The following is a 53835-nucleotide window of genomic DNA, read 5'->3' on the forward strand; positions in this document are numbered from 1 at the left end:
CTACGTATCGGTGAGTACTGGAGTGAGAGATCCTCTGGGAAACTCGATTCGCCGCCTCCACTCATACTTCCACTCAATAGCCCCACACAGCAGCGGCTGTGTGGGGCATTTTATATTTCTCCAATGCGAAGAATCTTCGATCCCTGCCTATCTCGTACCGCTATACTTAAACGAACGCAGTAATAACACTCATTCGCGCCAAGGTGGCAGAGTCCGGCCGAACGCAGCGGCCTGCAGAGCCGCCCACCGCCGGTTCAAATCCGGCCCTTGGCTTCACTTCTTTCTCAAACTGAGCGAAACAACAGAGTGTAACCGATTCTGCAGTCGTGACTCTCGTTCCGGTATCTCCACGGTAGTTTCACGCAAATGGTCTAGCAGACATGGTCCAGTTCAGCACCGTTTCAGCAGGTGTTCGGTCATCTAGTACCTGATAGCCGATAGTGAGTGTAGTACTGTCTGATCTGTCTGAGCCAGCGCACGCCGCTGGCTGGACTATCCCGCCAGAACAAGTGAGGGTGATCAATCCGCCCGTCTCAAACACTTTTTAACGCAATTCCGGTTGCTATAGTCGAGCTGACCGCTCAATTCGTGGTGGGTGCGATCAGATATCTGCCGGCATCAACGAGGAACGCTGTTTCGTCGGTATCGTGTTTTTCGGTGAGTTGGTGCAAGAACGCCGCCCTCAGAATGCGAATGCACTCTGATGAGCTGCACGAGAGCTGGGTCAATGATGGGACGATTATTCTGATAATGCGAACATACCATAGAGTTGCATGCCAGCGAGGAGGACGACAGCGAGGCCACCACCGACGTTGATGACGGTGACAAGCGTTCGTGTATTCTCAAGCACGAAGGGAGAGGCGATGACCCAGAGGCCGAGGAGAGCGAGGAGGAGTGTGAGAGCGGTATTTGGTGATTGATAGGTGTCTGATAACAGCGCGTTGACGGAACCGAGGGTTGCAATAACTGCGCCGAGAAGGACGTTGTGGAGGTTGAGGAGTCCGGTAATGGTGACAACGATGGATGAGGCTAGAAGGAGAACGCCGACAACTGCGGTTGCACCGGCCGTTCGGACGACGATCGGGGCAACTGATTTCGCGGTTGGTGATGTAGGTGTCGCGGATTCCGAGCTGCCCATAGACACCATTTCGTGACCGATTCATATAGAGCCACTGCAGGGATTGTAAACTGGTTAGTTAGCAACATCTCCTGGCGATTACGATTTGTTGGTGATAGAACGAGACTGGTACGACTATAACCGGGGTGAGGATTTCTGCTTTCTGTATTTGCGTGCGATCGCACTATATTCAAAATATCGCTGGTTTCACTGCTCACGCCTGCAGCCGTGATCAGGGGAAGAAGCGGGCCGGGCGCGATTTGAACACGCGACCGTCTGGTTAAAAGCCAGACGCTCTGCCAGACTGAGCTACCGGCCCCGTAGTTCTCACTATCGGCGAGTAGTGGTTAAACGTTTCTTTCTTCGCTGCCGACTGGCCGGGAGTAATAATATATAATTTGACATATTGTCTCTATAGAACTGTGTTCTGCGTTGTCAGTGTTCGATTCGGTACCTGCTAGTTCATTCGAAGTACTGTTCGAGTGCATCGGTCACGAGTTCACCTGGGGTGATATCGTCGAGGGAGGCGCGGCGGCGGAGGTCGCGATAGGTGTCAGGTGAGAGTGAGAGTTCGAGCTGACCGAGGTTGACGCCGTGGTTGGTCAGGGCTCGATTGACGGGGGTGCCGTCGTTGATCGTGCTGGCGACGGTGCGGATGTCGCGGACGGTGAGGTCGCCGTCGATGGCGGCCCAGGCGAGGAGGAGACGGGCTTCGCCGCCGACGCGGGCGATGTGTTTGGCGGCGGTGGGAGCGATTTGGCCGAGGGCGACTTGTTTGCGGACGGACCGGGGGAGGTCGTGGACGCGGGCCCACTTTCGGATGAACGAGACGGTGACGTCGGGGCCGGCGCGTTCGGCGGCGGCTTTGTAGGAGCCTTCGCCGCGGACGAGTGCGGCACACGCGGCGGCGCCGCGGAGCATGTAGAGGTGGTCGTCGTCGGTGGTGCCGGTTGCGAACTGCGAGACGGTGTCGGCGGCGGCGTCGAGGCTATCGGGATCGGTCGGATCGAACTGGACGGCTTTGCGGGCGCGTGTTCCAGTGACGGATTCGTCGCCACGGATGACGGGTGCGCCGACGGGTGATTCGCGGTCGGTCGGAATTGGCCGCCCATCAGGATCGCGATTGCGACCGCGTGGATTTTCTTCGGGCCGGTTGTCGGTCATGGGTCTGCACTGGTCTATGGAATAGAGGGGGAAAAGTGTCGCTCCCTGTGAAGCGGTGGGAGAGTGCTAGAGTGGTGAGTACGTGTCTGTTGTTTGTCGTCTGTTGGCTATCGTCTGCCGTCCGTTATTTGTCGTGTGAGTGTCAACTGTGGGTAGGGAAGCAGGGAGGATATTATCATAAGCATTGTTATCTAATAACAATGCGGGGCGTTTCACAGCAGGTAGAGAAGACGGATCGAGGTTTACAGGGTCGTGGTAACGCAGGGACGAGTTCAGGTCTGGAGTTTCGTTACTCCTCGTCGTCGCGCTGCTCGGCGAGGTGTTCCCAGATTTCGGTACAGCCAGCACCTTCTTCGACGTCGTCGAGGTGAGCGTCATCGCGTTCTCGGTCCTGGTCTGGTGTATCCGAGTCCGGATTGTGGCTGGGTCGTTGGCTTTGTTCAGCCGTGTCAGTCATGACTGGTCATTTGGTTGGAAAGCGCATAAGTGACGCCTCGTGTGCAATGGATACCTGTACTCGGTTATAGCGGAGATGGTTGCCGTCATCTCGGTTCGGGAGAGTGGCGTGGAGGTCGCCGTCGTCGGTCGGTTCGGTCGATCTAGCGTGTCATCGGCGAGGCAAAACGTTGCAGCCATCGACGGACAGAGGTGGGTCCAGCACGGAGTATCCATAGATACCGATGGCGATTGCACTGCGAACGCTCGACGATGGGGCTTGGATCAGCGTCAACGACTCCCGTGAGGTCGGTGTGAGCGATATCTGGGCCCTTCCGACGCGCGAGTTCTGTTCGTGTGAGACGCCACACGTTCTTCTCGAAGCGTATTCCGCCGTTCACGTTTCGGATCATCGAGTACTCGCGGACGCGGTGGGGATGTGTATCGAGTGTGGGACGCGGGACAGTATCGATTCGTTGCCGGTTGGTCGAATCGTTGACGGCGAGTTCAAGCCGTACGAGCCGGCGGGTGTCCAGTCGACGATTCCGGATGCTGTGGATGGGGCGGCCCGTTCGAGTTTCGAGCCGGTGGAGTAATTCGACTGCTGTCCTCGGGCGGGAGGCGAACACCGGGTTGTTGCGGTCGGTGTGGATGGACCGAATCGAGCCAGTATGTGGTGGCAAAAACCTCCGCAACTGGCTAGAGGCGGCCGGGTCTGACGCGACACACGGGCGTATAAGACTCGTGGTCTATATACTGAGCAAATGCCTACTGATGTCGAAGAGTGGAAGGACGAGGTCTACGGCACGGACATCCGAGACCACATCGAGCGATTCGCCGAGGACGGCTGGGAGTCGATCCCGGAAGACGAGCGTGACGCCTGGTTCGAGCGCTTCAAGTGGTACGGACTGTACCACCAGCGCGCCGGCCAGGAGTCGTACTTCATGATGCGGATCGGGCCGCCAAGCGGCGTGCTCGAGCCGGGTCAGTTCCGCCGGATCGTCGAGATCGCGGACGAGTACGCTCGCGGTCCGGTCGCGAATCCCGAGTTCGGTAACGGTTGGCTCGACGTGACGACGCGACAGGCCGTCCAGCTGCACTGGATCCGGATCGAGGACGTGCCCGACATCTTCGACGAACTCGAGGACGCTGGACTGTCGACGGTTCAGGCGTGCGGTGACTCCTGGCGGAACATCGTCGGCTGTCCGGTCGCCGGAAAGGACAAACACGAGCACGTCGATGCCAACGAGCTGGCCTACGAACTGCACGATACGTTCAAGCAGAACGAAGCGCACTCGAACCTGCCCCGCAAGTGGAAGGTTTCCGTGACCGGCTGTGACGAGGGCTGCGGGCAGGGCGACATCAACGACCTAGCGTTCGAGCCCGCCGAGAAGGAGATGGACGGCGAGACGGTGACGGGCTACAACGTCCGCGTCGGCGGCGGATTGGCGCGTAACGAACCCCGCTTTGCGAAGAATATCGACGTTTTCGCAACGCCAGAGCAGGCGGTCGAGGTCGCGGGTGGCCTCTCCAAACTCTTCCGGGATCACGGCGACCGCGATAACCGCTACAACGCTCGCATCAAGTTCCTCGTCGACGAGTGGGGTCCCGAGAAGGTTCGGGAGACGCTTCAGGACGAGTACATCGACTTCGAACTCGAGACGGCGGGCGAGGACCTTCGGCACTCTTACAGCTACAACGCCGGCGATGCGGACGGCAAGCACGACCACGTCGGCGTCCACGAACAGGTCGACGGCAACAACTACATCGGCCTGAACGTCCTCGTCGGGCGACTCGGCATCGACGACGCCTACGAAATCGCCGACGCCGCCGAGGAGCATGCCTCCGGCGAGGTCCGGCTGACGCAGCGCCAGAACATCATCCTGACGGACGTGCCGGACGGGGAGGTCGACGCCTTGCTCGATAACGAGGTTTTCGACGAGTACAGCCCCGATCCGCACCCGTTCCGGCGGGGATCGATCGCCTGTACCGGCACCGAGTTCTGTTCGCTTTCGATCGTCGAGACGAAGAACCGGCAGGTTCGGTTCTCGCGCTGGCTGGTCGAGAACGTCGACCTGCCGGCGGGCGTCGAGGACTTCCACATCCACCTCTCGGGCTGTACCGCTTCCTGTGCACAGCCACAGATAGCCGATGTCTCCCTACGCGGGATGAAGACCCGCAAGGACGGCGAACCCGTCGAGGCGCTCGACATCGGCCTCGGCGGCGGACTCGGCGAGAACCCGCGGTTTGCCTCCTGGGTTGCAGACCGCGTCCCGGCCGACGAAGTGCCGGGTGCAATCGAAAACCTGCTCGAAAACTTCGCCGACCGCCGAACGGACGGCGAGAGCTTCCGCGAGTTCGTCGCCGACCGCGACGACGAGGAGTTAGCCGACCTCGTCGAGCCCGAGGAGACGAGCTACGAGGATCCGTACATGCACAACACCAAGCAGACCTGGTATCCGTACGCGGAGGATGACGGGCTGGACGAAGGGCCTGCGCCCGCGCGGGCGGACGGGACGCCGATTCCGTCGGACGACTAACCCGCTAACTCCCCCGTCTTCGATATCAGTAGCCGCGGCGGGTATCTACGGCCCGTCGATCGCCACGATCCGTTCTTGACGCCGGCATCGAACAACTGTGCGTACCCGGTCGGCAACTGCGTTCGAACGGTTCCGAGTTCGCGCTGTGCCGTCGTGCTCTCGATCGCGGTGAACACCGCGCGGCTCGCACCCGTCACGTCACTGTTCTCGATAGCCGCTCGCGTCACGAGCCACTCGTGGAACTCCCTGATCGAACGCGAGACCGGCCATCCGTTGGAAGTCCCTAAGTAGCCATACCCCGAGTCCCTAGCCATGTCCGACCGACTGATGCGAGTCAACGCGTACACGACGCTCGACTACGTCGACGCCACGGCGACAGGCCACGAGTTCGAGTTCGATTCCGTCGCCGTCGCCAACGCCACGACGGACCGCGAGGAGCCGGACTGCGTGCGCTTCCAGGTCGAACTCGACAACGCGACCGACCAACATTTCCCCAAGCACATGACCGAACTCGAATTGACGCCGGATCAGGCCCGCGAGCTCGCGAGTGAACTCGAGAAGTACGCAGATCGGGTCGAGGACGCCGCGGAGTAGCCGCTTACCGGGCTCGCCGTGCGCCTGCGACGGCAGGCGTCTCGCTTTTTCACTCGCCCGGCAAAGCCTCGTGTGATCGTCCCATGAGCGTCGACACTATCCAAGATCTGTTCGAGCACGGCCTCGAAGACATCTACCACGCGGAACACGAACTCCTCGACGCGCTCGATGAACTCGAGTCGAACACCGAACGCGAGGAGATCGCGGAGGCGTTTGCGGAACACCGCGAGGAGACCCAGGGGCATATCGACCGGCTCGAAGCGGTCTTCGACATGTTCGGCGAACCGCCGGAGAAAGAAGAGTGTGAAGGCATTGAGGGGCTGATCGAGGAGTACGAAGAGTTCGCGTCGATGAATCCGTCCCAGGAGGTACTGGATTATCACAACATGGCGGCAGCGGAGAAGACGGAGCACTACGAGATTGCGGCCTACGGCAATTTGATCCCGCTTGCGGATCAGATCGGGATGGGCGAGGCAGCGGATCTTCTCGAGGAGAACCTTCGGGAGGAACAGAGTGCACTCGACGAATTGAAGGAGTTGACCGAGACGTACGAGATGGATGCGATTCCAGCCGAGTAATCGTCGTGACTGACGAGACGAACGCGTCCGACGAACCTAACGAAGGGGACAAGTCCGAACACGCTGCCGATGGTTCGGACGCTCAATACGGCGGGACGGAAGACGCGGAACCGACGACGATGGTTGACGAAGAAGGCGAGGATGAAGACGGCGGTAGTCGTGAAGACGATGCCGACGACGTAGACTGACGAAGGACCACCTCGTCGGTCTCCGCTCGGACAATCCACGCGTACAAATTCGGTTTCTCAGTTTGTTACCTTGGTCGCTCGCGCGGAGAGACGCGTCAATATCACTGTCAGTATCTTCGCTCATAACATACTTATACGACGCTCGGAATCCTTGACACAGATGGTGGTAGATAATGTCAGACACGTCTCCGAAAACGGCTCGTGACGAGTGGGGTACCCGATTCGGGTTCCTGATGGCGATGATCGGCGGCATGGTTGGTGCAGGGAACATTTGGCGGTTCCCCTACGTGATGGGGGATAACGGAGGTGGTGCGTTCGTATTGGCGTTCCTCACTCTCCTGTTTCTACTCGCAGTCCCCGGGTTGATGGCCGAGGTTGCGCTCGGGCGATATACGAACAAGGGCGTCATCGGCGCATTTCGTGACGTCGTCGGGCGAGGCGGAATGGTCGGATTCGGCGTCGTCGTCTTGCTCGTCAACATCGCCCTGATGTCGTACTACTCGCCGTTGATCGGCTGGACGCTGTACTACGCCGTTCATTCCCTGCTGTTTACCTTTACGGCACCCGGGTTTGAGGCGCAGGCGTTTATGGACAGCTTCTTCGCGAACCCGGCGCTGATGATCGCCCTTCACACGGTCGTGATGGGATCGATCGCGGCCATTCTCGCGCTCGGTATCCGACGCGGCGTCGAGCGGATCGTCGTCTACGCGGTGCCGGCACTCGTGATCTCGCTCGTCATTATGGCGATTCGCGGGCTCACGTTGCCGGGGGCCAGCGAGGGGATCGCGTTCACGTTCGGCGTGCAGTGGGAGTACCTGGTCGCGAGTGAGACCTGGATCGCCGCGCTCGGACAGGCGTTGTTCTCGACCGGACTCGGGTGGGGTATCGCCCTGACCGTCGGCAGTTATCTCCGGGAGTACGACGACGTTCCACTCGGTGGCGGGGTCTTTACGGCGATCGGCGAGTCGAGCATCGCCATCCTCGCGACGCTCGCCATCTTCCCCGTCGTCTTCGCCGTCGGCGTCGAGCCCGATGCCGGAACGGGTCTCGCGTTCGTCTCTCTGGTGCAGGTCTTCCCGGAGATTCCACTCGGTGGGTTAGTCGCGATCCTCTTCTTTGCCGGGTTCTTCCTCGCGACGTTCACCTCCGGTCTGCTCATCACCGAAGTTAGCGTGACGACCGTCAGCGAGGAAACCCGACTCAGCCGAACGCAGACCGTCCTCGCCGTCTGTGGCGGCATCTGGCTTCTCGGACTCCCGAGCGCCTACTCCACCGAAGTCCTCGACTTCCTCGATTTCGTCTTCGGAAACTGGGGGCTTCCCCTCGCAACGCTCGCCATTATCGGCGTCATCGGCTGGGTTCTCGGTCCCGAGCGACTCCGCGTGCTTACGGTCAACCGCAACGCTGGTATCCACATCGGCACGTGGTGGAATCCCCTCATCAAGTACGTCATCCCCACCGTCATGCTGTTCATCATGGCGTACTTCGCCTGGGAGAACTTCCGCGAACCGGAGATGATCGCCGGGATGCTCGTTCTCGTGCTCTTCCCGCTCATCGGCTACGCGATCATGTCCCTCGTCGAGGGTCGCCGCGACACAACTGATACCGCCGGTGTCACCGGAGGTGACGACTAATGGCGCTCTCCGCAGAGGTACTCGGAATGCTCGCGTTCACGCTGCTTGCGTTCTGGGGCGTCTCCCTCTGGGCGCTTACCCGTACGCTCCGCCAGGAAAGCCGCAAAGTTGACATTCTCACCCATCAGGATCGGATGGACACCTACTCGCCGGAAGCACTTGCCGAACTCCGAGAGTGGATCGAGGACCATCCCAACGACCCGCTCGCCGACCGGGCCCGTTCCCAGTACAACGAGTGCGTCGACGTCGTTACCCAAACCGATCGACACTTCTACGACTGGTCGGACGCGGACATCAACCGGCTCGAACGTCTCTGATATAGTCTGCCGTACCGATTTTCCGGCGAACCCGTGACCCGTCCTGCGGGCGCGCCGGAACTGACTTCCAGCAGTCCGTTTGAACGGTTTGCCGAACCATCCGTTTTTACCCCCTGGCATCGTACGTCGTTCCGTGACAGTACGGGTCCCAGAGGGTGACGATCACGACCACGGATACCGAGACGACGGTGAACTCGCGATCCGGCCCGCCGAACGGGCGGACCTCCTGGCCGTCGTCCGCATCGAAAACGAGTCGTTCCCCCAACCCTGGCCGTACGAGGCCTTCGACCGCTTCCTCGGCGACCCCGGCTTTCTCGTCGCCGTCACGAACGGCGACGTCGCGGGCTACGTCGTCGCCGACGTGTCTCCCTCGTTCGGCCGCCAGCTCGGCCACATCAAGGACGTTGCCGTCCATCCGGACCGCCGTGAAATGGGCGTCGGCTCCGCACTTCTCTCGCGATCGGTTGCCGTCCTCACTGCCCACGGCGCAGATTCGATCAAACTCGAAGTACGACGCTCGAACGACCGTGCGAAACGACTCTACCGCCAGTTCGGGTTCGAACCGATCCGGCGGATCCCCGGCTACTACGGCAACGACGAAGACGCGATCGTGATGGTCCGACAGCTCGAGTGATAAGCGGCTCGCACGGACCGCGGTCTCATCCCGATGCCGGCACCGATGCCAGCGAGGGGAAGGACGAGGACGTTTTACCGCCCGCGTTCGTACTCCCGCCCATGGGATACGCCTGCCCGGTCTGTGACGCCGAACAGGCCGACGCGGAACACCTCGCGAACCACCTCGCGATCACCGCATCGCTCGACCGTCCGGATCACAAGGAATGGCTCGAGGAACACGCCCCGGACTGGGCCGATCACTCCCCGGCGGAGTTAGGGGAGATCGTCCGCGAACACGCACCCGAGATCGACACCCCCGAGTTCGAGAGCGCAGGGAGGGGTGGTCACGACGACCACGATCACGGCCGCGACCGTGCCCCCGGCCGCCCCACCGGAATCGACTCCGACCTCGCCGGACAGCGCCGTCAGCCAAGCCGTGGCTCGATGACGGCCGAGGCCGAACGCGCGCTGCAGGAAGCACAGGAAATGACCCAGCAAATGCTCGCAGATGCGGCCGACGACGCGGACGCAGCGGACCCGGACGACGACGAAGCGACGGACGACTAACGGCTCCCGCGAACACGCAATTGGTAACTGGCCGCCCCGCGCATACCGAGACATGCACACTGTTGGGACGGTTACGCCGGCGTCGATCGAGGAGGCACGCGAACGCTACGATGAACTCGGCCCAGCGGCGCAGACGGTCGTCCGCGAGGTCGCAAAGGCCATGTCGTTCGATCGCGAGGAGTACGACGAGCGCGTCACCAGCGCCGTCGTCGAAACCGCCCGCGACGCCCTGTTTGCAAGTCGACTCGAAATCTCGGTCGGCACCAGCGACGAGTTCAGCGAGTGGCGCGACGGCTACGACGGCGAGGTGACGGTGGTCGGGAACGAGAACGTCGAGAACGTCGTCTGGCACGCCGGGCCGGCCGACGAGGCGGTCGCGGCAACCTTCCAGAACGAGGAGGAGGCGGCCGTCGGAACGGTGCGCCGACAGGCGTTCGGGCGGTTGTATCGCGACTACTTCGAGGCCGCCGACTAGCTGTGCGTCGGCGTTGCTGTCACGGTCGAGTCACATACGGTCGAAGCACCTCGCCGTCGTGGAGGTTGTCGGGGAGCGCGTCGAACCATCGTGCGGCTCTGATCTCGTCGGGAGAGACGCCGAGAGATTCCGCGTCTGCGATCGGTCCGTCGGCGGTGGCCGCAAAGACGACGTATGCTGCTCGGAAGGAGTCGCCGGTGGCACTCGAACGGTACGTCTGCTCCAAGACGACCAGCGGATCGCGTATCGTCGCACGCAGTCCCGTCTCCTCGCGAATTTCGCGCCGAGCGGCGTCACGCAGTCGTTCGCCGGGTTCGACCGCGCCGCCGGGGAGCACCCAGCCGTCGGCCCAGCGATTTTTGACGAGCGCGATCCGCCCGTCGCTATCACGAACGCGTGCGGCGGCGGTGAGCGCCGTTCCGTCGACGCCCCACTCGCGGAACGATTCGAAGGCCGTTCCGGAGAGGTGGAGCGTTTGCTCCTCGCGGGCCACATCGGTGAACTCGTCGTCGAGCACGCCCGACTAAGCGCGCGCATTCGACAAATATATTCGGTGGTCGTCTCGTTCGAACAGTACCTATTACGTCTTCGAGCGTCCACACTCCGACGATGACTGCCGACGAGTGGAGCGTTCTCGAGGAAGTGATCGAGTACGAGACGCCGTGGTACGACGGCGGCTACGACCTGCTCGAACAACCGGACGGCACGGAAAAACGCTACTACTGGGCCGACCTGCCGCCGTCGGTCGTCGTCGTCGCGCGCGTCGACGGCCGCGTGCTCGCGGACGAATCGAACGCCGATGCAGCCGTGCGCGACGGTGACGCGGAAGACTCCGCCGCCACGACCGACGACCACCTGCTGTTCGTCGAACAGTACCGTCCGCCCGTCCACGAAACCCACCTCGAACTCCCCGCCGGTATCGTCGAGGACGGCGAATCCTACACGGAAGCCGCGACGCGTGAACTCGAGGAAGAAACCGGATTTTGCCCGTCGAGTACGGTCCTCCTGCAGGAGTACGCAGTCGCGACGGGCGTCCTCAGACACGACCGCGGCATCGTCTACGCCGACGGGCTGGTGCCCGGCGAACGCGAACTCGACAGCAACGAGTTCCTCGAGGTCACGACGGTTCCCGTTGCGGAGGCGCTCGACCGGGCGCGCGAGCGGCCGGCGAACGATGCGACGCTGACGGCGTTGTTACTCGCGGCGGAAGACGGGATGCTCGACCTGGGGTGATTGTGGCGGTGCCCCCGGTCTTCTCCCTTTTTGTATCCCCGTACCTCCGCGACGTCGCAGACGCCGCACCCGACCCGTGGCCTTATTCTTCCGGCGTTCCAACGCGGGAGTGATGGATGGCGAAATCTCTCCGGACGAGGTCAACGATCTCCTGAACACGGATACCGATGATACCGGTGCGAACGAGGCGAACGCGGATGCGGACTCCGATGCCGTCGTTCGAGTCGTCGATATCCGCGACGAACGCAGTTTCGCCCACAGCCGCATTCCCGGCAGCGAAAACATTCCCTTTCAGGAACTGACCGGGCGCGTCGACGAACTCGAGGACGCGGATCGGATCGTCACCGTCTGTCCGCACGGGAAGGCGAGCGTGCAGGCGGCCCAACTCCTCGGATCGTACGAGGGGACGGCGGATGCGCGAATCGAGAGTATGGCCGGCGGCCTCGAAAAATACGGACTCAAGTACGGCCTCGCCGCCGGCGACCGAGAGTCCGATGGGGCCGACGAGCCGGCCAGTACGAACGCCGAATCCCCGTTCTAGCGTTGCTATCCTGCCCCCGCTCGATACGCTCTTCAAGGCGGACGCGTGTCGCCATCCCTCTCGGCGATTCGCTCGTTCGGTACCATCGGTGACGCGTTTTGGCGGTGAGGACAATTTCAGCCGGTGGCGACGCTATTCAGACCGTTGGCACTCCGGAAACTCGAAACAAAACCGACAGTGAAGTTGACGGCTCGATACAGCGGGTCGCGAGTTCGGAAGTCGTCTCAGAGCATCGCGGGCATCAGTTAGGCGACGTTGAAGCCGCGGTCCCGAAGGAATTCCTCGATGCGTCCGGTGTGGTTGCCCTGGAGTTCGATGTGACCGTCCTCGACGGTCCCTCCGCAGGCAAACTTGGACTTGAGATCCGACGAGAGACTGTCTAGGTCGACATCCTTCGGATCGAATCCTTCGACGATCGTTACCTCCTTACCGTATCTGCGCTCGTCAATGCGGATGGTGAGTTGCTGTTGTCCCTTGGCCACGTCCTCGCAGACGCAGAGTTCCTCGGGCAGCCCGCACGTCGAGCAGACTTCCGACATTACGTTCCCTGCTACGAAATGGCCATATTAAACACTATCGGGACCTACATGCTGTCGCGTGGTTCTTTTTCAGTGATCCACCGATCCGATGGTCCGACGGGCCGGTTCGAACCGACTGCCGGCGCGATTCGGACTACGGGCGGTCCGCGTTGGAGGCCGCATCCGAGTTCGGGCCCACGAACGGCAATCGCTCGCGCGCGAGTTCATCGACGAACTCGATGGCGGTCGCGGCGTCGTCGGGGGTGACGCCGGTCCCGTAGATGGCCTGCTCGTAGCACGCGAGGACGTGTTCGACTCGTGGATCGGTCGGGTCGGGTGTGGGTGGTGACTGAGAGTGTGACCGTGCTTGTGGGTCTGACCGGAAATCCGAACGCGACTGCGGATCTCCCTGTGACCGGGGTTGTGACCCTGACTCTGCTGAGCGGTCCGTCGGTAACGTAGTCGCTGCCTGCGCTCCCAGGGCACTCACGTACGCCCGCGGTGACTCGCCGGGACGGCGCGGCCTGAACTCGCGTTCGAAGAGTCGTTCGAGGCGGCGATAGGCGCGTTCGGTGTCTCGGGCGGGGTCGTCGCGGCGGCGCTGCCAGTACAGTCCGATCGTGCGGTCGTAGAGTTCGCGTCCGCCGGTGCGGTGGACGGCGGCGGCCAACCCGACGATGGTGACGGCCGTGAATGCGAGGAACTCGCGCGGGATGGTAATCGCGAGTGGATTGTCGGCGTCGTCCCCGTCGCCGTCCTGCGCGGCCGTCGTACCGGGGTCTGGACGGGTCGGATCGGTGGTATTCGTTCCGTTGGGATCGGTGGAGTTGGGCGGATCGTCCGGGTTGGTTGGGTCGGTCTCGTTGTCAGGGGGACCGGGTTCGGTCGGGTCTGGTGACCGTCCGTCGTCGGAGCCGTCATCGCTGTCGTTGCGGATCGGAACGTCCTCGCTTTCGTCGGTGTCGACGTTCTCGCGACCGTTCTCGCGGGCTTCTTGGAGTCGGTCTAGGTGCACCTCGTCGCGCTCGCCACTCGGGGTGGGATCGAACGAGACCCAGCCGTGGTCGGGGAAGTAGACTTCGACCCAGGCGTGTGCGTCGAGACCGCGGACGACGTGGGTATTGTCATCGACTTGCTGACCGCTCGTATAGCCCGTGACGTATCGGGCGGGGATGTCCTCCGCGCGAAGCATTTGCGCCATCGTGGTCGCGAAGTAGATACAGTAGCCCTCGTCCATCTCCAGGAGGAACTCCTCGGCGACGTTTCCGTTTGGCTGCTCGATGTCGAGTGAGTAGCCCTTCGACGAGCGGAGGTACGATTCGATCGTCGCCGCCGTTTCGTACGGATTATCAGCGTCTTCGGTCACCGTGGCGGTTCGGTCGTCGAACTCCGACGAGGTGCCTTCCGGCAGTTGCAGGTAGTACTCTTCGATCTCGTCGGGGTAGTTCGTCCCCGCTTGCTTGAGTGAAGCGGGATCGCTGTCGATGATCGCGCTCTCGACGACGTAGCTGTCGTCCTCGATCAGCGTCGTCGAGGGGTGAATCTGGCCGTGTCGCGTCACTTCGGCGTACTGTGCGGCTCCCTTGCTGACGGACAGCGGCTGGGGGGCGACCGGCATGACGCCGAGTTCAGTTTCGGCGGTGACGACCTGCCGGGCGACGTCGTACTTGCCGGGCGGGGAGTTTATCGGTCCGTTGGGCGACTGCAGCTGTCCGCTTCGGACCCACTCGTCGCCGGTAAAGCGATCGTAGACGCCGGTACGCCAGTAGGAGGCCTGCTCGGACTCGACGGTGAATCGGACCTCGGGTGAGAGGTCGACCTGGCCGGTAAAGCCGGAGCGCTGGCCGGCGGAGTCGATGGCTCCCTCGAGCGAACTCGGGCCGCCGCGGTCGAGCGTGACCGGACCGGTTGCGTTTCCGGGAACGAACGTGACGGACAGCGAGAGGACGATGATCAGTGCGAAGAGGACGGCAAGCAGGTCCGCCTGGGCGATCGAGCCGCCGCGGCGGTCGAGTTCACCGAAGCCGACGGTACCCAGTGCGGCGAGGGTGCCGATAAGGGTGATCGTGAGTTCGGCGTCGCCGGTGAGGACGAGAAAGCAAAGCGCGAACCCGCCGGGAAGCACGCTCAGGGCGTATCGACCCCGGAGCGCGAGGTACCACGAGAGGAAGACGGGTGCGGGAACGAGGCCGAGCGTCAGGGCGCTGGCTTCGACCGTCCGAAGCAGTGAGAGGCCGGTAACGAGCGTGACAACGTCTGCGAGCAGCGACTCCGTTGCCGAGAGGACGACGCCGACGCCGACGCCGCTGGCCTCGAGATAGTACGCAAACCCGAGGCTGGCTGCCGTCACCGCGGCGATCGTGGCAGTCCGCGGACGGATCAGGCGGGCGAGGAGCGTCGCGGCGAGCAACATTGTGCCGGCGAGGACGAACAGCGAGTCCGTTCCGCCGACGACTTGCGTCACGTCCCGTAGAACGGAGACGATCGACGCGAGTAACACCAGGACGCAACCGAGTGCGAGCATGCGGAACGCGCCGGGGCCGACGGTTTGTCCGGTTTCGCTTCGACCCGTCCTCGTTCCGCCGAGGGAGATCGTCCGCTCCGTGCGACGAGACTCGGTATCTGTGCTCATGTGAGCACCCCTGACCGCTGCGTCTCCGTCTCCGTCTCTCCCCCGCCGTCACCAGTTCCTGTAGCCCGCTGTCCGGCGTCCCTGCGGCCGCCGCCGTTAGCGGCCGGTCCCGGCCGCGCGCGCTCGCTAGTGCCTCGCAACCGCTCGAAGGGGATCTCGTGTCCGGTCTCACCCTCGCCGATGACGACCGAAACTGCCCTCGTTCGCGCTGTAACGCGAATCTCCGCATCGGCCCGGTCGCGATCCGTGAGCGCCGCCGTCCCCGCACCCGATTCGAGTGCAGCGAGGACGGCGAGCAGCTCGTAGTAGTGTCCGGCGTCGGAGCTCGGGTGAACGACCGTTCCATCCACGACGAGGCCGACCCGAATACTCGTCTCGCGAAGCGCCGTCACGATGCTCGCAACCGCCGTCGCGAGTTCGTCTTCCAGTCCCGTCGCACTTTCGGCGGCGATCGTAACTGTTTCGAGGCCCGCATCGGCGGCGTACTCCGTGACGACGAGGTCGTCTTCGGGCTGTTTGGCTGCAGCCTTCCAGTGGACGTCGCGCAGCGAGTCCCCGCGGCGATACTCCCGGAGATGATCGAACTCCTCGCGGTTGCGCCGGGCCGTCGCGTCGGCGAACTCGTGCAATCGCTCGTCCAACGCGCCCTGCAGCTCGTACACCTGCGGGTAGACCGTTACCGAACTCGTCTCGCCGAACTCGAACCGACGCGTGACGAGTCCGAAGACATCGCGTATCGTTATCGTTGCTGGCCCGACCGTTCGGTCGCCACGTGACGCAAGCGCCACGTCGTAGGTCACTCGCGTCTCGCCGTCGAGAATCGTTTCCGTCGCCGGGGTGTGCGTGGTCGTCGATACCGATCCGGCTGCGTGCGTTCTCGCCTCATCCGTTTCGAAAGCGAGCCCCGTTCCGATTTCGTCACGGACGGTCGCCGCCACGTCGCCGGTCGTCTCGACGGCGAACGCGGCTTCGCGGGTTTCGCCGACGAACCCGTCCTCCATCGGCAGCCGTCTGACCGCGGGACGGTCGAGACGGAGGGTCACGACGAAACCGGCCAGCAGGATGACGAGCAGCGGCGCGACGATGGCGTTCAGCGACCGCGGGCCGTACTGCCACCCCATCGCAATCGAGAGACAGATGATGGCGAGGACGGCCCAGCCGCGGCGTGTGAGTGTCACGTGCATACGTTCGTTTCGGTTACCGCCGATTCGATCGCGCCCGCGGTCGGTTCGCTCGCAGCCGTGACAGCCGTCTCATCCGTCTCGTTCCTCGACCGGCACCCGTTCGAGCGCGTCCGCGACGATATCACTGCCGTCGCGGGCGCGGTCGTTCGTCTTTACGCGATGACTCAATACGACGGGCGCCTCCACCTGTACGTCGTCGGGCGTGACGAACTCGCGGCTGTCGACGACCGCCCGCGCCTGGGATGCCCGGAGGAGCGAAATCGCCCCTCGCGGACTGACGCCGATGTGTGCGTTCTCGCGCGTATAGCCGACAAGCCGCGTTACGTACTTCCGGACCGGTTTTGCAACCTGCACCTGCGAGACCGCCTCCCGCGCTCGAACGAGCGTTTTCCGGTCGGTGACGGACTCGAGTTCGTCGATCGGGTGCGTACCGACGGTTCGGCCCAACAGTTCGGCTTCGTCCTCGGGACTCGGATAGCCGAGGTGGAGTTTCTTCATGAACCGGTCGAGTTCGGCGAAAGGGAGGTCGTAGGTCCGGTTCGGCTCGATTGCGTTCTGCGTCGCGATGACGGTAAACGGCGAGGGAAGCCCGCGCGTCTCGCCGTCGGCGGTGACCTGTTCTTCTTCCATCGCCTCGAGCAGCGCCGACTGGGTTTTCGGCGGCGCGCGGTTGATCTCGTCGCCGAGGACGATATTGCCGAAGATAGGGCCGGGCTGGAACTCGAACTCGCGGGTCTGTTGGTTGAAGACGTTCACGCCGGTCACGTCCGTCGGAAGGAGGTCGGGCGTAAACTGAATTCGCCTGAAGGTACAGTCCACCGAGGTCGCAATCGATCGGGCGAGCATCGTCTTGCCGACCCCTGGAACGTCATCGAGCAGGACGTGTCCGCGGCCGAGCAAGGCCGTAATGACGTGATCGATCACGTCCTCGTGACCGACGATGACGCGCGAAACGTTCTCCGCGATGTCGGTCCCGATCGTTTCCACCGTCGAGAGCGCCAGCGGCTCAACGGCCGTCTCGTCGGCCGGAGGCGTCTCGAGTACCGTCTCGGATGTCGGGTCAGCGTCAGTCATCGGTCGAAATGAGGGCGAACTCGCGGGGAGATTCGGACACACGGCACCTGCAGACTCATCGTGCTTGTGCGACCTCCGCGCGTCGGAACTATATGCTTTGTGTCGAGACGAGTGAGTGTTTCACCTTGCGAGTGGTCTCACCGAGCGCATTGACCCCGAGACGGTAAGCAGACGCACCGCTGTTCGTCGCGTTGTCACTCAAAAACGAACGGTCGGAGAACGATACTGCCTTCGGATCGCCGATCTAGAGGCGCTCGACGCTCGTCGCGCGCGGGCCCTTCTCAGCCTCCTCGATTTCGAACTCGAGTTCCTGACCCTCTTCCAGATCAGGACCGCCAACGTCCTCCATGTGGAAGAACACGTCCTCGTCCGCGTCCTCGGTTTCGATGAATCCGTAACCGCCGGTGTCGTTGAAGAATGCAACCGTACCTTTCGCCATTGCACGTCAACAAACTCACGACGGAGATATAAATGTTCGGGAGACTGCCGCCGAATTCGCCCGAAAACGGTCCGTTACCCGCAGTCAGTCGGCACTTACCAGGTTTTGCACGCGGGGCAGACGAACGTCCCGCCGTCGCGCCAGCGGCGGGCGCTCGCTTCGCCGCACTCGCCGCACACCGCCGCATCCGCGGGCGGACTCCACGCGTACGTCGCCAGCGACGAGTGCCGTGTCTCCGAACCTGAACTCGAAGCCGAATCGGTATTCGAGCTGGATGCGGAGTCCGTATCCGTCGCCGTTGCGGACGCAGCGAGTTCGCGTTCAGGCGACTCGTCTGCACTTTCCTCGGTCTTTGCCGTCTGATAGTCTGAAAGCGTCTCGTCGTCTGTCACAGCTGGGTCTACGATCGGCAGTCGGTTAGCTACCGGTGGTTTCCCTCCGATTCACTCAAAGACCTCGTTCGGGCCGCTCTCACTCTCTCTACCGAGCCGTTTTACTTCGGATGCCGATTATTAGAAGGCCGGTATCGGAGAAAGTTTCTTTACCGATTTGGTAGAAATCCAACCGATGGGTCTCCGCGAGTCACTCGCTGCACTCGGTGCCGCTCTGGACGGCGATGAGATAACGGGCCGACAGGCGGCGATCATCGTCGCAGTCTGGATGGGCGGGATCGCCGTCTTCGGGATCGTCGCCTACCTCATCGTCTTCGTGATCATCGGCTTTTGACGGGGGACGGCACACTCGAATCACAACGCGTACAACGTCCGTGACGCGTGCGGAACGGTCCTCGGAGCGGGACCGGCACGGCCAAGTACCACCGGTGACAATCCCCACGCATGGAATCCGCCGTAGTGCTGAACGTCATCGTGGACAACATCATGGAGATGAACGAGTACTTCAGTAACGTCGCGACGGGCGACGGGTTCGCACCGCTGCTCATCCTCGTCGGAACCCTGCTCATCGTCTTCTCGCTCGGCGTCTTCGGCGTGCTGACCCTCGGTGCGCTCGGTAGTCTCGTCGCCGGACACTGAGTTCGTCTTTTTCGTTTCTCTTCGCAACGTGAGCGCGTTTACTGACGAGAGCCACGGGAGCCACGGGCGCGTCCAATCGCTTCGCTCGCGCGCTCGATCGCATCATCGAGTTCGGGACCGAGCGGCGAGCCGACGACGATCCCGTCGACGTGGTCGAGCATCGCGTCGAACCGATCCGCGACCTGCGCCGTCGTCCCGGCGACGCAGAACGCGTCGATCATCGCCGGCGTGACGCGGTCGAACGCGTCGGTGAGATCGCCCTTCGAGAGCGCGTCGCCGACCGAACTCGCGGCCTCGCGGTCGATGTCGTGTCGGTCGAGCACCGGGTCGGCCGCCCCGCCGACGATAAAGGCGACCGGGGGACGTGCGGCCTCCCGCGCCGCCGCTTCGTCCGCCGCGACGCTCACGCTCGCGAACGCGAGCGCCTCGAACGCACCGCGGTCGTCGGACCGCTCGTCCAGTCCGTGCTCGAGTTGGCCGGCCGCCCACTCAAGATCGCGCGGATGGGCGGCGTTGACCAGCACGCCGTCGGCGTGCTTGGCGCTCATCCGGAGCATGTGCGGGCCCTGCGCGCCGACGTAGACCGGAATCCGGCCCGACGCTGGCTCGAGATTGAGCGACGCGTCGCTGGCCGCGAAGGTCCCGTCGTGGCTGACGGTCTCGCCCGCCCAGAGATCGCGTGCGACACGGAACGTTTCGAGGACGCGCCGGAGCGGTCGCTCGCGCTCGATGCCGAGGTTCGCGAGCGACGACCGGTCGCCCGCACCGATCCCGAAGACGGCGCGGCCGTCGCTGAACTCGTCGATCGTCGCCGTCTGTGCGGCGAGTTTGACCGGGTGGGTCTCGTAGGGATTGACGACGCCCGGGCCGAGTCGAATGCTGTCCGTGGCGTCGGCCATGCGCGAGAGCGCCACGAACGGGTCGCGGTTGAAGTAGTGGCTGCTCGCGAACGCGATGTCGAATCCTTCGTCCTCGGCGAGGACCGCGAGTTCGGCGATGCGTTCGATTGGGTGTTCGGGCGTGAGTTCGATGCCGACGGTCGGCTCGGTATCGGCGTTCGTGCTCATTCGTCGGCCCTCCACTTCCACCCGCGAAGCGCTTGCCTGATGAGATCGTCTTCGACCGAGCGGAAGAGTTCGTCGCTGCCGTCGAGGTCGCCGAAGGCCCAGTCGCTGACGACGACGGCGGGGGTACCGCCGGCACCTTCGCCGGTGACGAGGTTCGCGGCGGCGGCGAGTTCGTCGACGACGGACTGGACGGTGACGCCGAGTTCGCGGCCGTCGCGGTCGCGTTCGCCGCGCCAGTCGCGGCTGGCGGGGAGGCCGTCCCAGCCGATGGCGACGCCGCGCTGGCCGTGGCGGAAGGGGCGGCCGCAGGTGTCGGTGACGACGACGGCGACGTTCTCGTAGCCCCGATCGGCGAGTCCGGACCGGATTCGCTCGGCGCTCTCGGTCGGTCGCTTCGGCAGGAGCAACAGGTCGTGATCGGGCACGTTCGAGCGGTCGATGCCCGCGTTCACGCAGATGTGGCCGAACCGCGTTTCGGTGAGCAGGAAGGGGGCGTCGATCAGCAGTTCCGTGCTCTCCTCGAGAACGGCCTGTGCGAATCGGGGGTCTTTCTCTTCGCCGGTGAGGTCGCCGATGCGGTCGGCGAGTTCATGCGCGCGGCCGCTGACCGGGTAGTCGTCGAGGTCGGCCGTTCGCCCCTCGGCCTTGGAGACGATGGTGCTGGCGACGGTGAGCACGTCGCCCTCGGCGAGGGTGTCCCCCGCCCGATCCGCGACGAGGTCGGCGATGTCGTCGCCGGGGCGGATCTCGGGCAGGTCCGCCACTGGTGTGAGTTCCATACCGGTGGGTGGGCGAGTACCGCCAAAAACGCACCGTCACCGGAGAATCGAACCAGCGATCGGCAGCGCGTCACCCGCTCGTCGCTTATCGATCGCGTTCGAAGAGCGCTCCCGGTCCGTCGATCGTGAGTCGGTTCTCGCTCCCGCGGTCAGCCTCGCTCGCGCTCACGCTCGTCCTCGCGCGCTCGTTCTCGTTTTCGCGTTCGCTCTCGCTCTCGAAATCGGCAACTCGCGCGAGATCCCACAGCGTCGCTCCGTTGCTCGTGACGACCGGGACCCCGAGTTTCGACTCGAGATCGTCGACGGCGGCGAGCGAACGGTAGTTGGTACACGAGACGAAGATCGCGTCGAGGCCGCTCGAATCGTACTGCTCGACGTGGTCGACCACCTGTTGAAACGCCTCGGTCTCGTCCAGCGCGCCGATGGCCGTGTTTCGCTCGAGTCCGCGCCCGTCGATCGTCGCGACGTCGAAGCCGCTTTGCTCGAGAAACTCCCGTTCTTTCTCGTCCAGGTCGGCAGTGTACGGCGTGACGACGGCGATTCGCGTCGCGTCGATGAACTCGAACGCGCGGACGACGGACCGTGCTGTCGCGACCGCCGGAACGCCCGCCGCCTCCCGAACGGTCGCCTCGAGTTCGGCGTCGAAACCGGGCCCGTGCAACAGGCTGCCGGTCGTGCAGGCGTAGGCGATCGCGTCGACGGCGGCGTGACCGAGCAGTTCGGCCGCGCGGGCCGCGTCGTCGCTCATCGCGTCGAGTTCGTCGGCGGTCACCGACTCGAGGGACATTCGCGCACCGTGGACGGTCACGGGGGCCGGAAGCGCCGCCCGGAACTCCGGTTCGGCCGTCGTGTTCGACGAGGGGACGATCAGGCCGATTCGACCGCGCCGGTTCCCGTCGGGGTCGGCCTCACTCATCGGTATCGGCGTCGTCGGCTGCTGCGTTCACGTCGCGTTCCTCCTCGACTCGCCGGTCGGTTTCGAGCGCCGTGGCGTCTCGCGCCGCTGGCTCGCCGTGGCCGCCGCCGCCCGGCGTCCGGACGGTGACGGTCGTTCCCGCCTCGACATCGACCGTCGTTTTCGCGGGCACCGCCTCCCCGTCGATCAGGTTTTCGCCCGTCGCGCCGCTCTCGCCGCCCGCGACGCCGGCGGGCGCGTGGCGTCGGCGCTCGGTCAAAAGCGATACCGTCGCGTCTCGTTCGACGGTGACGGTGCGCTCGAGTCCACAGCCGCCACGGAACTCGCCGCGGCCGCCGCTGTCCTCGCGCAGCCCGTAGCGATCGACGCGGAGCGGGTACTCCGTCTCGATCGATTCGACGGGCGTGTTGAGCGTGTTCGTCATGCCGACCTGGACGCCGTCCATGCCGTCGCGGTCGGCGCGCGCGCCGAAGCCGCCGGCGATGGTTTCGTAGTAGGTGAACGAGCCGTCCCGCGCGCCGATGGTCAGGTTGTTCATCGTGCCCTGGCCCTGTGCGGGGACGCGGTCCGGCGCGGCGCTCGCAAGCGCGGTAAAGACCACGTCCGTCACCCGCTGGCTGGTCTCGACGTTCCCCCCGACGACCGCCGCGGGGGGCTCCGGATTCAGGAGCGTCCCCTCGGGAGCGCGAACGCTCACCGGCTCGTAACAGCCGTGGTTCGGCGGAATCTCGGGATCGGTGAGACACCGGACGACGAAGTACACCGCGCTCCTCGCGACCGCGAGCGGCGCGTTGAGATTCCCCGCGAGCTGGTCGTCGGTTCCGTCGAAGTCGACGTCGATCGTCGCGCCGTCGACCGTCACCGTCACCGCGAGTTCGATGTCGTCGTCGGTCACCCCGTCGCCCTCGAGCACGTCGGTCGCCTCGTAGGTACCGTCGGGAAGGGTTTCGAGTTCGCCTTCGATGCGGTCGCGCGAGTAGTCGATGACGGCGTCGAATCCCGCCAGAGCGGTGTTGCGGCCGTGTCGGTCGAACAGCGCGGCGAGTCGCTCTTGGGCGCGCTCGTTCGCGGCGAGTTGGGCGCGCAGGTCGGCGCGGCGCTCGCGGGGGTTGCGGACGTTCGCGAGGATGAGCGACCGGATGTCCTCGCGCGGCTCGCCGGCGTCGACGAGTCGCGTCGGCGGGAGTCGCAGCCCTTCCTGGTAAATCTCCTCCGCGCCGGCGGGCATGCTTCCGGGCGTCATGCCGCCCACGTCGGCGTGGTGGGCGCGGGAGACGGCGTAGCCGACGATGTCGCCGTCCGCGGCGAGGGGCGAAACCATCGTCACGTCCGGCAGGTGCGTTCCGCCCCGGAAGGGGTCGTTGAGCACGAACACGTCGCCGGGTTGCGGATCGAATTCGAGGACGGCGTCGACGGCGGCGGGCATCGCGCCGAGGTGGACCGGAATGTGTTCGGCCTGAGCGATCATTCGCCCGTCGGCGTCGAACAGGGCCGTCGAGCAGTCCCGGCGCTCCTTGATGTTCGGCGAGTACGCGCCGCGGATCAGGGTCTGGCCCATCTCCTCGGCGATGCTCTCGAGTTGGTTGCGGAGCACTTCGAGCGTCACCGGGTCGATATCGCCGTCGGTTTCGGCGTTGTCGAGTTCAGTGTCGTCGGTCGTCATTCTTCGGTCACCTCCGCCCGCGTCACGACGAGCGTTCCGTCCGCCAGGCACCGTCCCGTCCACCCCGGCGGGACGACGGCGGTGCTCTCGTCCTGTTCGAGGATCGCCGGGCCGGCGACCGTCGCGTTCGGCGCAAGGCGGTCGCGGTCGTACACGGTCGCCTTTCGGGGTTCAGATTCCGATTCCGGTTCCGATTCCGATTCGAGATCGAAGCCGGGGAAGTGGGCCGTCCGCGTGCCGACGCGGGCGTCGCCGCTCCCCGCGTGATGGACGGTCGGGTCGGTTCCGGGGACGGTCGCCGTCGCGCGGAGGTTGACGACCTCGATCCGTTCGTCCAGCGCGTAGCCGTAGGCGCGCTCGTGAGCCTCGCGGAACCGCCGTGCGATCGCCGCCGCGTCGACCCCGTCCGTCATCGGAACGGCGAGTTCGAAGCTCTGGCCGGCGTACCGACAGTCCGCCGTGCGCTCGACGCGCGCCGCGTCGGGGTCCGACGTCTCCGCGAGCACGTCCGCGACGAGTTCGTCGGAGACGGCCTCGATCGTCGCCGGATCGGCCGTTCCGAGGTCGACGCCGACGGTGCGGACGGCGTCGTAGCTCTCGTCGGCGGCGAGGAGGCCGAACGCCGAGAGGACTCCGCCCGGTCGCGGGACGACGACGCGGTCGACGTCGAGCGAGTCGGCGAGCGCGACGGCGTGCAGCGGCCCCGCGCCGCCGAAGGCGACGAGCGCGAACTCGCGAGGGTCGTGGCCGCGTTCGACGGTGACGCTGCGGATCGTTCGGGTCATCGTCGCATTGGCCACGCGGTAGACGCCGCGGGCGGCCGCGAGCGCGTCGGGAAGCCCGGCTTCGTCGGCCAGTTGCGCGAGGGCGTCGCGGGCCGCGTCCACGTCGAGTGTGAGTTCGCCGCCGAGGGCGGTGTCGGGGCCGATGTAGCCGAGGACGACGTTGGCGTCGGTGACGGTCGGCCGCGTCCCACCGCGGCCGTAGCAGGCGGGGCCGGGCTGTGCGCCCGAGGACTGGGGGCCGACTCGAAGCGCCCCGCCGCCGTCGACCCACGCGATCGAGCCGCCGCCGGCACCGACGGTGTTCACGTCGACCATCGGCGTTCGGATCGGGAGGCCGTCGATTTCGGCGTCGGTCGTCCGCTCCGCTCGGCCGTCGCGGACGAGGCTCACGTCGCTCGAGGTGCCGCCCATGTCGAAGGTGACGAGTCCGTCGATCGCGTCGCCGCCGGGTTCGCCGGCGTCCGCGCTCGCAGCGTCGGTCTTTCCGTCACCGACCGTCGCCGCAGCACCCACGACGCCCGCGGCGGGTCCCGAGAGCGCCGTCGTGACGGCGTGTTCGCGGACGGTCTCGGGGTCCGCGATGCCGCCGTTGGCCTGCATGATCCGCGGGACCGGAATCCCCTCCTCCGCGGCCTCATCGACCAGCCGCCCGACGTAGCGGTCGATCGCCGGCCGGACGTAGGCGTCGACCGCGGTGGTCGACGTGCGCTCGAACTCGCGGAACTCGGCGAGCACCTCGTGGGAGGCCGAGACCGGCACGTCGAGTTCGTCTCGCAGCGTCTCGGTGACGGCCCGCTCGTTCGCCGGGTCGGCGTAGGCGTGCAACAGACAGACGGCGACGGATTCGACCTCCCGGTCGCGAAGCGTCGCCGCGAGTTCGCGCACCTCGTCGGTGTCGACCGCTCGCTCGATCCCGTCGACCGTCGTTCGCTCGTCGATCCCGAAGCGCAACTCGCGCGGAACGAGGGGTGCCGGCTTCTCGACGTCGAGGTCGTACAGCGCGGGCCGGTCTTGCCGGCCGATCTCGAGTACGTCCCGGAATCCCGCCGTGGTGACGAGCGCCGTCTTCGCGCCCCCGCGCTCTAAGAGGGCGTTGACCGAGACGGTCATCGCGTGACCGAATTCATCGATGTCGCTCGGGTCGATGCCCGCCTCGGCGCAGGCCTTTCGAATGCCCTCGAGGACGCCGACGTGTTGTTCGTCCGTCGTCGGCACCTTCGCGGTGACGAGGCTGTCGTCCACGGAGAGGGCCACGTCGGTGAAGGTGCCGCCGACGTCGACGCCGATTCGAACGGCGTCGGTACCGGCGTCGGTTCTCGCGTCTCGAGCGGCCGAGTCGCTGTGTGCCATCGATACGTCCGTGTTCGTGTCAGAGGTGTGTGAATCGCTCATGTCGTCGAATAGGTGGTCGTTCGTGTGCGTGTCCGTGCGTCGTGGTGAGACGAGTTCAGGTGGTGGTCGTGGTGTCGCTGTCGTAGCTGTGGGTGCATGGTCAGGCGAGAAGCACGTCGTACAGCGTCTGTAGCCCGATCCCGATCACGACGAGCGTGACGAACCCGCCGAGTGCGTTCTGGAGCCGGCTGTTGGTGTGCTCGCCGAGCAACCCCTCGTTGTTCATCGCGTAGGTGAGGAAGACGGCGAGGATCGGCAACAGCAGTCCGTTGGCGACTTGCGCGAAGACGATCACGGTGATCGGGTTGTAATCCAGCGCCGAGAAGACGATGCCCGTCCCGAGAATCGTCATCCAGACCGCTCGGAACCGGGTCGCCGTCAGATCGCGCTCCCAGCCGAGCGCGCCGGCCGTCGCGTACGCCCCGGCAAGCGGCGCGCTCATCGAACTCGTGAACCCGGCCGCGAAGAGCCCGATCGCGAAGAAGGTCAGCGCGTAGCCGCCGAAGACCGGCTCGAGCTGCGTTGCCATCGCCCCGACGTCGTCGATTTCGGTCCCGCTGGGAAACACCGCGGCGGCCGTGACGACGATCGACGTCGTGATGAGCCCGCCGATGGCGACCATCAGGATCGTGTCGGTCCGGCACTCGGCGAGATCGGCCGCGCCGTCCCAGCGTTCCTGAACGGTGCTCGCGTGCAAGAAGAGGTTGTAGCCGACGACGGTCGTCCCGATGAGTCCGGCGATCAGGTAGGCCGACCCGTCGGGGATCGTCGGCACGAGTCCGCGCGAGAGCGCCCCCAGATCGGGGCGGACGATAATCGCGTTAATGACGAACGCGAGGCCCATGACGATCACGAGGCCGATGAAGACCCGCTCGATCAATTTGTAGTTTCCCGACCACAGCAAGCCGGCGGCCACGAACCCGATGAGGGGGCCCCAAACGCTCTCGCTCACGCCGGTTATCGTCGCGAGGCCGGCAGCGCCCCCGACGATGTTGCCGGTCTGAAAGGCCGCCGTCCCGATCCCGATCGCGCTCACGACGAGCGCAACGGTCGCGCCCCTCGCGATCGGATTCGAGAACTCGTTTCGAAACGCTTCGCCCAGCCCCTCCGCGGTGATCAGGCCGAGCCGCGCGCTCATCTCCTGCAAGACCATCGTCGCCAGAATCGAAAACGCGATCGTCCAGACGAGCACGTACGCGTACTCGGCACCGATCACGCTCGCCGTCGTCACCGTTCCCGGCCCGACGAACGCGGCCGCGACGAGCGCACCCGGTCCGACCGCTTTCAATCGCTCCCAAAGTCCCATGGTATCTGTCCACACGTATCGCTCTCAGAACGAGCCAAAAACGTTGTTAAGAGTCGCTCATACATGCGCTCCGAGTTCGGTCGCCGATGAGCGTTCGTATGAACTCGTGTGAACGTCCCACGTTCGTCGCGGGCGGGCGGATCAGTCGACGTGCTCGGTGATAATCGCCTTCGAGACGCCCTGCTCGATATCGATCTCGGTCGGGAACGTGGCGGTGCTGCGCTCGATGAAGCGCGTCATGAACCAGCGGATCGCCTCCGACGGAAAGACGAGGTGATAGTCGGCGTCCTCGCGGCGTACTTCGAGAAAGCCGCAAAACGAGAGCCACTCGAGAACCTCGCCGACCGTCTCGAACCGATCTGCATACTCGCGAGAATGGTACTCCGAAACGCGGTCGGCCGCCTCGACGAACGCCGGATCCGGGTCGCCGCCGTCGTAACAGAACTCGAGAAAGGCGTGCAGAAAGTCGACGTCGAGCAACACGTGCTCTCCCGACGCCAGCATCCGGTAGTACTGTTCTAGGTTGTCGCTGGGCTGTTGATTCGCCGCCTCGAAGTTCGCCGCGTAAAAGGCGAGCGCGCGGCGGACGGCCTCGCTCTGCCCGGCACCCGTCTCGGTCACCAGCGTCTCGAGGGCGGCCGCCGACTCCTCGTCAAGCGATACCGTTACGCGCCGTGTCATACTGACTCGTCGAACTCGAGACGGGTATAGCTCACGTCATCCGCGCAGCGGTTGCATTCCCAACCCGCTCGAACCCCGATCCCGAAAGCGATTCCCCCGTTGCCGCCATGGAGTCGGATATGAACGACGCTTCGGATGCGACCGACGACACCGACCCGGCGACGGAGCCGACCCAGGCCGATGTCGTCACCGCCTTCCTCCGCAACCGCGGCGAGATCCTCCTCTTGTGTCGCAGCGACGCCGTCGGCACCTATCCGGGCCAGTGGGGCGGCGTCTCCGGCTTCGCCGAGGACGATCCCGACAGCCAGGTTCGCACCGAAATCCGCGAGGAAACCGGCCTCGGCGACGACGATTACGAACTCGTCCGCGCCGGTCGTCCGGTGACGGTCACCGATCCGGATCTCGATCGCGAGTGGACCGTCCACCCGTACCTCTTCGACGTGGACCACCGGGAGATCGACCTGAGCGAGGAACACGACGAGTTCAGGTGGCGCTCGCCGACGGCAATTGTCGATCCGGCCGACGACCGCGAGACGGTGCCGGCGCTGTGGCCGGCCTACGAGCGGGTGGCCCCGACGGTCCGATCGATCGCAGCGGACGACGAGCGCGGTGCCGCGGCCCTTTCGATCCGCGCGCTCGAAGTTCTGCGGGATCGGGCGGGGTTGCTGGTCGCCGAGCGGGACGACGGCGGGGGCGGGAGCGAAGCCGCGGACGGAAACGAGGAGGCGACTGCTCAGCCCGAAGACGAATGGGATGAACTCGCGGCGCTCGCGGGCCGGCTGCTCGAGGCTCGGCCGTCGATGGCCGTCCTCCGAAATCGGGTTAACAGGGTGATGGCGGACGCGAGCGGGACAACTGATACTGAGAGCGATACGACCGCCGCCAGCGTCGGCGCACCGGCCGTTCTCGCCGCCGCCGTCGCCGGTATCGACCGCGCGACGGCCGCCGACGAGGAAGCCGCGGCGGCCGCGAGCGAGTTCACCGAGGGCACCGTGATGACCCTCTCGCGGTCGGGAACCGTCCTCGATGCGCTGCGGAACGGGTCGCCGTCGCGGGTGTTCGTCGCCGAATCCCGACCCGCGCGAGAGGGGATCGACGCGGCCGAACGCCTGGCTGCCGAACTGGATTGTCCAATCGCGGTCCACACCGACGCCGCGGTCGCCCACGTGCTCGCGACCGAGGCCGTCGACCGGGTGCTCGTCGGCGCGGATACGATCCGTCCCGACGGTGCCGCGGTGAACAAGACCGGCACGCGAACGCTCGCCGTCGCCGCCGATCGGGCGGACGTACCCGTGACGGTCGTCGCCGCCGCTGATAAGGTCTCGACCCGCGAGGACGTGAACCTGGAATCCGGCTCCCGGAACGCCGTCTACGACGGCGAGTACAGTCTCGACGTTCTGAATCCGACGTTCGACGTGACGCCCGCAGAGTACATCACCGCGTTCAGTACGGAACGGGGCGTGCTCGACGCCGCAGACATCGAGGCGGTCGCCGACGAGTTCACCGAACTCGCGGACTGGCGCGAACACGATCCGTCGGCAGCGGAGTGATCGCCGAACTCGGTCGTCGAGCGTCCGTTCTCCGTTGCGCCGACAGTGACAACTGAGCACCTCACGTGTGTCGAGATCCGTGTAGAGGTACGTGTAGCCATCCATCGACTCTTTTGCTTCCGATTTCCGCGGGAGACATTTTGATTTTATGCGGGGTTGTAAACGGGAGTCTGTCAGGAAGTCCGGTCAACAATCTCGGTTGTATTCAGCTTACCAGTTACATCGACCGTGGCCGAATCCTGCCGAACGTTCTCCCAATCAGTAACGCCCGTAACCGTACTATTCGCTAGATCGACGTCGACCGTGTACTTCAGATTGTGGCGGTCGGTTGCGCCAGACTGTCGAACGTGCACAACTGCGCGGTCTTCGACGTAGTTAGAATCACGCTCTATGGTTACTAACCCGTCTCCTTGATCGTTAGTGGTATTGTCTCTGATGGCCAACTCGCCGTTCGTCCCGTTGGGTTGAGTGACGACATCGAACGATCGCTGATCGGACGCGGAGGCGTTCAACTGCTGAACCGGCTCGACCGAGAGTTCGTATTCATCCATACCGTCGAGTGCCTGCGCTACCGTTTCATTAGTTACCGCAATTGTCCGTGCCTGCTCTCGTTCGTCGTCGGTCAGCGGTTGATCTTCCGTCGTCCGGATCGTAAACTGGCCGGCCTCGGTCTCTTTAATCGTAATCTCGCTTACATTGGAGAGATTCTTCACGACCGTTTCCGATTCGCTACCGGCTGCGAACGTGATGTTCTCTTCGGATACGGTAAGTTCAGCTGTCGAACCCGTGTTTGAAAGCGATTCGGTCACGCCGAGGGCAGTTCCAACCCCTGCTAACCCGACCCCAATCACGGCAAGCCCGACGAGGACAAGAAGGCGAGAGCGGATCACTTCGTTCATGCTGGCATATTTAGCTGAAAGACCACATCAATACGAGGGTGAAATGCGTTCGAAACCAGTTGGAAACGCGTTTCAGGCCCGTTCCACGCCACATTACGGCCGTATAATCGGTAGACATAAAGTTTAGGTGTCAGCTATAACCCTCCATGAAATTTCGGCCCCTCCAACACGTACATCTGCTGGCAGCAGTCATTTTCATCGCTGCCATCCTCGTTTTGACCGTTCAGTTGATCATCCCGTCTCCGGTGATGGTTTCGATCGGCGAGGACGGCGCACAGACGACGAGCGTTGGCGAGTATTTCACTTACCGCGAGGTGGCCGTCGTCGTCGTTGCCGCCTTCGTTTGTGGGGTCAGCGGTACGTACCTCGTCTTTCACAACCAAGCGCATACGCTTGTCACGCAGAATCGGTCGAGGACACGGCCACGCGTCGAGACGAACGGTGGTGTCAAGACGCCGCCACAGCAACCCGAGCGCGCGAGAGAGGACTCGAAGTTGGAGGAAAAACGGTGGGAAGAGACACTCGACAAGCTCTCGAACAATCAAGAAACAATCTACGAGTTGCTGGTCGAGGCCGACGGAGAGTTGCCACAGCGCAAGCTCGTCGAGAATACCGATCTCTCGAAGGCGACCGTCAGTCGCACACTCGACAAACTGGAACACCGACGGCTCGTGGAGCGACGACGGAGTGGCATGGGGAATACGATTCGCCTCCAGTGACGATCTACGGACTTGAAACCGGTGGAAACGGCTTTAAACGCGTTTCAAACGGCTTTCGAACCCGTTTCCAATCAAGGTCTATGAGGTCTTTCAGACAACGTGTGAGCGAGGCGAATCGGGATAAAACGGCCGTGGTCCCTCGCTGACTAACGCGTTGATATCGGCCCTCCTGTCTCGGTTCACCCCTACGAATCGAAACTATGAGAGACAACGTACTCACGCTCGCGGTCGTGGCGCTGCTTGCCCTCGGTGCAAGCGGTGTCGCCGCCGCGAGTATGCACGCCTCGGCTGCCGACACAGCGTCGGCTACTGCATTGCCAGCCAACTACACTGTCGACGTCGTCAATCCCGATGCGGTGAGCGACGAGGAAGTCGATCAGGCTATCGAAACTGCTTGGGCGAACGACGATGTCCAGAGCTACTTCGACGACGGTGCCGCCGTCCACTTCGAAGCATGGGCTTCGGAGTTCGACGACGACAGCATCCTCGTCGAGGTCCAGTCACAGGAAGCGCCGAAAGACACGCGCGTTATCGCCGATGTCGATATCGACCGGCAGACGGTCGCGTCGGTTGATGAGCCGGTGCGGATCACCGTCCCGAACGCGATTTCGATCAATGCTTCCGACTACGATATTCGGTGGGTCGACGGCGATGAACCCGGGTTGGAGCATGAGAACACAAGCGGTAACGAAACCGTCGTGCGATACACCGCTGATCAGGACCCTCAAATTCGGTTCGACGAGACATCGATGGAATGTGACGGCGACGGGACGTTCGACGTCGAAATCGCGGACGATAATGGAACGGTCTCGGACCTGTTCACCGGAAAGATCGTTCGATTCGAAACTTCGTAGTTGAAGTGACGGACGACAGCGACCACCACCAACTGCCGCTAACGTAGGTCTCACGGCTCCGTTCCCCCTTCTGTAAGCGGTGCGTTGTAGACGACGTAGAGTGACCACCTTGGTGACCTCACCGCCCACTACCTCTCGATATCGGTGCAAGAGACGGAGACCAAGTGGAAGACGACATTTGCCTCGAACCCTCGTACGGAGAACGGGGTTACGGCGGCGGTGGTAGCGCTCCGTAAACGTTCGAACGAGACTCGCCCTTCGGACTGAAATAGCTCTGACTCTGACCGGTATATCCCAGCATAGACGCACTCCTTCAGCGGATCCGAAATTCGAGACGACCGGTAGCGGTCGTTCGAACCCCGTCGAGAAACGCTCCGTTCGGGGTGTCCGGACCGCGTTTACTCGGTCGTCGCGTTTGCGGGCCGAGTTGTAGCGGCAGGTGGGGTTCCGATGGTTGTGGTGGTCCTTTCGGCTCTTACCGCCAACTCGGCTGGCCGCCGCGACCCGAGTTCAGTTCGGACGAACTCGTCTCGCGGTCTTACTCCGAGTCGGGTTCGGATTTCGTCTCGACGACGGGGGCGACGCGACAGCCGCAGGGACCGGCGACGGCTTCGCCCGGCCCGATCATGGTCCGCCGGACGATGGGCGTGTTACAGCGCGGACAGCGCGGGAACGTGCCATCATCGTCACTCGGCTCAGACTCCGCATCGGTCTTCGCGTCCGGCGAGTCATCCGGTCGGTCCGACGTGAACTCGTCGGTCATGTTGCATCTCCGCTGAACTCGGCGGATGAGAATCGAACGCCGGCGGCTACGTGTGCGGTCCAACGCGTCAATCGTGCGGGATGTTTATATTCCGTGAGAATGTACGCAAACATGGCTTCGAACGGTCGCAAGTTGGAAGCCACGTCTCGGGTGTCCTAGACCCGGGACATTTCACGTCCATTTAGCGGCTTCCGTTCTAATTGTTAACTGGTAGGGCCTTATATCTACCGCTCACCGCGAGGAAGGAGGGTTGATCTGACAGAGTGCAGCCGCTTTCCTCGATTGTGGGGTCGAATCGAACGCGGTTATGAAAACGTGCCAACTGCTCCCCTCGAGGGCGTGCAGGCGAGACTGCTAGACGGGACCGACAGACGGAAAGTCATCCGCCGAGTACGCCCTGTCGGCGGCCGTGACGAAGTGTTACCCCCACCGAGCCCCTTGTGACGAGGGTTTTTCCCGAGCCGCCTTTCAGAATCACCAGTCGAGAGCGCCGGCACTGTGCAAAGCTTGAACGTCCGTTCGTTCGTACCACCGCGTATGCCCACCCGCGAACCGAACGCAGCAGACGCGGACGCAGACACGGACACGGACGCGAAACCGAACGCAGACACCGACGCACCCGCGAACACAGCCCCTCCCGCTATCGACCTCGACCACCTCGGCGTTCACAACTCGGTCTCCACCGTCTTCCCACCGACCGAACTCGCGACCGAACTCGCCGACCTTCCCACTTCCGCGACCGTCGACGTGATCGGCGACGACCAAATCGCCGACTGCGACGCCGTCGTCACCCTCGACCACCGCGAGGCGTTCCTCGACCTCGACTGGGTACACTCGATCCAGGCCGGCGTCGACCGCTTCCCCTTCGACGAGTTCAGGGCGAACGACGTCGTCCTCACCAACAGCACCGGCATCCACGGTCGGTCCATCGGCGAGACCGTCGCGGGCTATCTCCTCTCGTTCGCGCGCCGTCTCCACACCCACGTCGCCGCCCAGCAGGATCGCCGCTGGGATCGACCCGAGTGGGACGAGGCGTTCACGCTCGCCGGCAAGACGGCCTGCGTCCTCGGCACCGGCACGCTCGGCAGCGGCGTCGCCGAGGTCCTCGGCGCGCTCGGGATGCGCGTGACCGGCGTTCGACGGTCCGCCGATCCCGTCCCCGGCTTCGAGGAAGTCTACGCGACCGACGACCGCCGCGACGCCATCGCCGACGCCGAGTTCGTCATCGTCACGCTCCCGTTGACCGACGACACCCACCACCTGGTCGACGCCGACGCGTTCGACGCCATGCGCGAGGACGCGTATCTCGTCAACGTCGGCCGCGGCCCCGTCGTCGACGAGGACGCCCTGATCGACGCGCTCGAATCCAACTCGATCGCCGGCGCGGCGCTCGACGTCTTCGAAACCGAACCGCTCCCCGACGACTCCCCGCTATGGGGGATGGACGAAGTGATCGTCACCCCCCACTGCGGGGCCTTCACGGTGGACTACTTCCGGGGCGTCGCCGAACTCGTCTTCGAGAACGTCGAGCGACTCGCGGACGACGAGCCGTTCGTCAATCGGATCGTCTAAGAGACCGATCGTCTTCGAAAACTAACTTCGGCCAAAACGGATGGTGAAAGCCGTGTCTCGGTTGACTGGGTTATCTCCCGGTAGCGCATCCGCGAGCGAAGCGAGCGGTTCACCGCCGAAGCGGACATCGTCCGCCGAGGCGGTTTTTTATCGTAGATTTTTGCAAGCGGTTCGACCGAACGAAGTGAGGGAGGATCCGCAGTAAAAAGGCGCTTAGAAAAACTTGAACAGGTCGTCCCGTTTCTGTTCGTGTAAGTGCTCGCGGACGGCCTCGTTCAGCGAGCTAATTTGGCCCTTCTTTGCGGTAATCGGCGCGATGGTTTCCTGCCACTGCTTCCAGGGCGGCAACAGCCCGAGGCGATCGCAGAGTTCGTCAAGTCGCTCGTCGCGGTCGTCGACTTTGTCCATCTTGTTGACGGCGACGACGGTCGGAATCCCGAGGTCGCGCAGGAAGTGGAACATCTCGACATCGTAGGGGATCTCGTCGGGGCCGGAGTGGCGATCGATGATGTCGATGACGCTCTTGCCGTCGACGACCAAAATCGCGACGAGAACGTCCTCTGCGTGCGCTTCGAGATACTGAACGATGGCCGTCTTGATCTGTTCGCGTCGCTCCTCGTCGACGCCGCTCATGAAGCCGAATCCGGGGAGGTCGCTGATGACGAAGTCCTCAGCGGCCCAGTCGTAGTGGTTGGGACTGCGGGTCACACCGGGTTTACCGCCGGTATCGAAGCTGTGACCGGTCAACTCGCGCATGAGCGTCGACTTGCCCACGTTCGAGCGACCGACTAGGGCGACTTCGGCCTCGCGGTCGGGACGGGTATCGAACATACCCACCCGTAGACCGCTCGCGGCTTTATAAGCACCGTGACGGCCCGGCCGGTCCGATCCCGTCGCTCCGTCCGCCGCCGACTCGGTGAACTCGGCTGCGGGGACGAGAAGATCGTATACGCAATCCCTGAAGTTATGCTTGCAGACATACTCAGGAGCGCACGTGCGCCTCGTCCAGTTGACGGTTCCGACAGGAGAGCGACAGACGATCCTCGAGACGCTCGACGAACGGGAGATCGATTACGTCGTCACCGACGAGAACAGCGGCCGGGAGTACACCGCCGTCGTCTACTTTCCGCTGCCCACGCCGGCGGTCGAACCCGTCCTCGACGACCTCCAAGAGGCCGGCATCGACGAGGACGCCTACACCGTCGTCGTCGACGCCGAAACGGTCATTTCGCGCCGATTCGAGGCGCTTCGAGACGAGTACGAACAGGGCGACGTCGAATCCGACCGCATCTCCCGACAGGAACTCCTGGCGGAAGCCGACTCGCTGACCCCGACCTTCGGCGTCTACGCGACGATGACGATCGTCAGCGCCGTCGTCGCGACCGCCGGTCTCCTGCTCGATTCGTCCGCCGTCGTCGTCGGCTCCATGGTCATCGCACCGTTGATCGGCCCCGCACTCGGCGCGAGCGTCGGCTCCGTGATCGACGACGAAGAACTGTTCACCGAGAGCGTCCTCTACCAACTCGTCGGTATCGTCCTCGCCATCGCCGCTGCGGCCGTTTTCGCCTGGCTCGTCCGGACGACGAACGTCGTTCCACCCGGACTCGATATCGGCTCCGTCGACGAAATTTCCGAGCGGCTGACGCCGGATCTCCTCTCTCTCGCGGTCGCCCTCGGCGCCGGCGTCGCCGGCATCGTCAGCATCGCTACCGGTATCTCCGTGGCACTCGTCGGCGTGATGATCGCGGCCGCGCTCATTCCGCCCGCCGCCGCCGCCGGCGTCGCCATCGCCTGGGGCCAGCCGTCCGCTGCCATCGGCTCGACGGCACTCGTCTTCGTCAACGTCCTCTCCGTAAACCTCGCCGGCCTCCTGACGCTCTGGTACGTCGGCTATCGTCCCGAAAGCCTGTTCTCGCTGACCGAAACCGAAGAACGAGTTCGCAAACGCGTCGTCGCTCTCGGCGTCATCGTCCTCGTCTTCGCCGTCTTCCTCGGCGGGATCACCTACTCGTCGTACACGCTGGCCACGTTCGAAGAGAACGCCCAGACCGAAGCTGAACTCGTCCTCGAGGAGCCGGCGTTCGAGGAGTACCAACTCCTTGATGTGAGCGTCATCACCGACGACGAGTACCCGTTCGTCGGCCCCGAACGCGTCATCGTTCGGATTGGCGGCCCACCGGGCGAACCGGAGCCCGGCATCGCCGACACGCTGGCCGAGCGAATAAACCGCCACTCCTCTACACAGGTCGACGTCGAAATCCGCTATATCGGTCTGGTCGAACGGTGATCGTCGCGGGGTTCTCCCCGTTCACCGACCGAACAACCGTTCGAGTCGATTGCCCCCTCCCGACTCGGTCGTTTGCTCGCGGCCGCCGGTCCGGGTGTCCGAACTCGATCCGTCGTCGTGTCCGATGCTGCCAGTGTCTCTATTACCGTCGCCGTCGGCGTCACTCTCACCACCGCCGCCACCGAGCCAGCGCCGTCGCTCGAACCGCCGTCGAATCCACGCTCGCGGGCCACCGATTCTGTTGATAACGTACGTCGGAAAGTAAAGCGTCAACACTCCGAGAACGAGAAAGATTCCGCCGACGGCGACCCGATCCGTGCGGATGAACTCGAAGCCGACGACGAACATCGGGCCGGCCATCGAAAACCCGGCCGCGAGTTGGAGCATGTCGAACAGTCCTGGTCCTTTCATGTGTGTTCCCGGTTCGATCGATTCGGTACTCGACACTCGGCCGCGTTACTCGGTGTTCGCTCCGCCCGCGGTAGCCGACACCCTCCAGTGGTTGGCGCGGCCGACGTTCATCGCTCCTCTTCGAACGGTAACGTCGGTTCGTAGTCGACCGCCTCGACGGCAGCCTCGAGGACGGTTTCGACGTTCTCGCCGGTTTCGACGCTCATCGTGTAATCCGCGTTCATCGCGTCGGTCCGGCTGTCGTCCCAGACTTCGGCTCGGTCCGTCTTGTTCGCGATCGTCAGTACGGGGACGGTCTCGAACTGGGCGGCGATCGAATCCCGGAGTTCGAGTTGCGAGTCGAGCGGATAGCCGCATTCGGCGCTCGGATCGAGCATGACGAGCATGCAGTCGGCGAGGTGTTCGATGGCGCTGACGGCCTGGGATTCGATCTCGTTTCGCTCCGCCGGCGGTCGATCGAGCAGGCCGGGCGTATCGACGATCTGGTAGCGGATGTGGTCGCGTTCGAAGTGGCCGAGGCCGATCCCCTTCGTCGTGAACGGGTAGGAGGCGGTCTCGCCGCGAGCGCTCGTGACGTCGTTGACGAACGAGGATTTGCCGACGTTGGGATAGCCGGCGACGACGATCGTCGGTTCGTCCGGATTGATTTCGGGCAGATGCCGCAGGTCGTTTCGCGCTTCGTTGATCTGCAGCAGGTGGTCGTCGACCTGTTCGACGATGTCCGCGAGCCGTGCGAAGGCTTGCTTGCGGTGCTTGCGAGCCGTGTCGACGTCGGTCTTTCGCAGTCGCGGCTGGTATTCCTCGTGAATCTCGCGGGCCTTTCGGCTGGCCCACATCACTTCCGAGAGGCTCTGGCGGAGCGCGTCTACGTCCACGATGGCGTCGGCGAGTTCGTAGTAGAACGGGTGGGCGTCGTACTCGAAGTCGGGCCAGGCCGTGACGACGTTTTCGAGGTTATCGGAGATGATGTTCGCCGCGGTCTGGAGCATGGACTGCTGGGCTTCGAGGCCGCCTTTGGCCTTGCCGGCCCGTGCTGCCCGCGAAAATGCCTTGTCGATCAACTCTTCCGACGTGGGCGTCGTCGGAAGGTCTTCGAAAATCATGCCCATAGGTAGGACGTGCGGTCTTAAAAGGTCGTTCGTTACGCGGCGAGGGCTTATGCGCACACGGTACGAACGAAGCTACCGATGACAGACTGGCGCGCCGTTATTATCGGCTTTCTCGTCACAACGGTCCTCAGCATCGTCGGGCTTGCAATCCCCGGAATCGGCCAGTTCGTTGCGGGGCTGGTCGGCGGCTTCGTCGCGGGCTATCTCGCGGGTGGCGGCCTCGGACGCGGGTTCTGGCACGGACTGTTAGCGGGTGCGTTCGGCGGTATCGTCGTCGGCGTCCTCCTCGCCCTCGTCGTCGCCCTGACGGGATGGGCTGCCGGGCCCATCGGCGGCCTCCTCTCGGGCGTTGCCGGCATCGGTATCCTCCTCGCCGCGCTGCTCGTTTCGTTCATCCTGGCGCTCGAGAGCGCACTCGCCGGCGCGGTCGGCGGGCTGTTCAATCCCCGATCCCAATCGTCCGGGCGTACGCGTCGGTCGCGCCGGTGAGCGCCTCGCTGAAAAAGCGGCTTCTCAACCGTTCGGAACGGATCACCCGTCCCGGTCGTCACCCGACTACGCCGATGCCATCTCCCGGCAGCTCTCGGCGCATTCCGGCAAAATCTCTGCACACGCCTGGCAGTGCTCGTGGTCGTGTTGCTCGCACTCTTCGGCACACTCCTCGCAGAGGTCGGCACAGATCTCCCCGAGTTCAGCGTGGTAGCCCGAGTTCCGCGCCATCCAGCGGGCGTGAAGCGACGCGATGTCGGCGACGTCCCTGCAGAGCCTGATACACCGAGCCATCTCCTCGCCCTCGCCGGCGCAGGCGTCGGCACACCACTCGCAGACCTGCGCGGCGTCGAGACAGTTGTCGATACACTCTTGCATCTGCTCGTCTGCGTGCTCGAGTTTGTCGAGTGCCATCACCTGAACTCGTCACCGGCGAACGGCATGAACGTGTGACGGGCAACTGCAGGCATCTCCTCACCCACACCACGGACTCCGATTAGCGGCGCGCCTCGAGTTCAGTTTCCAGTTCGTCGAGAGACATGTCTTTCATCGAGAGGAGAACGAGCAGGTGGTAGACGATGTCGGCGGCTTCGGCGGCGATTTCGTCCTCTTGGTCGTCTTTCGCGGCGAGAACGAGTTCGGTCGCTTCTTCGCCGAGTTTCTCGAGGACGGCGTTTTCGCCTTTTTCGTGGGTGAAAAGCGAGGCGGTGTAGGAGTCGTCGGGTAGGGTTTCCTTGCGATCCTCGATGACGGCGAACAGCTCGTCGAGTGTATCCTCCATTTATAGGTCACCGGAGACGTTGCGGATGTCTTCGAGTTGGTCGAACTTCTCACTGTCGTCGCGGCTGTCCTCGAAGACGGCGTCGCTGACTTCGATCGAGGCGTTGGTCCGGGCGGCGAGCGCAAGGGAGTCGCTCGGCCGGGCGTCGATGACGGTTTCGCCTCGCGGCGTCTCGACGTACAGATCCGCGAGATAGGTGCCGCCCTGGCCGTCGTCGCGGTCTTCGATTTCGGTGACGACGACGCGGTCGATCCGACTCCCGAGTTCTTCGATCACGTCGAGCAAGAGATCGTGCGTCAGCGGCCGACCGATGTCCTCGGCCTCGAGACCGCGAGCGATGCTGGTCGCCTCGGTGAATCCGATGAAGATGGGGACGACGTCGTCCTCGCCGTCGATGTCGAGGACGACGACTGGGACCGGACCCTGTGGCGTCCCAGCGACACGGACTGCGTCGATAGCTGCCTGCATATCCCTCTCGTTGGGTCCCCGGAAGGAAAAACATGTCCGGTTGCGAATGCATACAGCGTCCCACCGCTCACCCGACGGGGCGACTGCCGCGCGTGCCGTTCGAAATTGCATCCGGGCAGGCTGACAGCGGCGCTGCACCCCTCGCGTTCCGTCCGAGCCGATTCTCCCGCCGTTACTCGGCGGCTGCGGCCGGCAGGACCGCGTCGTCGTTCTCGAAGAACGCCAGGCCGTGAATCCGGCTATCCGTCGTCAACTCCGGATGGAACGCCGTGCCCACGACGGGCCCGTCTCGAACCGCGACCGGCCGCCCGTCCCACGTCGCCAGCACGTCGACCGCCGCTGAACTCGCATCGTCGATCGCGGGTGCACGGATGAATACTGCCGGGAACGGCGCATCGTCCGTGAGTCCCTGCACGTCGAGCGGGGCCTCGAAACTGTCCGCCTGGCGGCCGAAGGCGTTTCGCTCGACTGTGACGTCGATCAGCCCGAGTTCATCCACGCGGTCGTCACCGGCGTCGGTTGCGGCGACGATCAGTCCGGCGCAAGTGGCAAACAGGGGTTTGCCCGCGGCGACGTGAGCTTCGATTTCGGCGGCGATCCCTTCGTCGCGGAGCAGTCTGGAGATGGTCGTCGATTCGCCGCCGGGCAGTGCGAGCACGTCGCAGTCGGGGACGGTTCCAGCGGTACGGATCTCCTTGACATCGATCGTCCTGTCGTGAGCCGCGGCCGCACGTTCGATCGCGGCTGCGTGTTCTGCAACGTCGCCCTGAACGGCGACGACGCCGGCGCGCAGTGTCATAGCCGGGCCTACGAAGACCGGAGTCAAAAAGGACGCGACGCGCCGATTCGATCGCTGGCCGAACGGCGTCGCGAGAGAAGCGTCTGCCCCGCCGAGACTTACGAGACGAGCGTCAGAAGTTGGATGAGGACGCCGATCATGACGCCCGTCGCGATAACCGTCTTCGGGTCGATGAGAATTGCGTTCGAGTCCTCGGAGTCGAAGTAGCGGACGAGTCCGGCGCTGGACATCAGCCCACCGGTGTTCTGTCCTTTGTCCATACTCGGCTGTACGGGTTCCCGGAACTAAACCTTTCGACTCTCGGAGTGGCCCGGCCGACCGGCAGTCCGCTCGCTCGTTCTGTGTCATACGGTCATCGCAGTCCGCTGTCCTGCAATCGAACAGCAATGCCGTCCGGCGGCAAATTCACCTGCCGCAGTACGGAGAGCCGGCAAGCGACTACGACTGGGAAACCCTTATGCGCCGCGCGTGGCAACTAGCGCTGAACCGTATGACTGTCACGCTCAAGGATTTCTACGCGGACTGGTGTGGTCCCTGCAAGACACAGGACCCCATCCTCGAAGAACTCGAAGACGACTGGGACGGCCGGTTCGATGTCGAGAAGGTAAACGTAGACGAACAGCAAGACGTCGCCAACGAATACCAGGTACGATCGCTGCCGACGCTCATCATCGAGAACGACGACGGTATCGTCGAGCGTTTCGTCGGTGTCACCCAGCGCGGGGATCTCGAGGACGCCCTCGAATCTGCGGGCGCGTAAGCGCGGTTTCTGCAGTTCTTCGGTTTCAATCCGGTAGCAGCGGCTACATCGCGCTGTGTGTTTCTCCCTGCAACCACTTCGACGCGAGTGAAATGCGCCACAGACTACTGCGGGTGCCTTATACAGACTGCTGTCAGTCAATTCCGGCGCGCCCGCAGGACGGACTCCGAGTGTGCCGGGAACTCGGTACAGCGGACCGCATCAGACCCACTTGACGCCGACGTCGTGCAGTTCGTCGTTGTGTTTCGCGATGTTGATGACCAGCGGCGTCACGCTTTCGACCTCCGCGGCGTTCGCGAGCGGCCCCGCATCGAGTGCGCGCAGTCCGTCAATCTCGCTCGCGAGCGACCGAACGGTCTCCTTTGCGCTGTCGTCGTCCCCGACGAGGAGCGTATCGAGATCGAGTTCCGCGGAGAGATCCGCGAGTTTGCCGGCGGCGAGGTTATGGAACGCACCGATGACGGGGACCTCATCGGGTGCGCGCTGGGCGACGAGTTCACTGACGCTGCCGGCACCCGGCGGGTGGTAGTGCATGCCGTCTTCGTCGCCTTTCATACCGACGGCGGGGGTGACCAGGATGGTGTCGGCATCGAGGACGCCATCGATGGCATCGACGGTATCACCGGCGTAGTAGGGTGGGACGCTGAGGATGGTAACGTCGGCGCGATCCGCGGCCATCTCGTTGTCGAAGCCGCTGATGTCGGGATCGTCGACGGCGTGTGAGTCGAGTTCGGCTTTGTAGTCGTCGACGGCGTCGCGGGCCTTTTCGGGGTCGCGGGAGCCGACGAGGAGTTCGTGATCCGTATCGCGAGCAAAGCGGAGTGTGAGACCTTCGCCGATGTCGCCGGTTCCGCCGAGGAGTGCGATTCGCATGCGTCTCACTCGTGGGGGCACTCGAATAAAGGGTCGGGGGGCGGTGTATCTCGCCGGAAGTGGTTCGCTAATTGATCCGTCATCCGAGAGCGGGTTCGTCGGATGACCAGTCGTCCGGTTTCGCTACGGCGGCGGGCCATTGCGGTGAACTCTCAGGCGAGCACGCGAACCGTCGTCTCGGCGGCGTCGGCGTCGCTAACGACGCGGACGGGGAACTGCTCGTTCCGAGCGGTTGGATAGGTTTCGTAGCCGAGATGCAACTCCCGGCGTTCGCCGCCCGCAAGCGTTACCGACCGACGCTCGACGACCGTCGGATCGTGGCCAACGACGAGTTCAACGATCGTCGTTCGCGTTTCGGAGCCGCCGTTCCGGGCGGTTGCAGTGACGGCGAGGAACTCGCCCGCGTCGACCGGCGAGTTCGTTTCCTGGATCGAGACGGCGATGCCGTCGGCTCCGCTTCCGTCGGCTCCGTCGTCGCCCCCGCTTCGCGCGTCGAGTTCCCAGCGGGATTCGAGCGCGGTGACCGTCCCGTCGGTGCAGATCACCCACGGGAGGACGGTACAGGTGTGACAGCCCGACGAAAGCGAGATCGTCGCGGTGTCGCGCGTCCCCTCGAGTTCGGTCACGTCGAGGATGACGTCGGACTGGGTGAGCCACCAGACGACGCTGTCGAGGCTCCCGTCCGGATCGGTGGCGAGGAGTTCGAACTCGGTCGACGTCGCCGGGGAGATCGGAACGACCTGCTCGCGCGGCCGCACGCCCTCGACGGTCGGCGGTGCAGCCCCGCCGTCGGTTACGTCCACGCGCCAGCGGGCCGCGTACGTCTCCCGACTCGGCTCCGCGATCGGTGCCGTGCCCGGCAAGACGGCCGCCGTCACGTCGTGCGTTCCGCTCGACTCGAACTCGTGCCACCGGTAGTGCGCCCCGCGTTCGGCGTAGTAGGTCGACGCCCAGGGCCCGCCGACGCCGCCGCCGATCAGTTCCCCGTCGACCCACCAGACGGTCCGCTGTGAGGCGTTCGGATCGATAGCTTCGGCCTCGAACAGCACTGCCGCCCCCGGCTGCACGGCGAGTTCACCGGTCGGCCGCGCGGCTGGCACCGACGAGGCGGCGGCGACGCCGACGCGGCGGTCCGACGACTGCCCGCCCGCTGCAACCCGAATCGTGAACTCGTCGTTTCGGGGCACGGGATGGGTGTAGAACCCCTGCCGGATCGTTCTGGTCCGGCCGGCCTCGATGGTCAGCCTGCGGCGCGAGACGCGCGTTTCGTCGTCGCCGACGAGCAGCGAGGCCTCGGTCCGGATCGCGTCCGTCCCGGTGTTCTCGAGCGCGGTCGTCACCCGCAGGTACTCGCCGGCGGGCAGCGGCGCGTTCGTTTCGGTGATCGAGACGCGGAGTTCGTCCTGCGTTTGTGCCTGCGCCTGCTCCCGCGCTCGGGGTTGTGGTTGTGGTTGTGGTCGTCTCCGCCCTCCCCACTCACCGGTACCCACCGATCCGCCCGATCCCGACCCGTCGCCCCGCCGCGTGCCCGCGAGCGCCGGGGCGAGCACGACGCCCGGGGCCGTCCGCAACAGTCTGCGTCGCGTCGGTCCAGTCATCGACTGAACTCGCGGTGATCGCGGGAAAAACCGCGGTGATCGTTGCGGTCTCAACGTCGTGTTAGCGGTCTCGGTGACGGACTATCGTCCCGAATCCGAACGTACCGGCGGCCTACGGGGCCTCGTCCTCGTCCGGATTCATCGCGGCACCGAGGCCGCTGTCGTAGGCGTCCCGGTTCTCGACTTCCCGGAGCCGCTGCTCGACGCGGGTTACCAGTTCGGTGCGCCGGTCCTCGTCGGTATCGGGGTCGTTGCCGAGGGCCTGCAGGTCCTCGCGGGCCGTCCGGAGGACCGAGAGCGCCTCCTCGTCCTCGAGTTCGGTTGCGCGATCGAGTTGCCGCGCGATGTCGTCGAGCGTGGTGTCGGTCATCGTGGTCGGTCGTTTGACGGCCAGGATGTTCATACCCGGCCTCGATGGAACTCACTCCCGTTCGAGTTCGTCGGCTGCGTTCGACAGCCCCTCGTTCGCCGGTCCTTCCAGCAGGTCCCCGTCCGGTGCGAACCGCGAGCCGTGGCAGGGGCAGTCCCAGCTACATTCGCCGTCGTTCCACTCGACGAGACAGTACATGTGCGTACAGACGGCCGACGTCGTGTGAAGCTCGCCGTCGGCGTCTCGCGCGCAGGCGACGGGCGTCCCTTCGCGGCGGATCACCGTCCCCTCGCCGGGATCGAGTTCGAGCGATCCGGACGCGAGCATCGTCCGGAGCCAGTCGGTCGCGAGTTCGCTCATCGCGTCGACGTTCTCGGTGACGGTCTTCCCAGCCGAGGGCTTCGGCGTGAACCGAAGCGGATCGAACAGCTTCCGCTCCGGCGGTTTCTGCCCGTCGGTGAGGGTAGCAAGCAACCGGCCGGCGGCGACGCCGTTGGTCATGCCCCAACCGCCAAATCCGGTCGCGACGAAGACGTTCGGCGTGCCGGCACCGGCGCGACCGACGAACGGCACTCGATCGACCGGCTTGTAGTCCTGGTTCGACCAGCGGTACGCGACGGCTTCGACGGGGAACCGCTCGCGGGCCCACTCGAGGAGCCGCCGGTAGCGGTCGACGGTCGAGCCGCCCTGGCCGGTCTTGTGGTTCTCCCCGCCGACCAGCAGGAGTTCGTCCTCGTCGCCGCGATAGGTTCGTACCGAGCGGTAGTTGTCGCCGCTTCGGTAGTACATCCCGTCCGGCGGGTCCCCGTCGAGTCGAAGCGCGAGCACGTAGGACCGCTTCGGGTGCATCCGCGCGAAGTACCCCGCGCGGTCGAGAATCGGAAATCCGGTCGCGAGAACAACCTGCTCGGCAGTCACCGACGCCGCTTCGGTCCGGACCTGACACGGCGTTCCCGGTTCGACGGCCGTGACGCGGGTCCGTTCGAATACCCTGGCCCCGTCGTCCTCGCGGAGCACGTCCGCGATTTCGAGAAGATACCGGCGCGGGTGAAACCACGCCTGCTCGTCGAACCGCACCGCGGCCTGTGCCCGCTCGAACGGCGGCACCGACGTGACGAGCGTCGCCGGGAGCCCCGCATCCCGCGCCGCATCGGCTTCGCGCTCGAGTTTGTCGCGACTGTCTCCGTACAGGTACGACGGCTGGCGCTCGAACCCGCAGTCGATTCCGAACTCGTCGATCCGTCGCTCGACCGCGTCGATCGCGTCCTCCTGTACCGTCGCGTACTGCTTTGCCGCCCGCCGGCTGAACTCGCGGCGCAAGTGGTCGTAGATCGCCCCGTGCTGGCTCGTCAACTTCGCCGTCGACTTGCCCGTGATCCCCGCCGAGACGCGGTCTCGTTCGAGCACGGCGACCGTCTTCCCCCGCTCGCGCAGTTCGAGCGCCGTCGAAAGGCCGGCGATTCCCGCGCCGACGACCGCCACGTCGACCGTTCGGTCGGCCGTGAGCGAGCGCTCGCCACCGCCGCGCTCCGAGTCGCGGTCCGGTTTCGCTTCGGGCGGCTCCGCGAGCCAGAGTGCGGTCGGCTCGCCTGGCAGGCCGGGGTCGCACGAAAAGCGGTCGTCGGCGGAACCTGGATCGGGATTGCGGTCAGAGCTGGAATCGGGAGCAGTCATGGGACTGACGCGGGCTACACCGACGACGGCTAAAAAACGGGCGTGCGAGCGTGCTGGCCCGCTCGTGGAGTCGGCGATTACGCCCCGAGTAGCGCCGGCAGGTCGTTCACCGATTCGAGGACGGCCGACGCGTTCTCCGCTTCGTACTTCCGTCGCCCGTCATCGCCGGTGAGACCGCCCGTCAGGACGCCGATACCGTGGTACTCCCGTGTGGCGTCCGCTTCGTTCGCGTTCGTCGCCGTTCTGATATCGTCGAGCGTATCGCCGGCGAAGACAACGCGTTCGGCGTCGAACCGATCGGCCAGCGTCGTCAGCGCCCGCGGGTGCGGCTTGCCCTCCTCCCAGTCGTCCATCGTAAACCGGTGCTCAACGGAAATCTCGTCCGCCAGCCCGACCCGATCGAGCGCGAGTTCGGCTTCGGCTTCCGGTCGCCCGGTCAGCACGCCGACCGCGCCGTCGTACGCGTCGACGAGCCAGTCGCGGGTCTCCGCCGACAGCAGTACCGGTTCGTCGTGGATGAACCCGGCCTCGTCGGCGAGTTCGGCGTCCGGTTCGCCGCCCTCGAGTGCGCGGTAGAGTTCGGTGCCGAGATACTGTTGCTGGAAGACGTCTCGAAGCCGCTCGCGGTCCCAGCGGCTCGTCACGCGCTGGGTTGCACGTGCGCCGATGCCGTCTCGGACGACGGTTTCGGCCGCTTCGAGGCCGCCGCCCTCGGCGGCGATGGCGTCGGTGAACTCGCCGATCGACGCGTCGTAGCCCTCGCTCGTCGCGAGAACGTAGAGCGCCGCGGCGTGTGCGAGTTCCCAGTCGTTGTTGAATCCGCCGGCGTCTTTGAACTGCTGGATATCCGCTTTACGGATCGTCCGGTCGTAGACGAACTCGACGGACTCGACGATCGCGCGCCGGTAGGACTCGGCCACGTCGACGAGCACGCCGTCGATGTCGAGGACGACGGCGTCTGCGGCGAGGGTGGCCGTGTCGGTCGCGGTTGCGTGCTCGGTCATACGCGCTCGAACGGGCCGGCGGGAATAAAGGCGGTCGGATTCGGCCGGCGCGACGGACCGGCCCGCGCTCAAAGCAGCGGCGTGCCAGCGACGGCGAACGCGACGAGCAACAACGCGATCGCGTAGAGTACGTCCGCCCACAGCCACGAGAGCACGTTCGCGACGTAGATCACGAGGATGACCGGAACCCCGATCAGGACGAGCGGCGACCGTCGCCACTTGGCCCGTGCGTGCGCCCAGAGCGCGTTCGCATCGCCGGTGCTCGGAAACGCCTGCATACCGACTGCGAGCCCGAGCCAGCCGAGGGCGGCCATGCCGATCAGCATCTCCCGGGAGACGCCCGCCGGATCAATCGCGGGGAACCCGCCGCCCGTCGGCGACACGACACCGGTCCCCGTCGCGAGTTCGGCGAAGGCGAGACAGGCGGCGAGCGCCGCGACGGTGTTGACGAGAAACGGTGCGACGCCGATGAGGAAGGCGTCGCGGTACCGGTCCGGTTGTTCGTGGCGGACGTAGCCGGCGGGGTCGCCGAGGCGAAAGTAGACGACCTCGTGGACGCGGACGCCGACGGCCCGGCAGGTTATCGCGTGGGCGAACTCGTGGACGACGACGCCGGGGGCGGTCGCGAGTTCGAGGGCGAACCACAGCAGTGTGCCGAAGCCGGCGATGACGGCCGCGAGAACGGCGGTGACGAGCAGTGTTGCGAGGATGGAGAGGACGGTATCGGGGAGCACGCGTCGGTTCGAAGAAACGTCCTCGGTGCTGTTAATTCATGCGTCTCGGCTCGACTCGCGGTGCGTGCTCACGTACAGCGTTCCGGACCGGATGGGCTGCCGTTCGACCGGAATCGCCGGTTGGTCGCCGCCGAGCGTCGTAAAGAGGAAGGCCGCGTCGGCGGCGCGGGCAACGTCTCGGGCCGGCCGGTGCAGTTCGGGCGGCAGGTTCCGGGCGTAGATCGCGTCCGCGTCGGCGTAGATCGATGGCTCGGGGTCGACGATGTCGTCTCGGACGAACTGAACTCGTTCGGGAACGTCTCGCTGATAGATATCCGTCGCCGTGACGGCGTGGCCCCGTTCCGCCAGCGTCGCCGCCAGCTCGGTTCGCCGGCCGATCCCCACCTCGACGAGTCGGTCGTCTGCTGCGAGGATAGTTGTCATCGTCGGTAGATTTCGCCGAGTGTGGCCCATGGCGGGACGTTTATGACCGAAGCGACCATAGCGTTTGTCATGCTCGTCGACATCGTGCCGGTCGGCAACGTCCCCGCAGCGGTCAAACGGGCAGCGTCCTCGGCCTTACGATCGGTCTACGACTGCGACGTTTCGGTCACCGATTCCCAGCCAGTGCCGGGCGGGGCGTACGACTCCGGGCGCGATCAGTATTCCGCAGAGGCGTTCATCCAACTCGCAGAACGCGTCGGCCGCGGGGGGAAAAACATCGCAGTCACGCCACACGATCTCTTCTACCGCCGCCGGAACTACGTCTTCGGACTCGCCTATCTCGACGGCAGCGGTAGCGTCGTCTCGACCTATCGACTGCAAACCTCGAGCGACGGCGGCTTTTCGAACAAGAGCGCAGGCGAAATCTTCGAGAACCGCGTCCGCAAGGAAATCGTCCACGAAATCGGCCACACCTACGGGCTCGAACACTGCGACAACAACCGCTGCGTGATGAACTTCTCGCCGACCGTCCGCGAAGTCGACATCAAAGAAGAGAACCTCTGTGGCAGTTGTCAACGCTTCGTGCGTTGAACCGGGTTTCCCGCTCTCGCTGACCGTCGTGTTGCTACCTCGCGAACTCGAGAGCGACAGCCGGCGACGATGAATCTTCTTACTGTCATTGAAATCGTTTGATTAAATACTCCGTTTCACATTACTGCAGCCAACTCATGGCAGCAATCGAAACGAACGGAGTTTCGAAACGGTTCGACGAGACTCACGCCGTTCGAGATGTCGACCTTACCGTCGAGAGCGGCGAGGTGTTCGGCTTTCTCGGCCCGAACGGCGCGGGCAAGTCGACGACGATCAATATGCTTCTCGACTTCGTGCGGCCGACGACCGGCGCTATCTCCATTCTGGGCGTCGATCCGCAGGAACAGCCCCGCGTCGTTCGCCGGCGTACCGGCGTGCTTCCGGAGGGGTACGCCTTCTACGATCGCCTTCCGGGTCGCCGTCACGTCGAACTGGCCATCGACATGTACGAGAGCGATGACGATCCAATCGCCATCCTCGATCGTGTCGGCCTAACCGGTGACGAAGACACCGCCGTCGGAACCTACTCGAAAGGTATGCGCCAGCGCCTCGCTCTCGGTATCGCACTCGTCGACGACCCCGATCTGTTAATCCTCGACGAGCCCTCCTCCGGCCTCGACCCGAACGGCATCAGAACGCTTCGAGAGATCGTCCGCGAGGAAGCCGACTACGGGACGACCGTCTTCCTCTCGAGTCACGTCCTCGACCAGGTCGAAGCCGTCTGCGACCGCGTCGCCATTATGAACGACGGCACCCTCCTGACCGTCGACACCGTCGACGGCCTCCGGGACACCCTCGATCCGAACTCGACGCTCGTCCTCTCCGTCGATGCGGTCCCCGACTCGGCCCCGCAGCGCCTCGCCGAACTGGATCGCGTCGACGGCGTTGACGTCGACTCGGCCAGCGAGGACCACGGCGGAACGATCTCTATCACCTGTACCGACTCCGGCGTCAAATCCGCCGCTATCGGCCGCGTGGAGGAGGCCGGAGCGACGGTCACTGACATCGGTGTCGAGGACTCCTCCCTGGAAGAACTGTTCGCAGCCTATACCGACTCCTCGTCCGACGGTGAGCGCCGATGAACTCGGTCACCGCAATCGCTCGAACCGACATCGCCGACGCGATTCACTCCCGGACGCTATGGGGTGCGACTGGACTCATGACCGTTCTCGTCGCCATCTCCTGGGTCGGTCTCAGTGCTAACCTCGTCGAGCAGGCCGACACACCGCTGTTGACCGCTATCGACTCGTTCGGTCTCTGGGTTCCGCTCGTCGCGATCGTCCTCGGCTATGAGGCCGTAATCGGTGAACGCGAATCCGGTCGCATTCGCTTTCACCTCGGACTCCCGAGTACGCGTCGGGAACTGATCGTCGGCAAGTATCTGAGTCGCGTGAGCGTGCTCGTAACCGCCCTTGTGGTCTCGACCGGTGTCCTTGTAGTACTCGTCTTTGTCCGCGTCGACGAAATCCCGCTCGTTCCGTTGCTCAGCGCCGTGATACTGCTCGCCCTCTACGGACTTGCGTGGATCGGGATGGCGGTTGGCGTATCGAGTGTCGTCTCGTCGAAAACGCGCGCGGTCGCAGCCGTCGTCGGTCTCTACGCGCTGTTCGGACCGCTCTGGGGACAGATCGTCCTTCCGGCTTGCACCCGGTTTGTGCAACTCCTCACGGGGACGACGCAGTCTGTCGACTTCGCGCGACTGACATACGCTGATGGTCCCACCTGGTTTCTGTACGTTGCCCGTCTCAGCCCGCTCGAAGCCTTCGACGCTGCCCGCTACTACATTCGTGACCTCCTCGAAATTGCGCTCATGGGCGGCCGGACAACCGCCGCTCACGGGCCGAATCTATTCGGGCTTGCCGTCCTGCTCTGCTGGGCGATCGTTCCCGTCGCTCTCGGCGTTTGGTTCTTCGATCGAGTCGATCTCGAGTAACAGCCGTTCTCGGTTGTCGATTTCTATCGATTGGCCGGGCTAATCGGAGTCTTGACTTGGATCGCCCGATAAATAATTTTATAAAATAAAAATCCAATTATTTGGAAGTATGTAAAATTCACGATATCTATTTACGAGAGCAAGAATCAAACAAGTTGATTTATTTACTATTGTTGGGCAGCGCGTTTTCGGTGTCTCTACTTGCGACTCGTCTCAACGAGTTCTCGATACAGAACTCGCGTTGGTCTCTCTCTCTCTCTGGACTACCTTCGCTCGATACCGTTCGGAACACTCACGAGCAAGACAACACGTTGTGGAGTTCACTCCGCTTAGAATCAGTAGGCAGGCGAGCGGCGTTTACGTGGATCGGCGACGGTCGAAATCGTCGTTGCCGCGACGCCGTCGGCTTCGGGCTGTCTGCTGTGTTTCAATCGTGACTCGCGTCGAGGACAACCCGAATGGAACGCCGTGCGAGTAGGGCATTCTCGGTCGTGTCGAGAGTCATCCCGCTTCCGCTTCGAACGGGCGATTGTGTGGCATCTGTTTGAGTACTTCCGTCTGTTCTTTGTAGCCTTTGTAGGCCGTAATGGCGATGACACCCCGTTCTGTGAGCGTGTACTTTCCATCCGTTTTCATCACTAACCCGTGCTCACTGAGCCGTCGATGGATGTTGTACACTGTACTCTTCGATACCTCGAGTTCCTCCGCTAACTCCCGTTTGTATTTCGGTGACTCCTGTAGCGACACGAGAGCATCTGCATGTTGACAGACGATCGTCACGATTTCATCGCTCATTGACGAATACATTCTTTCCTACCAACATAAATGATATGGCGTATGGTCATAGCTACCACCCATTATGGAGGGTAGCCTGCCTTTGATCGGGAAATACCCGCTCCGAAGATGTGATTTTTGTCCACCCATCCCGTACCTTTTCATTGACAGCCTGACATCGTTTGGTATGGCTACGGCTCATCCCTTCGAGACCCTCACCGACGAATATGACAACTGGTTCGAGACGAACAACGAGGCCTACCGCGCCGAACAGGCCGCTCTCGAACGTATCCTTCCGGATGAGTCTCCCAGCGCGGACAACCACGCTCTCGAAATCGGCGTCGGTACCGGCCGCTTCGCTGCCCCGCTTGGCCTCTCGATCGGTCTCGATCCTGCTCGAAGCGCGCTCGAACGAGCACGGAATCGCGGCGTCGATCCCGTCCGCGGCGTCGCCGAATCGCTTCCGTTTGCCGATGGCGAACTAGACCTTGCGCTGTTCGTTACCGTCCTCTGTTTCGTCGACGACCTCGAGGCGACGCTCTCGGAAGCCCATCGCGTCCTCGGGGACGACGGTACGCTAGCGGTCGCCGTCCTCGACCGTTCGAGTGCAGTCGGCCGGGTGTATCAGGAACACAAAGACGAGAGTCCCTTCTACGCCGACGCCGAGTTTTTGACCGGCGAAGCGGCCTGTCGCGAACTCGAGCGGGCGGGATTCGTCATCGAAGATCGGGGACAGACCGTTTTCGAGGATCCTGCGACGCTCGATTCCGAGACGACACCGTTTCGTGAGGGCCACGGTGATGGGCTGTTCGCCGTGATCCGCGCGAGCCCTGCACCCTGAGCGGCTGCGAGGGGTCGGTGAAGACGGCGGGAAACGACTTACCTTGTCTGCTCCCGTAGGCCGAGACGACCGGGTTGACTTCCGTCGACGACTGCGGACGAAAACGGGGCCGACCCGAGGTGAACTGTGACAGACGAGGACCCGACGCCGAACTCGCGTTCGAACGCCGCCCCGAACCAAGGCGAGACCGACGGGAACGGCGAAATCGAGATCGAAGTCACACGCGGCGAGACGGATCCCTCTGCGGATGACTCCGGTGAGCGGCGAACCGATAGTGAGTCTCGTGCTTTCGAGGAATCCGCGTCTGAAAGCGATCTCGCGGACGAACTCGGGCGTATCGACGTGATGACGTCCCCCGAGGGATACGTCGAGGGACGGATTACCGACGTGACCCCGCTCGACGCCACCACGGTCGAGCTCACCGTTTCACTGCCCCACGGTGAGACGCGTTCGTTCACGCTCGAGAAACCGATCCCGTGGTCCGAGGACTTTCTCCTCGCACGACTCGTCGCGGACATTGGCTACGATGCGGCCTCGATCGACCACATCATCGGCGAACCCGTCTATCTGGTACGAACGGATGTCGGTCCCGAAACGCCGTCCACCGGACCACGAAACGGAAGCGACTGGTGGACGGCGTCGATGCAGGCCGCAAGCGACGCCATCCTTTCGTCGCTTTCGGGCGGCCGCTACCGAATCGAGACGACCACCGAACCCGAGTGGCAACTCGTGGACCCACTCGACCGTCCGGACGCGTCGCCCACCGAATCAACAGATACGACCGCCGACCTCGTTGGAACAGGGCTGATCCTCGCCGGAACCATCATCGCCGCCGCCGGTGCCGTCGTCGGTGCCACGGGTGAACTCGTCATCTCGAGTTCAGTTCTTCCCGCCGTGATGCTCGGATTGATGGTTGTTCTGACCGGTCTCGTTGTCCTGTTCCGAACGAGCGGCACGGAATAACAGCGTCGCCAACGGTGCTGCGTCGCGGTGAACTCGCGTCCGATACGCTCTTGTCCACGGCACCGTGTCTACTAGTTACCTTCTGTCGGCCGGAGCGGCGGCGCTGTAGCGCTGTCTCCGGTCGGCAACCCCCCCGTTAGCGGGCCCAAACTAATGACACAGCAACTCACTTCGACGCTCGAATCGTCTTTCGACGACGTAGTAGTCGGCCGCCGACTCCACGACGTGCCACCCTACCGCGTCTACGAGGGGCGTCTGGACGGCCGTCAAGCGGCGGTGAAAGTTGACGCCCACCCGCGCGGTCACGCCGCCGACGAGGGACGAGTTCACGAGTTCGTCGCGACGCAGACGGGGGGTTCCGTTCCCGCGGTGCTCGCCGTCGGCTCCGATCACTACGCGACCGCCTGGGACGATGCACTCGACCGCTCACCTGCCACGATCGATTCCGAGTGGGCGGCCGCTGCTGGTCGCTGGCTCGGAACCGTGCACGCCGAGACGGCGGGCGTGTTCGACGGCTTCGGTCGGCTCCGTAACGACGGTTCCGGGCTCGAACTCGAGGCACACGACGACTGGCTCGAGGCCGTCCGTGCGCGTCTTTCCTTCCACCGGTCGTTTCTCGAACCGATCGGATACGCGACCGTCGTCGACGCCGTCGATCAGTTCTTCGAAACGCACGACAACGCTTTCGACGGCGCCGGGGAGCCGGTCCTCTGTCACGGCGATATCCACCCTGAACACCTCGCTCGCACCGGTGACGGACCTGTGGCGATCGATTTCGAACACGCGCTCGTCGCGCCCGGCGAATACGACTACTGGCGAACGGTAATACCGTACTTCGAACCCCGCGACGACGTCGATGACAGCGTTCGCCGATCGTTCCGGCACGGATACGAATCCGTCCGCTCGTTGCCGAATGGGTTCGAGTACCGAAAACCGGTCTATCGTGCGTTTCTGATCGTCGCGTTCATCGAATCGCTCCATCTCCAGCAGCACGGCGACCCGACACTGCGTGCGAGCCGCGGCGATCAGTTTCGGGAACTCGCGTTCGAGACGCTCGAAACGCTCCACGACGAGTTCGACTGCGGACCGCATCTCGACGACCGCTGACCGAACGCCCTCGAAAATATCTCC

General features: G+C 64.2%; 63 protein-coding genes, 2 tRNA genes and 1 pseudogene. 28 read left to right on the top strand and 38 right to left on the bottom strand.

What is annotated here, in order from left to right; genetic code table 11:
* Positions 1-197 precede the first annotated feature (197 nt).
* Positions 198-273: transfer RNA gene (locus tag C481_RS03410), tRNA-Cys, on the top strand.
* A gap of 85 nt (positions 274-358) precedes the next feature.
* Here C481_RS03410 and C481_RS22600 read toward each other — a convergent pair.
* The 5 genes and pseudogenes from C481_RS22600 to C481_RS22080 form a co-directional block, all read right to left on the bottom strand.
* Positions 359-680 (bottom strand): annotated as a pseudogene (locus C481_RS22600) (IS6 family transposase); the annotation flags it as partial.
* 59 nt (positions 681-739) lie between these two features.
* Positions 740-1138, bottom strand: a complete 399-nt coding sequence (locus tag C481_RS03415) for an SPW repeat domain-containing protein (protein ID WP_006107558.1) — start codon at positions 1136-1138, stop codon at positions 740-742.
* A gap of 224 nt (positions 1139-1362) precedes the next feature.
* Positions 1363-1436 (bottom strand) — tRNA-Lys (locus C481_RS03420).
* A gap of 143 nt (positions 1437-1579) precedes the next feature.
* Positions 1580-2281, bottom strand: a complete 702-nt coding sequence (locus C481_RS03425) for a DUF7119 family protein (protein WP_006107559.1) — start codon at positions 2279-2281, stop codon at positions 1580-1582.
* A 289-nt stretch (positions 2282-2570) separates the two neighbouring features.
* Complete coding sequence (locus C481_RS22080; RefSeq protein WP_006107560.1) at positions 2571-2738, bottom strand: hypothetical protein; 168 nt, start codon at positions 2736-2738, stop codon at positions 2571-2573.
* A 223-nt stretch (positions 2739-2961) separates the two neighbouring features.
* Here C481_RS22080 and C481_RS03430 point away from each other — a divergent pair, with 223 nt between their 5' ends.
* Positions 2962-3312 carry a hypothetical protein gene (locus tag C481_RS03430; protein ID WP_006107561.1) on the top strand — a complete coding sequence of 117 codons (351 nt, stop codon included), beginning with the start codon at positions 2962-2964 and terminating at the stop codon, positions 3310-3312.
* 168 nt (positions 3313-3480) lie between these two features.
* Positions 3481-5256 (top strand): nitrite/sulfite reductase, encoded by a 1776-nt coding sequence (locus C481_RS03435; protein ID WP_006107562.1) that lies wholly within the window; start codon positions 3481-3483, stop codon positions 5254-5256.
* On the opposite strand, the gene C481_RS03440 is transcribed toward C481_RS03435, so the two are convergent.
* Complete coding sequence (locus tag C481_RS03440; RefSeq protein WP_152422149.1) at positions 5253-5570, bottom strand: DUF2267 domain-containing protein; 318 nt, start codon at positions 5568-5570, stop codon at positions 5253-5255. The two genes, C481_RS03435 and C481_RS03440, sit on opposite strands and share 4 nt — an antisense overlap.
* Here C481_RS03440 and C481_RS03445 point away from each other — a divergent pair.
* From C481_RS03445 to C481_RS03480, 8 genes are all read left to right on the top strand, one after another.
* Complete coding sequence (locus tag C481_RS03445; RefSeq protein ID WP_006107564.1) at positions 5569-5850, top strand: DUF6360 family protein; 282 nt, start codon at positions 5569-5571, stop codon at positions 5848-5850. The genes C481_RS03440 and C481_RS03445 overlap by 2 nt on opposite strands.
* A gap of 83 nt (positions 5851-5933) precedes the next feature.
* Positions 5934-6428, top strand: coding sequence for a DUF892 family protein (locus C481_RS03450; protein WP_006107565.1), 495 nt, complete (start codon positions 5934-5936; stop codon positions 6426-6428).
* Between the two features lie 5 nt (positions 6429-6433).
* The gene (locus tag C481_RS22085) at positions 6434-6616 is read left to right on the top strand and encodes a hypothetical protein (RefSeq protein WP_006107566.1); all 183 of its coding nucleotides are present in this window, start codon (positions 6434-6436) and stop codon (positions 6614-6616) included.
* 173 nt (positions 6617-6789) lie between these two features.
* Positions 6790-8250, top strand: a complete 1461-nt coding sequence (locus tag C481_RS03460) for a sodium-dependent transporter (RefSeq protein WP_083860884.1) — start codon at positions 6790-6792, stop codon at positions 8248-8250.
* Positions 8250-8567, top strand: a complete 318-nt coding sequence (locus C481_RS03465; RefSeq protein ID WP_006107568.1) for a hypothetical protein — start codon at positions 8250-8252, stop codon at positions 8565-8567. Before C481_RS03460 ends, C481_RS03465 begins: the two co-directional genes overlap by 1 nt.
* A 133-nt stretch (positions 8568-8700) precedes the next feature.
* Positions 8701-9201, top strand: coding sequence for a ribosomal protein S18-alanine N-acetyltransferase (gene rimI / locus C481_RS03470; RefSeq protein ID WP_006107569.1), 501 nt, complete (start codon positions 8701-8703; stop codon positions 9199-9201).
* A 101-nt stretch (positions 9202-9302) separates the two neighbouring features.
* Positions 9303-9749 carry a DUF5810 domain-containing protein gene (locus tag C481_RS03475; protein WP_006107570.1) on the top strand — a complete coding sequence of 149 codons (447 nt, stop codon included), beginning with the start codon at positions 9303-9305 and terminating at the stop codon, positions 9747-9749.
* Positions 9750-9801: 52 nt separating this feature from the next.
* A complete protein-coding gene (locus tag C481_RS03480; RefSeq protein ID WP_006107571.1) occupies positions 9802-10224 on the top strand; it encodes a DUF5809 family protein in 423 nt (140 codons plus the stop codon).
* Positions 10225-10243: 19 nt separating this feature from the next.
* Here C481_RS03480 and C481_RS03485 read toward each other — a convergent pair whose 3' ends face one another.
* Positions 10244-10741 (bottom strand): NUDIX hydrolase, encoded by a 498-nt coding sequence (locus C481_RS03485; protein WP_006107572.1) that lies wholly within the window; start codon positions 10739-10741, stop codon positions 10244-10246.
* Between the two features lie 92 nt (positions 10742-10833).
* Between C481_RS03485 and C481_RS03490 the strand changes: the two genes are divergently transcribed.
* Together C481_RS03490 and C481_RS03495 are read left to right on the top strand one after the other, a co-directional pair.
* On the top strand, positions 10834-11457 hold the full coding sequence (locus C481_RS03490) for an NUDIX hydrolase (RefSeq protein WP_006107573.1): 624 nt from the start codon (positions 10834-10836) through the stop codon (positions 11455-11457).
* Positions 11458-11569: 112 nt separating this feature from the next.
* Positions 11570-11998 (top strand): rhodanese-like domain-containing protein, encoded by a 429-nt coding sequence (locus C481_RS03495; protein WP_006107574.1) that lies wholly within the window; start codon positions 11570-11572, stop codon positions 11996-11998.
* A 245-nt stretch (positions 11999-12243) separates the two neighbouring features.
* On the opposite strand, the gene yciH is transcribed toward C481_RS03495, so the two are convergent.
* From yciH to C481_RS03525, 6 genes are all read right to left on the bottom strand, one after another.
* Positions 12244-12537, bottom strand: a complete 294-nt coding sequence (gene yciH, locus C481_RS03500) for a stress response translation initiation inhibitor YciH (RefSeq protein ID WP_006107575.1) — start codon at positions 12535-12537, stop codon at positions 12244-12246.
* A 133-nt stretch (positions 12538-12670) separates the two neighbouring features.
* Positions 12671-15148, bottom strand: a complete 2478-nt coding sequence (locus tag C481_RS03505) for a transglutaminase family protein (protein ID WP_006107576.1) — start codon at positions 15146-15148, stop codon at positions 12671-12673.
* The gene (locus C481_RS03510) at positions 15145-16332 is read right to left on the bottom strand and encodes a DUF58 domain-containing protein (RefSeq protein WP_006107577.1); all 1188 of its coding nucleotides are present in this window, start codon (positions 16330-16332) and stop codon (positions 15145-15147) included. Before C481_RS03510 ends, C481_RS03505 begins: the two co-directional genes overlap by 4 nt.
* A gap of 69 nt (positions 16333-16401) precedes the next feature.
* Positions 16402-17406, bottom strand: a complete 1005-nt coding sequence (locus C481_RS03515) for an AAA family ATPase (protein WP_006107578.1) — start codon at positions 17404-17406, stop codon at positions 16402-16404.
* Positions 17407-17650: 244 nt separating this feature from the next.
* Entirely contained in the window at positions 17651-17845 is a 195-nt protein-coding gene (locus tag C481_RS03520) for a cold-shock protein (RefSeq protein ID WP_006107579.1), read from the bottom strand.
* 95 nt (positions 17846-17940) lie between these two features.
* Positions 17941-18237, bottom strand: a complete 297-nt coding sequence (locus C481_RS03525; RefSeq protein WP_006107580.1) for a DUF7573 domain-containing protein — start codon at positions 18235-18237, stop codon at positions 17941-17943.
* A gap of 175 nt (positions 18238-18412) precedes the next feature.
* Here C481_RS03525 and C481_RS22090 point away from each other — a divergent pair, with 175 nt between their 5' ends.
* Both C481_RS22090 and C481_RS03530 read left to right on the top strand, forming a co-directional pair.
* Positions 18413-18571, top strand: coding sequence for a hypothetical protein (locus C481_RS22090; RefSeq protein ID WP_169331451.1), 159 nt, complete (start codon positions 18413-18415; stop codon positions 18569-18571).
* A gap of 110 nt (positions 18572-18681) precedes the next feature.
* Positions 18682-18876: a hypothetical protein gene (locus tag C481_RS03530; RefSeq protein ID WP_006107581.1), complete on the top strand. Its 195-nt coding sequence runs from the start codon at positions 18682-18684 to the stop codon at positions 18874-18876.
* A gap of 38 nt (positions 18877-18914) precedes the next feature.
* Here C481_RS03530 and C481_RS03535 read toward each other — a convergent pair whose 3' ends face one another.
* From C481_RS03535 to C481_RS03565, 7 genes are all read right to left on the bottom strand, one after another.
* Entirely contained in the window at positions 18915-19943 is a 1029-nt protein-coding gene (locus tag C481_RS03535) for a 5,10-methylenetetrahydromethanopterin reductase (RefSeq protein ID WP_006107582.1), read from the bottom strand.
* A complete protein-coding gene (locus C481_RS03540; protein ID WP_006107583.1) occupies positions 19940-20722 on the bottom strand; it encodes a coenzyme F420-0:L-glutamate ligase in 783 nt (260 codons plus the stop codon). The genes C481_RS03535 and C481_RS03540 overlap by 4 nt, the downstream gene beginning before the upstream one ends.
* Positions 20723-20807: 85 nt before the next feature.
* Positions 20808-21638 carry a maleate cis-trans isomerase family protein gene (locus C481_RS03545; protein ID WP_006107584.1) on the bottom strand — a complete coding sequence of 277 codons (831 nt, stop codon included), beginning with the start codon at positions 21636-21638 and terminating at the stop codon, positions 20808-20810.
* A complete protein-coding gene (locus tag C481_RS03550) occupies positions 21631-23301 on the bottom strand; it encodes a hydantoinase B/oxoprolinase family protein (protein ID WP_006107585.1) in 1671 nt (556 codons plus the stop codon). The genes C481_RS03545 and C481_RS03550 overlap by 8 nt, the downstream gene beginning before the upstream one ends.
* Positions 23298-25478, bottom strand: a complete 2181-nt coding sequence (locus tag C481_RS03555; RefSeq protein ID WP_006107586.1) for a hydantoinase/oxoprolinase family protein — start codon at positions 25476-25478, stop codon at positions 23298-23300. Before C481_RS03555 ends, C481_RS03550 begins: the two co-directional genes overlap by 4 nt.
* A 100-nt stretch (positions 25479-25578) precedes the next feature.
* Complete coding sequence (locus tag C481_RS03560; protein WP_006107587.1) at positions 25579-26784, bottom strand: Nramp family divalent metal transporter; 1206 nt, start codon at positions 26782-26784, stop codon at positions 25579-25581.
* A gap of 141 nt (positions 26785-26925) precedes the next feature.
* The gene (locus C481_RS03565) at positions 26926-27465 is read right to left on the bottom strand and encodes a ribbon-helix-helix protein, CopG family (RefSeq protein WP_006107588.1); all 540 of its coding nucleotides are present in this window, start codon (positions 27463-27465) and stop codon (positions 26926-26928) included.
* A gap of 107 nt (positions 27466-27572) precedes the next feature.
* On the opposite strand from C481_RS03565, the gene C481_RS03570 reads away from it, so the two are divergent.
* Complete coding sequence (locus C481_RS03570) at positions 27573-29015, top strand: NUDIX domain-containing protein (RefSeq protein ID WP_006107589.1); 1443 nt, start codon at positions 27573-27575, stop codon at positions 29013-29015.
* Between the two features lie 173 nt (positions 29016-29188).
* Here the strand turns inward: C481_RS03570 and C481_RS03575 are convergent, their stop codons facing one another.
* Positions 29189-29914 (bottom strand): hypothetical protein, encoded by a 726-nt coding sequence (locus tag C481_RS03575; protein ID WP_083860885.1) that lies wholly within the window; start codon positions 29912-29914, stop codon positions 29189-29191.
* 146 nt (positions 29915-30060) lie between these two features.
* Here C481_RS03575 and C481_RS03580 point away from each other — a divergent pair, with 146 nt between their 5' ends.
* Both C481_RS03580 and C481_RS03585 read left to right on the top strand, forming a co-directional pair.
* The gene (locus tag C481_RS03580) at positions 30061-30633 is read left to right on the top strand and encodes a helix-turn-helix transcriptional regulator (protein ID WP_049904409.1); all 573 of its coding nucleotides are present in this window, start codon (positions 30061-30063) and stop codon (positions 30631-30633) included.
* Between the two features lie 200 nt (positions 30634-30833).
* Positions 30834-31487: a hypothetical protein gene (locus C481_RS03585; RefSeq protein ID WP_006107592.1), complete on the top strand. Its 654-nt coding sequence runs from the start codon at positions 30834-30836 to the stop codon at positions 31485-31487.
* Positions 31488-32025: 538 nt separating this feature from the next.
* Here C481_RS03585 and C481_RS03590 read toward each other — a convergent pair.
* Positions 32026-32250, bottom strand: a complete 225-nt coding sequence (locus tag C481_RS03590; protein ID WP_006107593.1) for a hypothetical protein — start codon at positions 32248-32250, stop codon at positions 32026-32028.
* A 537-nt stretch (positions 32251-32787) separates the two neighbouring features.
* On the opposite strand from C481_RS03590, the gene ddh reads away from it, so the two are divergent.
* Positions 32788-33822 carry a D-2-hydroxyacid dehydrogenase gene (ddh, locus tag C481_RS03595; RefSeq protein WP_006107594.1) on the top strand — a complete coding sequence of 345 codons (1035 nt, stop codon included), beginning with the start codon at positions 32788-32790 and terminating at the stop codon, positions 33820-33822.
* Positions 33823-34035: 213 nt separating this feature from the next.
* On the opposite strand, the gene engB is transcribed toward ddh, so the two are convergent.
* On the bottom strand, positions 34036-34653 hold the full coding sequence (gene engB, locus C481_RS03600) for a GTP-binding protein EngB (RefSeq protein ID WP_006107595.1): 618 nt from the start codon (positions 34651-34653) through the stop codon (positions 34036-34038).
* A gap of 163 nt (positions 34654-34816) precedes the next feature.
* Between engB and C481_RS03605 the strand changes: the two genes are divergently transcribed.
* Positions 34817-36109, top strand: coding sequence for a TIGR00341 family protein (locus C481_RS03605; protein ID WP_006107596.1), 1293 nt, complete (start codon positions 34817-34819; stop codon positions 36107-36109).
* Between the two features lie 21 nt (positions 36110-36130).
* Here the strand turns inward: C481_RS03605 and C481_RS03610 are convergent, their stop codons facing one another.
* Together C481_RS03610 and C481_RS03615 are read right to left on the bottom strand one after the other, a co-directional pair.
* Positions 36131-36520, bottom strand: coding sequence for a hypothetical protein (locus tag C481_RS03610; protein WP_049904414.1), 390 nt, complete (start codon positions 36518-36520; stop codon positions 36131-36133).
* Positions 36521-36627: 107 nt separating this feature from the next.
* Positions 36628-37623, bottom strand: coding sequence for an NOG1 family protein (locus tag C481_RS03615; protein ID WP_006107598.1), 996 nt, complete (start codon positions 37621-37623; stop codon positions 36628-36630).
* Positions 37624-37707: 84 nt separating this feature from the next.
* Between C481_RS03615 and C481_RS03620 the strand changes: the two genes are divergently transcribed.
* Positions 37708-38118, top strand: a complete 411-nt coding sequence (locus C481_RS03620) for a DUF5518 domain-containing protein (protein WP_006107599.1) — start codon at positions 37708-37710, stop codon at positions 38116-38118.
* Between the two features lie 66 nt (positions 38119-38184).
* Here the strand turns inward: C481_RS03620 and C481_RS03625 are convergent, their stop codons facing one another.
* The 5 genes from C481_RS03625 to C481_RS03645 all read right to left on the bottom strand — a co-directional run bounded on the left by C481_RS03625 (position 38185) and on the right by C481_RS03645 (position 40426).
* Positions 38185-38532, bottom strand: coding sequence for a four-helix bundle copper-binding protein (locus C481_RS03625; RefSeq protein WP_006107600.1), 348 nt, complete (start codon positions 38530-38532; stop codon positions 38185-38187).
* A gap of 82 nt (positions 38533-38614) precedes the next feature.
* Positions 38615-38899, bottom strand: a complete 285-nt coding sequence (hisE, locus tag C481_RS03630; RefSeq protein ID WP_006107601.1) for a phosphoribosyl-ATP diphosphatase — start codon at positions 38897-38899, stop codon at positions 38615-38617.
* On the bottom strand, positions 38900-39367 hold the full coding sequence (locus C481_RS03635; protein ID WP_006107602.1) for a bifunctional nuclease family protein: 468 nt from the start codon (positions 39365-39367) through the stop codon (positions 38900-38902).
* 172 nt (positions 39368-39539) lie between these two features.
* Positions 39540-40166, bottom strand: coding sequence for a pyridoxal 5'-phosphate synthase glutaminase subunit PdxT (gene pdxT, locus C481_RS03640; protein WP_006107603.1), 627 nt, complete (start codon positions 40164-40166; stop codon positions 39540-39542).
* A gap of 98 nt (positions 40167-40264) precedes the next feature.
* Positions 40265-40426, bottom strand: a complete 162-nt coding sequence (locus C481_RS03645; protein WP_006107604.1) for a preprotein translocase subunit Sec61beta — start codon at positions 40424-40426, stop codon at positions 40265-40267.
* 197 nt (positions 40427-40623) lie between these two features.
* On the opposite strand from C481_RS03645, the gene C481_RS03650 reads away from it, so the two are divergent.
* A complete protein-coding gene (locus C481_RS03650) occupies positions 40624-40926 on the top strand; it encodes a thioredoxin family protein (protein WP_083860886.1) in 303 nt (100 codons plus the stop codon).
* Between the two features lie 201 nt (positions 40927-41127).
* Here the strand turns inward: C481_RS03650 and npdG are convergent, their stop codons facing one another.
* From npdG to C481_RS03685, 7 genes are all read right to left on the bottom strand, one after another.
* Positions 41128-41799: an NADPH-dependent F420 reductase gene (npdG, locus tag C481_RS03655; protein WP_006107606.1), complete on the bottom strand. Its 672-nt coding sequence runs from the start codon at positions 41797-41799 to the stop codon at positions 41128-41130.
* Positions 41800-41951: 152 nt separating this feature from the next.
* Positions 41952-43397 (bottom strand): hypothetical protein, encoded by a 1446-nt coding sequence (locus C481_RS03660; RefSeq protein WP_049904410.1) that lies wholly within the window; start codon positions 43395-43397, stop codon positions 41952-41954.
* A 112-nt stretch (positions 43398-43509) separates the two neighbouring features.
* The gene (locus C481_RS03665) at positions 43510-43800 is read right to left on the bottom strand and encodes a hypothetical protein (RefSeq protein WP_006107608.1); all 291 of its coding nucleotides are present in this window, start codon (positions 43798-43800) and stop codon (positions 43510-43512) included.
* 18 nt (positions 43801-43818) lie between these two features.
* Positions 43819-45441, bottom strand: coding sequence for an FAD-dependent oxidoreductase (locus tag C481_RS03670; protein ID WP_006107609.1), 1623 nt, complete (start codon positions 45439-45441; stop codon positions 43819-43821).
* A gap of 77 nt (positions 45442-45518) precedes the next feature.
* Positions 45519-46445, bottom strand: a complete 927-nt coding sequence (locus C481_RS03675; RefSeq protein ID WP_006107610.1) for a TIGR01548 family HAD-type hydrolase — start codon at positions 46443-46445, stop codon at positions 45519-45521.
* Between the two features lie 68 nt (positions 46446-46513).
* Positions 46514-47179: a metalloprotease family protein gene (locus C481_RS03680; protein WP_006107611.1), complete on the bottom strand. Its 666-nt coding sequence runs from the start codon at positions 47177-47179 to the stop codon at positions 46514-46516.
* A 36-nt stretch (positions 47180-47215) separates the two neighbouring features.
* A complete protein-coding gene (locus tag C481_RS03685) occupies positions 47216-47632 on the bottom strand; it encodes a UPF0146 family protein (RefSeq protein ID WP_049904411.1) in 417 nt (138 codons plus the stop codon).
* A gap of 39 nt (positions 47633-47671) precedes the next feature.
* Between C481_RS03685 and C481_RS03690 the strand changes: the two genes are divergently transcribed.
* The 3 genes from C481_RS03690 to C481_RS03700 all read left to right on the top strand — a co-directional run bounded on the left by C481_RS03690 (position 47672) and on the right by C481_RS03700 (position 50126).
* Positions 47672-48193: an archaemetzincin family Zn-dependent metalloprotease gene (locus tag C481_RS03690; RefSeq protein ID WP_006107613.1), complete on the top strand. Its 522-nt coding sequence runs from the start codon at positions 47672-47674 to the stop codon at positions 48191-48193.
* 137 nt (positions 48194-48330) lie between these two features.
* Positions 48331-49275, top strand: coding sequence for an ABC transporter ATP-binding protein (locus C481_RS03695; protein ID WP_006107614.1), 945 nt, complete (start codon positions 48331-48333; stop codon positions 49273-49275).
* Entirely contained in the window at positions 49272-50126 is an 855-nt protein-coding gene (locus C481_RS03700; RefSeq protein ID WP_006107615.1) for an ABC transporter permease subunit, read from the top strand. Before C481_RS03695 ends, C481_RS03700 begins: the two co-directional genes overlap by 4 nt.
* A gap of 501 nt (positions 50127-50627) precedes the next feature.
* Here C481_RS03700 and C481_RS03705 read toward each other — a convergent pair.
* The gene (locus C481_RS03705; protein WP_006107616.1) at positions 50628-50921 is read right to left on the bottom strand and encodes a helix-turn-helix domain-containing protein; all 294 of its coding nucleotides are present in this window, start codon (positions 50919-50921) and stop codon (positions 50628-50630) included.
* Positions 50922-51087: 166 nt separating this feature from the next.
* On the opposite strand from C481_RS03705, the gene C481_RS03710 reads away from it, so the two are divergent.
* The 3 genes from C481_RS03710 to C481_RS03720 all read left to right on the top strand — a co-directional run bounded on the left by C481_RS03710 (position 51088) and on the right by C481_RS03720 (position 53811).
* Positions 51088-51741 carry a class I SAM-dependent methyltransferase gene (locus C481_RS03710; protein WP_006107617.1) on the top strand — a complete coding sequence of 218 codons (654 nt, stop codon included), beginning with the start codon at positions 51088-51090 and terminating at the stop codon, positions 51739-51741.
* A gap of 126 nt (positions 51742-51867) precedes the next feature.
* Positions 51868-52704 (top strand): hypothetical protein, encoded by an 837-nt coding sequence (locus C481_RS03715; RefSeq protein WP_006107618.1) that lies wholly within the window; start codon positions 51868-51870, stop codon positions 52702-52704.
* Positions 52705-52857: 153 nt separating this feature from the next.
* Positions 52858-53811 (top strand): aminoglycoside phosphotransferase family protein, encoded by a 954-nt coding sequence (locus C481_RS03720; protein ID WP_006107619.1) that lies wholly within the window; start codon positions 52858-52860, stop codon positions 53809-53811.
* Positions 53812-53835 lie beyond the last annotated feature (24 nt).

Source organism: Natrialba asiatica DSM 12278 (assembly GCF_000337555.1).
Taxonomy (GTDB): domain Archaea; phylum Halobacteriota; class Halobacteria; order Halobacteriales; family Natrialbaceae; genus Natrialba; species Natrialba asiatica.

Excerpts from the sequence above, each read along its gene's own strand:
- C481_RS03610 (WP_049904414.1), bottom strand. The coding sequence starts at position 36,520 with ATGAAAGGACCAGGACTGTTCGACATGCTCCAACTCGCGGCCGGGTTT.
- C481_RS03695 (WP_006107614.1), top strand. The coding sequence starts at position 48,331 with ATGGCAGCAATCGAAACGAACGGAGTTTCGAAACGGTTCGACGAGACT.
- C481_RS03450 (WP_006107565.1), top strand. The coding sequence starts at position 5,934 with ATGAGCGTCGACACTATCCAAGATCTGTTCGAGCACGGCCTCGAAGAC.
- C481_RS03685 (WP_049904411.1), bottom strand. The coding sequence starts at position 47,632 with ATGGGCCACACTCGGCGAAATCTACCGACGATGACAACTATCCTCGCA.
- C481_RS03575 (WP_083860885.1), bottom strand. The coding sequence starts at position 29,914 with ATGAACGAAGTGATCCGCTCTCGCCTTCTTGTCCTCGTCGGGCTTGCC.
- pdxT (WP_006107603.1), bottom strand. The coding sequence starts at position 40,166 with ATGACACTGCGCGCCGGCGTCGTCGCCGTTCAGGGCGACGTTGCAGAA.
- C481_RS03545 (WP_006107584.1), bottom strand. The coding sequence starts at position 21,638 with ATGAGTGAGGCCGACCCCGACGGGAACCGGCGCGGTCGAATCGGCCTG.
- C481_RS22080 (WP_006107560.1), bottom strand. The coding sequence starts at position 2,738 with ATGACTGACACGGCTGAACAAAGCCAACGACCCAGCCACAATCCGGAC.
- C481_RS03505 (WP_006107576.1), bottom strand. The coding sequence starts at position 15,148 with ATGAGCACAGATACCGAGTCTCGTCGCACGGAGCGGACGATCTCCCTC.
- C481_RS03705 (WP_006107616.1), bottom strand. The coding sequence starts at position 50,921 with ATGAGCGATGAAATCGTGACGATCGTCTGTCAACATGCAGATGCTCTC.
- C481_RS03520 (WP_006107579.1), bottom strand. The coding sequence starts at position 17,845 with ATGGCGAAAGGTACGGTTGCATTCTTCAACGACACCGGCGGTTACGGA.
- C481_RS03650 (WP_083860886.1), top strand. The coding sequence starts at position 40,624 with ATGCGCCGCGCGTGGCAACTAGCGCTGAACCGTATGACTGTCACGCTC.
- C481_RS03550 (WP_006107585.1), bottom strand. The coding sequence starts at position 23,301 with ATGACGACCGACGACACTGAACTCGACAACGCCGAAACCGACGGCGAT.
- C481_RS03615 (WP_006107598.1), bottom strand. The coding sequence starts at position 37,623 with ATGATTTTCGAAGACCTTCCGACGACGCCCACGTCGGAAGAGTTGATC.
- C481_RS03700 (WP_006107615.1), top strand. The coding sequence starts at position 49,272 with ATGAACTCGGTCACCGCAATCGCTCGAACCGACATCGCCGACGCGATT.
- C481_RS03560 (WP_006107587.1), bottom strand. The coding sequence starts at position 26,784 with ATGGGACTTTGGGAGCGATTGAAAGCGGTCGGACCGGGTGCGCTCGTC.
- C481_RS03495 (WP_006107574.1), top strand. The coding sequence starts at position 11,570 with ATGGATGGCGAAATCTCTCCGGACGAGGTCAACGATCTCCTGAACACG.
- ddh (WP_006107594.1), top strand. The coding sequence starts at position 32,788 with ATGCCCACCCGCGAACCGAACGCAGCAGACGCGGACGCAGACACGGAC.
- C481_RS03590 (WP_006107593.1), bottom strand. The coding sequence starts at position 32,250 with ATGACCGACGAGTTCACGTCGGACCGACCGGATGACTCGCCGGACGCG.
- C481_RS03430 (WP_006107561.1), top strand. The coding sequence starts at position 2,962 with ATGGCGATTGCACTGCGAACGCTCGACGATGGGGCTTGGATCAGCGTC.
- C481_RS03475 (WP_006107570.1), top strand. The coding sequence starts at position 9,303 with ATGGGATACGCCTGCCCGGTCTGTGACGCCGAACAGGCCGACGCGGAA.
- C481_RS03585 (WP_006107592.1), top strand. The coding sequence starts at position 30,834 with ATGAGAGACAACGTACTCACGCTCGCGGTCGTGGCGCTGCTTGCCCTC.
- C481_RS03415 (WP_006107558.1), bottom strand. The coding sequence starts at position 1,138 with ATGGGCAGCTCGGAATCCGCGACACCTACATCACCAACCGCGAAATCA.
- yciH (WP_006107575.1), bottom strand. The coding sequence starts at position 12,537 with ATGTCGGAAGTCTGCTCGACGTGCGGGCTGCCCGAGGAACTCTGCGTC.
- C481_RS03510 (WP_006107577.1), bottom strand. The coding sequence starts at position 16,332 with ATGCACGTGACACTCACACGCCGCGGCTGGGCCGTCCTCGCCATCATC.
- C481_RS03670 (WP_006107609.1), bottom strand. The coding sequence starts at position 45,441 with ATGACTGCTCCCGATTCCAGCTCTGACCGCAATCCCGATCCAGGTTCC.
- C481_RS03535 (WP_006107582.1), bottom strand. The coding sequence starts at position 19,943 with ATGAGCACGAACGCCGATACCGAGCCGACCGTCGGCATCGAACTCACG.
- C481_RS03660 (WP_049904410.1), bottom strand. The coding sequence starts at position 43,397 with ATGACTGGACCGACGCGACGCAGACTGTTGCGGACGGCCCCGGGCGTC.
- C481_RS03490 (WP_006107573.1), top strand. The coding sequence starts at position 10,834 with ATGACTGCCGACGAGTGGAGCGTTCTCGAGGAAGTGATCGAGTACGAG.
- engB (WP_006107595.1), bottom strand. The coding sequence starts at position 34,653 with ATGTTCGATACCCGTCCCGACCGCGAGGCCGAAGTCGCCCTAGTCGGT.
- C481_RS22090 (WP_169331451.1), top strand. The coding sequence starts at position 18,413 with ATGGGTCTCCGCGAGTCACTCGCTGCACTCGGTGCCGCTCTGGACGGC.
- C481_RS03620 (WP_006107599.1), top strand. The coding sequence starts at position 37,708 with ATGACAGACTGGCGCGCCGTTATTATCGGCTTTCTCGTCACAACGGTC.
- C481_RS03440 (WP_152422149.1), bottom strand. The coding sequence starts at position 5,570 with ATGGCTAGGGACTCGGGGTATGGCTACTTAGGGACTTCCAACGGATGG.
- C481_RS03540 (WP_006107583.1), bottom strand. The coding sequence starts at position 20,722 with ATGGAACTCACACCAGTGGCGGACCTGCCCGAGATCCGCCCCGGCGAC.
- C481_RS03465 (WP_006107568.1), top strand. The coding sequence starts at position 8,250 with ATGGCGCTCTCCGCAGAGGTACTCGGAATGCTCGCGTTCACGCTGCTT.
- C481_RS03565 (WP_006107588.1), bottom strand. The coding sequence starts at position 27,465 with ATGACACGGCGCGTAACGGTATCGCTTGACGAGGAGTCGGCGGCCGCC.
- C481_RS03435 (WP_006107562.1), top strand. The coding sequence starts at position 3,481 with ATGCCTACTGATGTCGAAGAGTGGAAGGACGAGGTCTACGGCACGGAC.
- C481_RS03570 (WP_006107589.1), top strand. The coding sequence starts at position 27,573 with ATGGAGTCGGATATGAACGACGCTTCGGATGCGACCGACGACACCGAC.
- C481_RS03675 (WP_006107610.1), bottom strand. The coding sequence starts at position 46,445 with ATGACCGAGCACGCAACCGCGACCGACACGGCCACCCTCGCCGCAGAC.
- C481_RS03445 (WP_006107564.1), top strand. The coding sequence starts at position 5,569 with ATGTCCGACCGACTGATGCGAGTCAACGCGTACACGACGCTCGACTAC.
- C481_RS03480 (WP_006107571.1), top strand. The coding sequence starts at position 9,802 with ATGCACACTGTTGGGACGGTTACGCCGGCGTCGATCGAGGAGGCACGC.
- C481_RS03720 (WP_006107619.1), top strand. The coding sequence starts at position 52,858 with ATGACACAGCAACTCACTTCGACGCTCGAATCGTCTTTCGACGACGTA.
- C481_RS03690 (WP_006107613.1), top strand. The coding sequence starts at position 47,672 with ATGCTCGTCGACATCGTGCCGGTCGGCAACGTCCCCGCAGCGGTCAAA.
- C481_RS03580 (WP_049904409.1), top strand. The coding sequence starts at position 30,061 with ATGAAATTTCGGCCCCTCCAACACGTACATCTGCTGGCAGCAGTCATT.
- npdG (WP_006107606.1), bottom strand. The coding sequence starts at position 41,799 with ATGCGAATCGCACTCCTCGGCGGAACCGGCGACATCGGCGAAGGTCTC.
- C481_RS03665 (WP_006107608.1), bottom strand. The coding sequence starts at position 43,800 with ATGAACATCCTGGCCGTCAAACGACCGACCACGATGACCGACACCACG.
- C481_RS03530 (WP_006107581.1), top strand. The coding sequence starts at position 18,682 with ATGGAATCCGCCGTAGTGCTGAACGTCATCGTGGACAACATCATGGAG.
- hisE (WP_006107601.1), bottom strand. The coding sequence starts at position 38,899 with ATGGAGGATACACTCGACGAGCTGTTCGCCGTCATCGAGGATCGCAAG.
- C481_RS03555 (WP_006107586.1), bottom strand. The coding sequence starts at position 25,478 with ATGAGCGATTCACACACCTCTGACACGAACACGGACGTATCGATGGCA.
- C481_RS03625 (WP_006107600.1), bottom strand. The coding sequence starts at position 38,532 with ATGGCACTCGACAAACTCGAGCACGCAGACGAGCAGATGCAAGAGTGT.
- C481_RS03460 (WP_083860884.1), top strand. The coding sequence starts at position 6,790 with ATGTCAGACACGTCTCCGAAAACGGCTCGTGACGAGTGGGGTACCCGA.
- C481_RS03515 (WP_006107578.1), bottom strand. The coding sequence starts at position 17,406 with ATGACTGACGCTGACCCGACATCCGAGACGGTACTCGAGACGCCTCCG.
- C481_RS03425 (WP_006107559.1), bottom strand. The coding sequence starts at position 2,281 with ATGACCGACAACCGGCCCGAAGAAAATCCACGCGGTCGCAATCGCGAT.
- C481_RS03710 (WP_006107617.1), top strand. The coding sequence starts at position 51,088 with ATGGCTACGGCTCATCCCTTCGAGACCCTCACCGACGAATATGACAAC.
- C481_RS03645 (WP_006107604.1), bottom strand. The coding sequence starts at position 40,426 with ATGGACAAAGGACAGAACACCGGTGGGCTGATGTCCAGCGCCGGACTC.
- C481_RS03635 (WP_006107602.1), bottom strand. The coding sequence starts at position 39,367 with ATGCAGGCAGCTATCGACGCAGTCCGTGTCGCTGGGACGCCACAGGGT.